The organism is Vibrio sp. PID17_43 (assembly GCF_002608565.1).
Classification (GTDB): domain Bacteria; phylum Pseudomonadota; class Gammaproteobacteria; order Enterobacterales; family Vibrionaceae; genus Vibrio.
Genome location: NZ_LIXM01000024.1, coordinates 1 through 57,671, shown reverse-complemented (window position 1 = coordinate 57,671; position 57,671 = coordinate 1). Strand labels below are relative to the sequence as shown.

At 45.8% G+C, this 57,671-nt stretch carries 52 protein-coding genes and 2 pseudogenes (1 of these 54 running past the window's edge); 39 read left to right on the top strand and 15 right to left on the bottom strand.

The features are described from left to right. The 4 genes in view from AK965_RS16500 to phoU are tightly spaced (at most 31 nt apart) and all read left to right on the top strand, a layout consistent with a single transcriptional unit that may run on beyond the window. Positions 1-349: the 3' portion of an ABC transporter permease subunit gene (locus AK965_RS16500; protein WP_099080641.1), read on the top strand. 1,856 nt of this gene lie to the left of the window's left edge; 349 of the gene's 2,205 nt are visible here — the last part of the coding sequence; its start codon lies off the left edge, out of view; its stop codon occupies positions 347-349. 27 nt (positions 350-376) lie between these two features. Then, positions 377-2,050 (top strand): phosphate ABC transporter permease PstA, encoded by a 1,674-nt coding sequence (gene pstA, locus AK965_RS16495; RefSeq protein ID WP_099080640.1) that lies wholly within the window; start codon positions 377-379, stop codon positions 2,048-2,050. 2 nt (positions 2,051-2,052) lie between these two features. Next, complete coding sequence (gene pstB, locus AK965_RS16490; protein ID WP_099080639.1) at positions 2,053-2,871, top strand: phosphate ABC transporter ATP-binding protein PstB; 819 nt, start codon at positions 2,053-2,055, stop codon at positions 2,869-2,871. 31 nt (positions 2,872-2,902) lie between these two features. Then, positions 2,903-3,601, top strand: a complete 699-nt coding sequence (gene phoU, locus AK965_RS16485; RefSeq protein ID WP_099080638.1) for a phosphate signaling complex protein PhoU — start codon at positions 2,903-2,905, stop codon at positions 3,599-3,601. A 29-nt stretch (positions 3,602-3,630) separates the two neighbouring features. Here the strand turns inward: phoU and AK965_RS16480 are convergent, their stop codons facing one another. The 6 genes from AK965_RS16480 to AK965_RS16455 all read right to left on the bottom strand — a co-directional run bounded on the left by AK965_RS16480 (position 3,631) and on the right by AK965_RS16455 (position 8,346). Next, positions 3,631-4,110 carry a hypothetical protein gene (locus AK965_RS16480; RefSeq protein ID WP_099080637.1) on the bottom strand — a complete coding sequence of 160 codons (480 nt, stop codon included), beginning with the start codon at positions 4,108-4,110 and terminating at the stop codon, positions 3,631-3,633. A gap of 51 nt (positions 4,111-4,161) precedes the next feature. Beyond that, positions 4,162-4,800: a YadA C-terminal domain-containing protein gene (locus AK965_RS16475; RefSeq protein ID WP_099080653.1), complete on the bottom strand. Its 639-nt coding sequence runs from the start codon at positions 4,798-4,800 to the stop codon at positions 4,162-4,164. 137 nt (positions 4,801-4,937) lie between these two features. Further along, a complete protein-coding gene (locus AK965_RS16470; protein ID WP_099080636.1) occupies positions 4,938-5,870 on the bottom strand; it encodes a LysR family transcriptional regulator in 933 nt (310 codons plus the stop codon). Between the two features lie 9 nt (positions 5,871-5,879). Continuing rightward, complete coding sequence (gene ppk2 / locus AK965_RS16465) at positions 5,880-6,656, bottom strand: polyphosphate kinase 2 (RefSeq protein ID WP_099080635.1); 777 nt, start codon at positions 6,654-6,656, stop codon at positions 5,880-5,882. Between the two features lie 66 nt (positions 6,657-6,722). After that, the gene (locus AK965_RS16460) at positions 6,723-7,466 is read right to left on the bottom strand and encodes a copper homeostasis protein CutC (protein WP_099080634.1); all 744 of its coding nucleotides are present in this window, start codon (positions 7,464-7,466) and stop codon (positions 6,723-6,725) included. Positions 7,467-7,737: 271 nt separating this feature from the next. Continuing rightward, a complete protein-coding gene (locus AK965_RS16455; protein WP_099080633.1) occupies positions 7,738-8,346 on the bottom strand; it encodes a peroxiredoxin C in 609 nt (202 codons plus the stop codon). Positions 8,347-8,545: 199 nt separating this feature from the next. Between AK965_RS16455 and AK965_RS16450 the strand changes: the two genes are divergently transcribed. From AK965_RS16450 to aceA, 3 genes are all read left to right on the top strand, one after another. Continuing rightward, positions 8,546-9,451 (top strand): hydrogen peroxide-inducible genes activator, encoded by a 906-nt coding sequence (locus tag AK965_RS16450; RefSeq protein WP_099080632.1) that lies wholly within the window; start codon positions 8,546-8,548, stop codon positions 9,449-9,451. A 606-nt stretch (positions 9,452-10,057) separates the two neighbouring features. Continuing rightward, positions 10,058-11,686, top strand: coding sequence for a malate synthase A (gene aceB, locus AK965_RS16445; RefSeq protein ID WP_172438176.1), 1,629 nt, complete (start codon positions 10,058-10,060; stop codon positions 11,684-11,686). Positions 11,687-11,815: 129 nt separating this feature from the next. After that, a complete protein-coding gene (aceA, locus tag AK965_RS16440; protein ID WP_099080630.1) occupies positions 11,816-13,129 on the top strand; it encodes an isocitrate lyase in 1,314 nt (437 codons plus the stop codon). Between the two features lie 114 nt (positions 13,130-13,243). On the opposite strand, the gene AK965_RS16435 is transcribed toward aceA, so the two are convergent. Beyond that, positions 13,244-13,693: a CBS domain-containing protein gene (locus tag AK965_RS16435; protein ID WP_099080629.1), complete on the bottom strand. Its 450-nt coding sequence runs from the start codon at positions 13,691-13,693 to the stop codon at positions 13,244-13,246. Between the two features lie 256 nt (positions 13,694-13,949). Beyond that, positions 13,950-14,171 (bottom strand): hypothetical protein, encoded by a 222-nt coding sequence (locus tag AK965_RS16430; protein ID WP_099080628.1) that lies wholly within the window; start codon positions 14,169-14,171, stop codon positions 13,950-13,952. 290 nt (positions 14,172-14,461) lie between these two features. On the opposite strand from AK965_RS16430, the gene queA reads away from it, so the two are divergent. From queA to secF, 5 genes are all read left to right on the top strand, one after another. Next, positions 14,462-15,514, top strand: a complete 1,053-nt coding sequence (queA, locus tag AK965_RS16425) for a tRNA preQ1(34) S-adenosylmethionine ribosyltransferase-isomerase QueA (RefSeq protein WP_099080627.1) — start codon at positions 14,462-14,464, stop codon at positions 15,512-15,514. A gap of 238 nt (positions 15,515-15,752) precedes the next feature. Then, positions 15,753-16,886, top strand: a complete 1,134-nt coding sequence (gene tgt / locus AK965_RS16420) for a tRNA guanosine(34) transglycosylase Tgt (protein ID WP_099080626.1) — start codon at positions 15,753-15,755, stop codon at positions 16,884-16,886. A gap of 164 nt (positions 16,887-17,050) precedes the next feature. Beyond that, positions 17,051-17,380 carry a preprotein translocase subunit YajC gene (gene yajC, locus AK965_RS16415; protein WP_099080625.1) on the top strand — a complete coding sequence of 110 codons (330 nt, stop codon included), beginning with the start codon at positions 17,051-17,053 and terminating at the stop codon, positions 17,378-17,380. Between the two features lie 21 nt (positions 17,381-17,401). Continuing rightward, positions 17,402-19,258, top strand: a complete 1,857-nt coding sequence (gene secD / locus AK965_RS16410; RefSeq protein WP_099080624.1) for a protein translocase subunit SecD — start codon at positions 17,402-17,404, stop codon at positions 19,256-19,258. 14 nt (positions 19,259-19,272) lie between these two features. Continuing rightward, entirely contained in the window at positions 19,273-20,220 is a 948-nt protein-coding gene (gene secF, locus AK965_RS16405; protein WP_099080623.1) for a protein translocase subunit SecF, read from the top strand. 214 nt (positions 20,221-20,434) lie between these two features. On the opposite strand, the gene suhB is transcribed toward secF, so the two are convergent. Beyond that, positions 20,435-21,238: an inositol-1-monophosphatase gene (gene suhB, locus AK965_RS16400; RefSeq protein ID WP_099080622.1), complete on the bottom strand. Its 804-nt coding sequence runs from the start codon at positions 21,236-21,238 to the stop codon at positions 20,435-20,437. A gap of 231 nt (positions 21,239-21,469) precedes the next feature. Between suhB and trmJ the strand changes: the two genes are divergently transcribed. The 20 genes from trmJ to AK965_RS16300 all read left to right on the top strand — a co-directional run bounded on the left by trmJ (position 21,470) and on the right by AK965_RS16300 (position 40,174). Next, the gene (trmJ, locus tag AK965_RS16395; RefSeq protein ID WP_099080621.1) at positions 21,470-22,189 is read left to right on the top strand and encodes a tRNA (cytosine(32)/uridine(32)-2'-O)-methyltransferase TrmJ; all 720 of its coding nucleotides are present in this window, start codon (positions 21,470-21,472) and stop codon (positions 22,187-22,189) included. A gap of 125 nt (positions 22,190-22,314) precedes the next feature. Continuing rightward, positions 22,315-22,821, top strand: coding sequence for a Fe-S cluster assembly transcriptional regulator IscR (gene iscR, locus AK965_RS16390; protein ID WP_099080620.1), 507 nt, complete (start codon positions 22,315-22,317; stop codon positions 22,819-22,821). Between the two features lie 28 nt (positions 22,822-22,849). Next, positions 22,850-24,064, top strand: coding sequence for an IscS subfamily cysteine desulfurase (locus AK965_RS16385; protein WP_099080619.1), 1,215 nt, complete (start codon positions 22,850-22,852; stop codon positions 24,062-24,064). A 37-nt stretch (positions 24,065-24,101) separates the two neighbouring features. Then, positions 24,102-24,485, top strand: coding sequence for a Fe-S cluster assembly scaffold IscU (iscU, locus tag AK965_RS16380; RefSeq protein ID WP_005483070.1), 384 nt, complete (start codon positions 24,102-24,104; stop codon positions 24,483-24,485). A gap of 71 nt (positions 24,486-24,556) precedes the next feature. After that, positions 24,557-24,883 (top strand): iron-sulfur cluster assembly protein IscA, encoded by a 327-nt coding sequence (iscA, locus tag AK965_RS16375; protein ID WP_099080618.1) that lies wholly within the window; start codon positions 24,557-24,559, stop codon positions 24,881-24,883. A gap of 55 nt (positions 24,884-24,938) precedes the next feature. After that, positions 24,939-25,454, top strand: a complete 516-nt coding sequence (gene hscB / locus AK965_RS16370; protein WP_099080617.1) for a co-chaperone HscB — start codon at positions 24,939-24,941, stop codon at positions 25,452-25,454. Positions 25,455-25,475: 21 nt separating this feature from the next. Beyond that, positions 25,476-27,329 carry a Fe-S protein assembly chaperone HscA gene (gene hscA / locus AK965_RS16365; protein ID WP_099080616.1) on the top strand — a complete coding sequence of 618 codons (1,854 nt, stop codon included), beginning with the start codon at positions 25,476-25,478 and terminating at the stop codon, positions 27,327-27,329. Positions 27,330-27,342: 13 nt separating this feature from the next. Next, positions 27,343-27,681 carry an ISC system 2Fe-2S type ferredoxin gene (fdx, locus tag AK965_RS16360; RefSeq protein ID WP_005460237.1) on the top strand — a complete coding sequence of 113 codons (339 nt, stop codon included), beginning with the start codon at positions 27,343-27,345 and terminating at the stop codon, positions 27,679-27,681. A gap of 43 nt (positions 27,682-27,724) precedes the next feature. Beyond that, positions 27,725-27,919: a Fe-S cluster assembly protein IscX gene (iscX, locus tag AK965_RS16355; RefSeq protein WP_099080615.1), complete on the top strand. Its 195-nt coding sequence runs from the start codon at positions 27,725-27,727 to the stop codon at positions 27,917-27,919. A gap of 172 nt (positions 27,920-28,091) precedes the next feature. Continuing rightward, positions 28,092-29,390, top strand: a complete 1,299-nt coding sequence (gene pepB, locus AK965_RS16350; protein WP_099080614.1) for an aminopeptidase PepB — start codon at positions 28,092-28,094, stop codon at positions 29,388-29,390. Positions 29,391-29,490: 100 nt separating this feature from the next. Continuing rightward, positions 29,491-29,916: a nucleoside-diphosphate kinase gene (ndk, locus tag AK965_RS16345; RefSeq protein ID WP_099080613.1), complete on the top strand. Its 426-nt coding sequence runs from the start codon at positions 29,491-29,493 to the stop codon at positions 29,914-29,916. 210 nt (positions 29,917-30,126) lie between these two features. Beyond that, the gene (locus AK965_RS16340) at positions 30,127-31,254 is read left to right on the top strand and encodes a bifunctional tRNA (adenosine(37)-C2)-methyltransferase TrmG/ribosomal RNA large subunit methyltransferase RlmN (protein ID WP_099080612.1); all 1,128 of its coding nucleotides are present in this window, start codon (positions 30,127-30,129) and stop codon (positions 31,252-31,254) included. Positions 31,255-31,664: 410 nt separating this feature from the next. Further along, the gene (rodZ, locus tag AK965_RS16335) at positions 31,665-32,693 is read left to right on the top strand and encodes a cytoskeleton protein RodZ (RefSeq protein WP_099080611.1); all 1,029 of its coding nucleotides are present in this window, start codon (positions 31,665-31,667) and stop codon (positions 32,691-32,693) included. Between the two features lie 6 nt (positions 32,694-32,699). Then, complete coding sequence (gene ispG, locus AK965_RS16330; RefSeq protein ID WP_099080610.1) at positions 32,700-33,818, top strand: flavodoxin-dependent (E)-4-hydroxy-3-methylbut-2-enyl-diphosphate synthase; 1,119 nt, start codon at positions 32,700-32,702, stop codon at positions 33,816-33,818. 26 nt (positions 33,819-33,844) lie between these two features. After that, positions 33,845-35,113, top strand: coding sequence for a histidine--tRNA ligase (gene hisS / locus AK965_RS16325; protein ID WP_099080609.1), 1,269 nt, complete (start codon positions 33,845-33,847; stop codon positions 35,111-35,113). 126 nt (positions 35,114-35,239) lie between these two features. After that, on the top strand, positions 35,240-35,854 hold the full coding sequence (locus AK965_RS16320; RefSeq protein ID WP_099080608.1) for a YfgM family protein: 615 nt from the start codon (positions 35,240-35,242) through the stop codon (positions 35,852-35,854). Positions 35,855-35,866: 12 nt separating this feature from the next. Then, positions 35,867-37,027, top strand: a complete 1,161-nt coding sequence (gene bamB, locus AK965_RS16315; protein WP_099080607.1) for an outer membrane protein assembly factor BamB — start codon at positions 35,867-35,869, stop codon at positions 37,025-37,027. Positions 37,028-37,208: 181 nt separating this feature from the next. After that, positions 37,209-38,705 (top strand): ribosome biogenesis GTPase Der, encoded by a 1,497-nt coding sequence (gene der, locus AK965_RS16310; protein ID WP_099080606.1) that lies wholly within the window; start codon positions 37,209-37,211, stop codon positions 38,703-38,705. Between the two features lie 81 nt (positions 38,706-38,786). After that, positions 38,787-39,656: a metal-dependent hydrolase gene (locus AK965_RS16305; RefSeq protein WP_099080652.1), complete on the top strand. Its 870-nt coding sequence runs from the start codon at positions 38,787-38,789 to the stop codon at positions 39,654-39,656. Positions 39,657-39,952: 296 nt separating this feature from the next. Continuing rightward, entirely contained in the window at positions 39,953-40,174 is a 222-nt protein-coding gene (locus AK965_RS16300) for a zinc ribbon domain-containing protein (RefSeq protein ID WP_099080605.1), read from the top strand. 9 nt (positions 40,175-40,183) lie between these two features. On the opposite strand, the gene xseA is transcribed toward AK965_RS16300, so the two are convergent. Further along, positions 40,184-41,515, bottom strand: a complete 1,332-nt coding sequence (gene xseA, locus AK965_RS16295; RefSeq protein ID WP_099080604.1) for an exodeoxyribonuclease VII large subunit — start codon at positions 41,513-41,515, stop codon at positions 40,184-40,186. 232 nt (positions 41,516-41,747) lie between these two features. Between xseA and guaB the strand changes: the two genes are divergently transcribed. Both guaB and guaA read left to right on the top strand, forming a co-directional pair. Further along, complete coding sequence (gene guaB, locus AK965_RS16290; RefSeq protein ID WP_099080603.1) at positions 41,748-43,211, top strand: IMP dehydrogenase; 1,464 nt, start codon at positions 41,748-41,750, stop codon at positions 43,209-43,211. Positions 43,212-43,435: 224 nt separating this feature from the next. Further along, the gene (guaA, locus tag AK965_RS16285) at positions 43,436-44,989 is read left to right on the top strand and encodes a glutamine-hydrolyzing GMP synthase (RefSeq protein WP_099080602.1); all 1,554 of its coding nucleotides are present in this window, start codon (positions 43,436-43,438) and stop codon (positions 44,987-44,989) included. A gap of 519 nt (positions 44,990-45,508) precedes the next feature. On the opposite strand, the gene AK965_RS16275 is transcribed toward guaA, so the two are convergent. Together AK965_RS16275 and AK965_RS16270 are read right to left on the bottom strand one after the other, a co-directional pair. After that, a complete protein-coding gene (locus AK965_RS16275; RefSeq protein ID WP_099080601.1) occupies positions 45,509-47,056 on the bottom strand; it encodes a sodium:alanine symporter family protein in 1,548 nt (515 codons plus the stop codon). Between the two features lie 304 nt (positions 47,057-47,360). Continuing rightward, on the bottom strand, positions 47,361-48,617 hold the full coding sequence (locus AK965_RS16270; protein ID WP_099080600.1) for a D-amino acid dehydrogenase: 1,257 nt from the start codon (positions 48,615-48,617) through the stop codon (positions 47,361-47,363). A 106-nt stretch (positions 48,618-48,723) separates the two neighbouring features. On the opposite strand from AK965_RS16270, the gene AK965_RS16265 reads away from it, so the two are divergent. Continuing rightward, positions 48,724-49,623 carry a LysR substrate-binding domain-containing protein gene (locus AK965_RS16265; RefSeq protein WP_099080599.1) on the top strand — a complete coding sequence of 300 codons (900 nt, stop codon included), beginning with the start codon at positions 48,724-48,726 and terminating at the stop codon, positions 49,621-49,623. Positions 49,624-49,680: 57 nt separating this feature from the next. Here AK965_RS16265 and AK965_RS16260 read toward each other — a convergent pair. Then, positions 49,681-49,994 (bottom strand): annotated as a pseudogene (locus tag AK965_RS16260) (amidohydrolase family protein); the annotation flags it as partial. Between the two features lie 234 nt (positions 49,995-50,228). Between AK965_RS16260 and AK965_RS16255 the strand changes: the two are divergent. The 3 genes from AK965_RS16255 (at position 50,229) to AK965_RS16245 (ending at position 53,858) form a co-directional block, all read left to right on the top strand. Continuing rightward, the gene (locus tag AK965_RS16255) at positions 50,229-51,497 is read left to right on the top strand and encodes an O-acetylhomoserine aminocarboxypropyltransferase/cysteine synthase family protein (protein WP_099080598.1); all 1,269 of its coding nucleotides are present in this window, start codon (positions 50,229-50,231) and stop codon (positions 51,495-51,497) included. A 193-nt stretch (positions 51,498-51,690) separates the two neighbouring features. Then, positions 51,691-53,019: an aspartate aminotransferase family protein gene (locus AK965_RS16250; RefSeq protein ID WP_099080597.1), complete on the top strand. Its 1,329-nt coding sequence runs from the start codon at positions 51,691-51,693 to the stop codon at positions 53,017-53,019. Beyond that, positions 53,013-53,858 (top strand): 3-keto-5-aminohexanoate cleavage protein, encoded by an 846-nt coding sequence (locus tag AK965_RS16245; RefSeq protein ID WP_099080596.1) that lies wholly within the window; start codon positions 53,013-53,015, stop codon positions 53,856-53,858. Before AK965_RS16250 ends, AK965_RS16245 begins: the two co-directional genes overlap by 7 nt. A 41-nt stretch (positions 53,859-53,899) precedes the next feature. Here AK965_RS16245 and AK965_RS16240 read toward each other — a convergent pair whose 3' ends face one another. Continuing rightward, positions 53,900-55,267: a Na+/H+ antiporter NhaC family protein gene (locus AK965_RS16240; RefSeq protein WP_099080595.1), complete on the bottom strand. Its 1,368-nt coding sequence runs from the start codon at positions 55,265-55,267 to the stop codon at positions 53,900-53,902. Between the two features lie 176 nt (positions 55,268-55,443). Further along, positions 55,444-56,043: a DedA family protein gene (locus AK965_RS16235; protein ID WP_099080594.1), complete on the bottom strand. Its 600-nt coding sequence runs from the start codon at positions 56,041-56,043 to the stop codon at positions 55,444-55,446. A gap of 345 nt (positions 56,044-56,388) precedes the next feature. Between AK965_RS16235 and AK965_RS16230 the strand changes: the two are divergent. Beyond that, a pseudogene (locus AK965_RS16230) lies at positions 56,389-57,473 on the top strand (IS3 family transposase). Positions 57,474-57,671 lie beyond the last annotated feature (198 nt).

The following is a 57,671-nucleotide window of genomic DNA, read 5'->3' as shown; positions in this document are numbered from 1 at the left end:
GTTAGCGCTTGGTGCGACCCCATGGCAAACGTTGATTTATGTGGTTCTTCTAACGGCCAGCCCAGGTATATTTTCTGCGGTCATGATGGGGTTAGGCAGAGCGGTTGGAGAAACGATGATCGTTCTTATGGCGACGGGGAATACGCCATTAATGGATTGGAATGTTTTGGAAGGGTTACGTAGCTTGTCGGCAACGATTGCTGTGGAGCTCCCAGAGTCAGAAGTGGGCAGTTCGCACTATCGCTTGCTGTTTCTTTCTGCATTAATTTTGTTCGTCTTTACCTTTGCCGTGAACGCGCTAGCTGAGTTGGTCCGTCAGAGATTGAGAGACAAATATCGTGCGTTGTAGTGGACTAAAAAAAGAGCGAGTAGTCGTGTGTTAAATTGGATTCGTTCTGGCGCACCTTGGATATGGTTAACGGGAGGGGCGGTGAGTATCAGCTTACTCTCCGTTTTAGGCTTGTTGCTATTGATTGGTTGGAAGGGGTTGACCTACTTCTGGCCAGCGCCTCTTTATCAATGGAATGTTGCTGCACTGACACCGGTGCAGGACGAAGTGCTGCAGGAAAACTCGATTCTGGTTGGTCAGGTTTACGAGCACAACTTCGTACCAAGGAGTTACCTACCAGAAGATGCTGCGAAAAAACTGGCTCATGATGAAGAGTTTGCCACTCGCCTTAACATCAAAATTGCTAACCGTGAGCTTTATCCCGCGGATTTTATCTCGGTATTGAAGATGCAGCTTGATGAGCCAACCACGCCGGATGAGTGGGCGGTGATTGAGCGCAGCAGTGGTGGATACTTTTTCGGGAAGTTCATTGCGTTTAAAGATGGCGACATCCGTTACGAGAATGACATTCGGGCACGGCTCAATAAAAAGCTGGAAGATGCAGAGACCCTACGTCATGAAATCGATATGCTGGTGGATGACCAAGTGAAAGGGTTAGGTTGGCAGTTAGAGCAATTGCGTTTAGATAAACGCAAACATGAGCTCAATGACACCATTACCAACGAATTCCTTGTGAAGAACAGTATCCAAAAAGCCAATATTGAAAAAGAGTTGACTCAGCTTGACGCTCAGATTGATGGCTTACGCCTCGGGTTTTCTGACTATGCATTGATCGTTGAGGACATGACAGGCACACAAGTCGCCATTCCCCTAGAAGATATTTTGGATTACTGGTATCCAAACCAAATGTCGTTGCCGGAGAAGGTCGGACATTGGGGCAAACAAGTATGGAAGTTTTTGTCGCAAGACCCGCGTGAGTCTAACTCCGAAGGTGGGGTTTTCCCTGCGATATTTGGCACGGTATTCTTAGTCATTATCATGTCGATTATTGTGATGCCGTTGGGTGTGATTGCGGCCATTTATCTACACGAATACGCGAAAAATAACGCATTGACTCGAATCATCCGCATTGCAGTGATAAACCTTGCGGGGGTGCCGTCAATTGTTTATGGCGTATTTGGTTTGGGCTTTTTTGTTTACACGATCGGTGCGTCAATCGACAATGTTTTCTATGCGGAACGCTTACCTGCGCCGACATTTGGTACGCCAGGTTTATTGTGGTCAGCATTAACGCTTGCGGTATTAACATTACCTGTTGTGATTGTGACGACAGAGGAAGGCTTAACTCGTATTCCAAGCTCCGTGCGACATGGCTCTTTGGCGTTGGGAGCGACACAGTTTGAAACCCTCTGGCGGGTGATATTGCCGATGGCAACCCCAGCCATCATTACCGGTTTAATTTTGGCGATAGCGCGTGCTGCAGGAGAGGTTGCGCCATTGATGCTGGTAGGCGTGGTAAAATTGGCGTCAAGTTTGCCGGTTGACGGACAATTTCCTTACGTGCATTTAGACAGAAAGTTTATGCATTTAGGCTTTCATATTTATGATGTCGGCTTTCAGACATCGAATATCGAGGCCGCTAGACCCTTGGTTTACGCAACGTCTTTCTTACTCGTGACCGTCATTGTCGGACTAAACTTAACAGCAATCAGTATTCGAAATAATCTGCGCGAGAAATACAGAACATTAGGACAAGATTAAGCATGTTTAACTTTGATAATACATTGGGTTACGAGCCGCCATTAGATGTGCACAACCTAACGAATGAACAAACGGCGATCTCGATTGAGAATCTTAATCTTTTCTATGGTCAGACACAGGCATTGTTCGATATTTCCATGCGTATTCCTAAAGGCAGGGTGACTGCATTTATCGGTCCGTCGGGTTGTGGTAAATCGACATTGCTACGCTGCATAAATCGTATGAACGACTTAGTGGAGGGGTGTAAAGTTACGGGGAAGGTGCGTTTGCATGGCCAGAACGTTTACGATCCAAGTGTCGATGTGGCAACCCTAAGGCGCCGCGTTGGAATGGTATTCCAGAGACCCAATCCTTTTCCTAAGTCTATCTATGAAAATGTCGTGTATGGTTTACGCTTACAAGGCGTAAAAAATAGGCGAACCTTAGACGATGCAGTAGAACGTTCGTTACGCGCAGCGGCACTTTGGGATGAGGTAAAAGATCGTCTACATGAAAATGCCTTTGGCTTATCAGGGGGTCAACAGCAACGTTTGGTGATTGCACGAGCAATTGCGATCGAGCCAGAAGTGTTATTGTTAGATGAGCCGACATCGGCTTTGGATCCGATATCAACTTTGACCATTGAGGAGCTTATCAATGAGCTCAAGACCCAATATACTGTCGTGATCGTTACCCATAACATGCAACAGGCAGCAAGAGTTAGTGACCATACCGCTTTTATTCATATGGGAAAATTGATTGAATATTCCGATGCGGATTCGATCTTTACGTCACCAATGAAGAAACAAACCGAAGATTACATTACCGGTCGTTATGGTTAAGTCTCGACCTTGCGCAAAATAAAGGACAAACATGCATTTTGGACGCCATATTTCTGGGCAATTTAACGTAGAACTAGAGTCGATTCGTACCCATGTATTAACCATGGGGGGCTTGGTTGAGCAGCAACTATCGTATGCCATTCAAGCTTTGAATAGGGAAGATGTCGAACTGGCGCGTAAAGTGGTGCGTGATGATCACAAAGTGAATGCTATGGAAGTGTCCATTGATGATGCCTGCACGCGTATCATTGCTAAGCGACAACCGACGGCGAAAGATTTACGTTTGATTATGGCAATCATTAAGACCATTACTGACTTAGAACGCATTGGTGATGTGGCGACTCGTATTGCCAGAGTGGCGATTGAGAGCCCAGCCTCAAAAGAACGCCAATTTCAAGTATCACTAGAACCATTATGCCGTCAAGCGATTCAGATGCTACACCAAGTGCTCGATGCGTTTGCACGTATGGATGTGGAAGCGGCTGCGGAAGTGCATAAATTGGATGACAAGCTGGATGCCGAATATGAAGCGGTAGTTCGTCAATTGATGACTTATATGATGGAAGACCCGAAAAATATTCCACACATTCTGCAAGTTATGTGGTCTGCACGCGCTATCGAACGTGTTGGCGATCGATGCCAGAATATTTGTGAGTACATTATTTACTTTGTGAAAGGTAAAGATGTGCGCCATCTTGGCGATCAAAGCATTGATGATGCATTAAAATAGTATTAAACACAGCGTTTGACATTTTAGTATTACAGACGAAGACCAAAACCCACAGAGAACTGTACGGCAGTGTCGGTAAAGGTGTGGGTTTTATCGTCTTTAAAGATATCGAGATCTGCACCAGCTCTTACCGAGAGAATCGAATTGACTTGATACACATACGCGCCACCAATACTCAATCCTGTCGTATCTCTTTGTTCCTCCCTGTATTTTCCATCATAAACCGCAGTGCCTATACTGGCTTGAAACCCCATCAGAGGTCGATGATCAAACCAATGTTGAAAGCCGACGCGGTATGCATCAATGGTTTCATCAAAGTTACCGCTTTTATAAGTGACTTGTGAGTAGTCAAAGTACAAGGCATCAAAACCCGCGATATCATTGGTTCCGAGTTGGATACCTGCCCCACGAAATGAGCCAATTTTGACTTCTGGCGATATAAATAATCCAGCAGAGTGAGCGGAAATGGGCGCGAGAATAAGCGTGAGTAAAGAGAGAGTGTGTTTCATATATCTACCTAGATTACGCCATCCTTGGCAGTGGACTTCTTTATTAGACTCTTATTTGAATGTGAATTGTACACCGACACCGCCAGCCATTTCAGACGATGAATATTTACCAGAAGACTCGTAATGGAACGTGCCAGATAAGCTCACTTGATCGGTTAAGCCATACGCACCACCTAAAGCTACCGCTTCTTTACTGCCTGCGAAACCAATGCCAGCGCCAATAGCGAGTTCACCATTTGTCGCATACGGGCGAGCATTGGTAACCGCATGCAAACTTGCACGAATCCCATCCATTTGCTCGGCTTGTTGATTCAAACGGTAATCGTACTCCACTGCTAGATTTTCAAGATTGTGTAAGCGATCGTCCGTAGGATTGTTCTCAATTGGGTTTGATGGCAACTGAGGGGTTGGGCGATCCGGAATACTCGGAATACCGTTATCTTTTTCCGGCAGTGTTGGTTGCTCTGGGGCCGCTTCTACTGGTGGCGTTGGTGGCATGTCTGGACGTGGACGATCAGGAACCCCAGGAACACCGTTGTCTACCTCAGGAAGAACAGGTTGTTCAGGTACCCCTTGAATAGGATTTGTTGGGATACCTGGATTCGGGCGGTCAGGAATAACCGCAGAAAACGAACCAAATGAAGCAAGTAGGGTGCAAGCCGCGGTTAACTTAGCAATCTTGTTTGTCATGTCTGATCTCTCAATAAGTAAACGAGGAACAGCATCCATACTGTAAGCAATCGCTTTTCTATCTCCCTTTTGAAGTAGGGCTATCTTATTGAAAAGTTTGATTTATGGCTAAGTGGCTATTGTTATCTTGGTGATAATTAAATCTTATCAGTTTGTAGTTGTAGACCTTGCTGAATAAGCTCTGCTAACCACTTTACAAGAGGATTGTTGCGGTTTCGAACGTGCATGTGGCAATGCACAGACTTCGTTTGTAATTGATCATCGATAATTACGTCTAACGCTCTTAAACCAGGAAATTGATCGATTGGAAATAAGTTGGAGTGGGGCAAATACATGTCGGTATGTTTGATTACATCAATGATTGCCATAACGAACTCTGAGCGAAAACCAACCGTATGCTCTATATCCATTTGAGTGAGTAGGTGAGAAGCATAGCTGAACTTGTCGTTCCATCCTGGAGAAATTAACGACGCGATGGGATAGCCAGTTAAGTCTTTAGGTTCGACGTGTGACTTGGTGATTGGGTGACCTTCACGAACAAAAATTCGTCCTTTCAAATCGAGTATTTTAGGCGCATAAATTTCTTTGTTAGTAAGGAGTAACTCGTAGTTTACTCCCATGAGGGTTTCCCCCTTTAAGATTTCATCCACAGTGCTGTTTGACCAGCCGACCAGTTCAAGTTGGGCATTTGGGGCGAGGGTTCGCATCTGTTCGAAGAGAAAGCCGGGCAGGCAAGTCATCGTAATAGGGGCTAGTGCGATACGGATTTTATTATCGACTTCTGCTGGTTCAAACTGATGAGAACGGTTAACCGCCGCCGCTAAACCATCAATATGAGGGGTAATAGTATTCGCAAGAGATTCTGCAAAAGAGGTTGGCTCAAGACCTGTTTTTACTTTCACAAACAGCTCGTCATCGAAGTGATTACGCAGTTTTTGTAATGCTTGACTGATCGCGGGTTGAGAGACGAACAGACGCTGCGAAGCTTTACGCATATTTCGTTCTTGCATTAATACCAAAAAGGTTTTGAGTAGATTTAGGTCAAGGTTAATAAACAGGTCTTTTGCCATGGTTAATCTCTAATATTTATCCGGAACAAGCATCTGATCCCCGATAGGTGCTCTAATGTAACCTTCTTTATTTAATTCTGGTAACTCTATATGAGAGTATTTGATTTCTTGGTAATCAATTTGACTGAGTAAATGACTGATGCAGTTTAATCGAGCTTTCTTTTTATCGTCAGAGGGAACGACCCACCAAGGGCTGTTTTTGGTGTCTGTGTAAGCAAACATTCTGTCTTTGGCTTCGGAGTATTCCGCCCAGCGGTTACGAGATTCTAAGTCCATTGGGCTGAACTTCCAGCGCTTGATCGGGGTATGAATGCGTTCTAAGAAGCGTTTTTCCTGCTCTTCATCTGATACTGAGAACCAATATTTTATGAGGATGATGCCAGAGCGTAACAACATGCGCTCAAACTCAGGACAAGAGCGGAGAAATTCTTCGTATTGATCGTGAGTACAAAAACCCATGACTTTCTCTACTCCAGCACGGTTGTACCAACTGCGGTCAAATAGCACGATTTCACCTGCCGCAGGCAAATGGGCGACATAGCGCTGAAAGTACCACTGTGTTTTTTCTTTTTCTGTGGGGGCGGGCAGTGCAGCAATGCGGCAAACACGAGGGTTAAGTTTCTCAGTAATGCGTTTAATGACACCACCTTTGCCTGCAGCATCTCGCCCTTCGAATAGAACCACGACTTTGAGTCCTTTGTGTTTGACCCACTCTTGAAGTTTCACCAGTTCAATTTGCAGCGCTTCGAGTTCTTCTTCGTATTCCTTTTTCTTTAGCTTTGGCATAGTCCCTCCCGTCCTTAGTTATCAATATGTTAGCATTCGATAACTAAAAACGGGATTTGAACGCCTTTAATTGAGAGCGGTTACCGTTTTTGCGATAGCTTCAGTGCTGGTAATTGGAATCGTAAAGTCATCCATATCAGCAGCGCCCATCTTGCTTTGTTCGGCGATAAAGATCATGTGGCTTGGTCGTGTTGTTTTTCCGGAAAGATGGATTTCACCCACGCCAGTTTGCTTAATTAATGAAGTAACATTATTGGCATTGACACCCGCACCGGCCATGATCGCAATGCGCCCTTGTGCTTGTATAACCAGCGCTTTGATAATCTTAACACCCTGCGGCGCAGAAGGTGCTAAACCAGAAGTCAGAATGCGTTCACAGCCTAAGCTAATCACTTTTTCTAAAGCTTTTTCAGCGTCACGACACTGGTCAAAGGCACGATGGAAGGTCACGCCTAAACCAAGCGCTTGAGCAAATTCACACAGCGCTGTGGCATAAGGCATATGGATATCACCGTCTTGAGTCAACACACCGAGTACGACACCGTTCAAGCCTGCTTGTTTGACGGCTTCAATATCCCAACGCATCATTTCGACTTCTTCCTCACTGTAGAAAAAGTCGCCTTGGCGTGGGCGAATCATCGCGTAAACCGGAATGGTAGAGCGTCTAGCAGCTTGCTGCATAAAGCCGTAGCTTGGGGTTAAGCCACCTAAAGCGAGAGAAGAGCAGAGTTCGATGCGGGTTGCACCGCCAGTAATCGCATTGTGAAGAGATTCAATGTTATCAATACAGACTTCAAGTTGAGTGTTCACGAGGCTGTCCTGAATTGTTGTAATTACAGCAAATACTAGCAGGACGTAAAGGGGGAATCTGCACTGAGACAGAGGGAAATAGAGGTAAAATTTTTGCGTGAGGCTTGCCTCTTTTGCTGTTAAAAAACGCAGATAAAAAGAAAGCCCAGAGCGACTCTGGGCTTTTTTATGACTTTACTTAGACTGATTGGCGTTTGCGATTTTTCCGCGATAGCTTTTGCTTTATATACATCCAACCAACACGCCCGTTGAGCTTGGGCTGTGTAGTCTATTACTTACTTAGGTCGCTTGCGTACTCAGATAGGAACGCTGCAACACCTTCTGGAGATGCGTTCATACCAGCTTTACCTTCTTCCCATTGTGCTGGGCATACTTCGCCGTGCTTCTGGTGGAAGTTTAGTGCATCAACCATGCGTAGCATTTCATCGATGTTACGGCCTAGTGGTAGGTCGTTTACGACTTGATGACGCACAAGACCATCTTCGTCGATTAGGAAAGAACCACGGAAAGCAACGCCTGCTTCTGGGTGCTCAACATCGTATGCTTTACAGATTTCGTGCTTAACGTCAGCAACTAGAGGGTATTGAACTTGACCGATACCGCCATCTTCGATAGCAGTGTTACGCCATGCGTTGTGAGAGAACTGAGAATCGATAGAAATACCGATTACTTCAACACCTTTAGCTTGGAAATCAGCTAGACGGTTGTCGAATGCGATTAGCTCAGATGGGCAAACGAACGTGAAATCTAGTGGGTAGAAGAATACTACTGCTTTCTTACCTTTAGTGAATTCTGCAAAGTTGAAGTTATCAACGATTTCGCCGTTACCTAGAACAGCTGCAGCAGTAAAGTCAGGGGCTTGACGACCTACTAGTACCATTTTTTGCTCCTAAAAATTTTTGGTTAGCTTCAAACCTAATTCAGTTATTTAGGTTTAGTCCGTGTTTGTACGGGACAAACTATAGTACAGATTGTACTATTGAAAAAAGCGAAATAAATAGATTAAGTTAATCGAAAAAAGCGATAATAACAAAACTATTACCTCGATCACTGAAACAGCATTAGATACAAATAGAATTATGAATAAATGGCCTAGCTTGAAGCAGTTACACTACTTGGTCACTTTGCATGAAACACGTCATTTTAGCGATGCCGCTGAGCGTTGTTTTGTCAGTCAATCTACGTTGAGTAAAGGGATTCAAAACCTTGAAGAGTTGATTGGTTGCCCGCTATATGAAAAGAAAGACAAAAAAAGCCCACTGGTTTTTACGCAAGCTGGAGAGATGGTGGTTCAGCAAGGTCGAGAGTTATTGGCAAAAGGTCAAGACTTGGTTGAACTGGGGCTTTTATGTCAAGGTGGCGATATGGAGGGGCAACTTAAGGTGGGCTGTATTCCGACTATCGCACCTTTCTTATTGTGCGATCTCGTTCAAGAGGTGAACTACCGTTTCCCACAACTGAACCTTCTATTAAGAGAAGATACGACGACAAACTTATTAAAAGCTCTACGTCATGGTGAATTGGATGTGTTGATTCTTGCGCTTCCTGTCGAAATTGAGGGCATGGAAAGTCGAGTGGTAGGTCAAGACCCATTTCGTATGGTGATCAGTGCGAATCATGTGGATTCGGTTCCTGTGCCGATTAGCTATGCGGACTTGCCCAATGAATCGGTGTTTCTTTTAGAGAAAGAGCACTGCTTAACGGAACACGCGGTTTCTGCGTGTAAGTTGACTGAAAAAGACAAAATTAATCCGTTTACGGCAACCAGCCTTCATACTTTGGTACAAATGGTGGCAAATGGTCTGGGTACAACGTTTATCCCGCAAATGGCCATCGATCACGGTTTGCTTCATAACCAAAATTTGGTGGTGATTGATCCCCCAGGTCAGCAAGCGTATCGCGATATTGGTTTGGTGTGGCGTCCAAGCTCGTCACGAACAAATACTTTCAAGCAATTGGCAGAAGTCGTCTCTGAACTGCTTTAGCTATTAGTATTAGCCTACAATATCCGATTCAATATCTAAAAGCGCACTATAAATAGTGCGTTTTTTAGCATTTTATTCTGCATGCAAACTTTGACTTGTAAAATTTCACAGACGAACTTTCATGAAGCTTTCATAAAATAGTGAAATTTTACAATGTTCATTTTACACAACTGCTTGTATAGCGCGTTTAAGTTGCGTTTCACTTCCTCCTTCTAGCCCTTGTGAATACAAGGATTTTTCTCTCACCTTACTATTCATACGCTTGTTTGAATTCAAAAATAACCTGTAAAATTAATGTAATTAAATTACGTAATAACTTACAAATTAAGTTGAAAAATCAAACGCTTGTTTGATACCGGATAAAACTTTGAATTTAATGTTTTGTTTACTTAAGGGGTTTCGCTTAACCCTTTGTTGAGTTAGCTTAATTAAAGGCTTGTAAGACTTATGTCTAGATTGAAAAAGCAATTCAGGTTGCGCAAGATATAGACACAATGAAGCGAAGTGAACACCAAATCAATGGCTGTAATTTGTTGTTCATAACTTACAAATGTAGCTTTAGGCTTGACTGCCAAGATGGATAAAGCACGTTAAGGATGAATGATTATGCTTGCTCAGACAGAACAAAAAACACAACAACTAATGCAAACCCAAGGCATGCTTGAGGTGATTGGAATCGTTGCTCCTGAACATCAAGCAATTTTCCCTGTTGAAGCCCAAACCTTTTTATCTCTACTGTGTGAAAAATTTGCCGGACGTGTTGAACAGTTGCTAGAAGCGCGAGAAGAGAAGCAAGCACGCATCGATGCTGGTGAGCTGCCAGATTTTCTACCGGAGACACAAGACATTCGCGAGGGAAGTTGGAAGATCCTTGGAATCCCGCAAGATCTGCAAGATCGCCGAGTGGAGATTACTGGACCAACCGATCGCAAGATGGTGATTAACGCACTGAATGCGAATGTTAAAGTGTTCATGGCAGACTTCGAAGACTCAATGTCTCCGGCGTGGAGTAAAGTTCTGGATGGACAAATTAACCTGCGTGATGCCGTCAATGGCACCATCAGTTACACCCATCCTAGCAATGGCAAACACTATCAGCTGACAGAAGACCCAGCGGTGTTGATCTGCCGCGTTCGCGGGCTGCATCTAAAGGAAAAACACGTCACGTGGCACGGTCAGATCATTCCAGGTGCGCTATTCGACTTTGCTCTGTACTTCTACAATAACTACAAAGCGCTATTGAAAAAGGGAAGCGGTCCTTACTTCTACATTCCAAAGCTGCAATCGCATCATGAAGCGAAGTGGTGGAGTGAAGTGTTCCATTTCACTGAAGAGTATTTCGGTTTGGATACCGGAACCATTAAAGCTACCGTACTGATTGAAACGTTGCCTGCGGTATTTGAAATGGACGAGATTCTGTTCTCACTCAAAGAGCACATTGTCGGTCTCAACTGCGGTCGTTGGGATTACATCTTTAGCTACATCAAAACACTGAAAAATCATCCAGATCGCGTTCTACCTGATCGCCAAGTGGTGACTATGGATAAGCCATTCCTCAACGCTTACTCAAGATTGTTGGTGCGTACTTGTCATAAGCGCGGTGCATTTGCGATGGGCGGCATGGCAGCCTTTATTCCAGCCAAAGACCCACAAGAAAACCAAAAAGTGCTGGATAAGATTCACAAGGATAAATCACTGGAAGCGAACAACGGACACGACGGCACTTGGGTTGCACACCCTGGTCTGGCGGACACTGCAATGGAAGTGTTTAGCGCAACACTCGGTCAGCGCACCAACCAACTGGATGTGAGCCGCTCGGAAGATGCGCTAATCACCGCCGAAGAGTTGCTTGAACCATGCGAAGGTGAACGCTCAGAAGAAGGCATGCGCCACAACATCCGCGTCGCGTTGCAATACATTGAAGCTTGGATCTCTGGCAATGGATGTGTGCCGATTTACGGACTGATGGAAGACGCAGCAACCGCAGAAATTTCCCGTGCTTCTATTTGGCAGTGGATTCAACACGGTAAGTCGCTCGATAACGGTTTGATAGTCACTAAGGAGCTGCTCGAGTTGTATCTGAAAGAAGAGATTGAAGTCGTGAAGCAAGAAATTGGTGAACAGCGCTACCAAGCAGGTCGATTTGAGGAAGCGGCTGACTTGATGGCAAGGCTCACTACGAGCGATGAACTGACCAACTTTTTAACCATTCCAGGTTACGACTACTTGGATTAACCCAATAATTTCAATAACCAACTTTATTTAACCAATACGTGAAGGATTCGAGGCAGATAAGGATGTACTGCCTGAGAACGGAAAACTCAACGCACATGCACAAGTGCACATTATTAGAGGGATAGATCAATGACTAACTTAACTCGCCGCCAACAAATTGATGCACTGGAAAAAGATTGGGCAACCAACCCACGCTGGAAAAACGTAAAGCGTACTTACACAGCGGAAGAAGTGGTAGAACTACGCGGTTCTATGGTGCCTGCGAACACAATCGCACAACGTGGTGCTGACAAACTTTGGTCACTGGTTAACGGTAGCTCAAAGAAAGGCTACGTAAACTGTCTTGGTGCACTGACGGGAGGTCAAGCCGTACAGCAAGCAAAAGCGGGTATTGAAGCTATTTACCTCTCGGGCTGGCAGGTAGCGGCGGACAACAACACCGCTTCGACTATGTACCCAGACCAATCCCTTTACCCAGTAGACTCTGTACCGTCAGTAGTAAAACGTATCAATAACTCATTCCGTCGCGCAGACCAAATCCAGTGGTCAGCAGGTAAGTCGCCAGAAGACGAAGGTGGTATTGATTACTTCCTACCAATCGTAGCGGATGCAGAAGCAGGTTTTGGTGGCGTTCTTAATGCGTACGAGCTAATGAAATCAATGATCGACGCAGGTGCGGCGGGTGTTCACTTTGAAGACCAGCTGGCATCAGTGAAGAAGTGTGGTCACATGGGCGGTAAAGTATTGGTTCCAACTCAAGAAGCAGTACAGAAACTGGTCGCAGCTCGTCTAGCAGCAGACGTTGCTGGCACTACAACACTCGTAATCGCACGTACCGATGCAAACGCAGCAGACCTGCTAACGTCTGATTGCGACCCATATGACAAGGACTTTATTCAAGGAGAGCGCACACCAGAAGGTTTCTACCGTGTTCGTGCAGGTATCGACCAAGCAATCTCTCGTGGTCTAGCTTACGCACCATACGCGGATTTGATCTGGTGTGAGACGGCAACGCCATGTCTAGAAGAAGCGCGTAAGTTTGCAGAAGCGATTCACGCAGAGTACCCAGACCAACTGTTGGCATATAACTGTTCGCCTTCATTCAACTGGGAGAAGAACCTAGACGCTGAAACCATTGCTAAGTTTCAACAAGAGCTGGCTGATATGGGCTACAAATATCAGTTCATCACGCTAGCGGGTATCCACAACATGTGGTTCAATATGTTCGAACTGGCACATGCTTACGCACAAGGCGAAGGTATGCGCCATTACGTTGAGAAAGTACAGCGTCCTGAGTTTGAAGCGGCAGAAAAAGGTTACACTTTTGTGGCGCATCAACAAGAAGTTGGTACGGGCTACTTTGATAGAATGACCAATACCATTCAAGGTGGTAACTCATCAGTGACAGCACTGACTGGTTCTACCGAAGAAGATCAATTCTAACAAACGTAGAGTCCACAATTACGACGAGAGTCATGATATCTTTGAGCGGCGATTGAGCCGCTCTTTTTTGTTTGTGCCATTGGTTGAGCAAAATGACCACATATCCAGAAAGGTTTAGTCTTCTGACTCTATTTCCTCGGGCTCAACCTCTTCTTGCAGTTCCAGTAAGTTAATTGCGATCGTGACAAAATCTGAATCAGTGATAATGCCGACTAAATGACCGTGGTTCACCACTGGCAAGCAACCTACTTTATGCTTCTGCATATAGATAGCACTTTCTTTTAATCCAGCCCTTGGTTCCGCCGTCATGATGTTAGTGTGCATCATTTTATGAAGTGGCGTATCGAAAGTGAAAGATTGTTCAGTCTCATCAGGGTGCAAACTGGATTCTTGAGCAGCAAGAATATCTCGATGTGTCACTAAACCTTGTAGATGGTCATTGGCATCTACAACCGGAATATGTCTAATATCGAGCGCTTCCATCATGTCTCGAGCCTCACGCAATGTGTTGCTACTAAAAAGGGTATGAGGATTGCGAGTCATCATGTCTTCAACTTTGATCATAGAGACCTCCAAAGGCGTTGTCCTTTTCCTAAATATAGAGAATATTTTGCCCTTTATCTGGGAGCTAACTCGTTTTTCACTAATAAATTAATGCAATTAGATGAAGATCAATCAGAGGAGGGAATAGGTTGGTCATTTACATAAAGCCGTCTACTAAAAGAGAAGGTGATCCTGCATTGTAAGATGGGAGTGAAACATGTAAGCGCTATCATGAATGACCAAAGCTAAGGCAGTATAGCCTTAGCTTTGGTTACTCTTAACTTTGTCTATAATGGACACAGATCAGACCATATGCTTTGGCATCAACACAGCTACCAATGTAACTTTTATTAGGCAGATTAACTGCGCACAAGTGCGGTACTTGCTTCAGCTTACATGCATCTTGTAACGTTTTTAACGTCTCTTGTTCAGAGCTTGCTAACGTATTAGCAGAAAAAGAAATAATGGCGGCGCTGAATAGCGTAATTAACATCTTCATACTTACCTCAAAAGTTCGAACATAGAGCAAGTTGCTCATTGTCAATATAGTCTAAAAGTGAACTTATTGAGTGATTTGATAATAACGAAGCGTGCCGATGTATATCTATACGTCGTGGAACAATACGCTCTTCATGTCTTATTACATTCTTAGTGGACGCTTTTGCCATCAATCGAAAGGGATTTGCTTGCTATTGCAGCATGTAAACATATACTAGTCTGCTGCGAAAAACTCGTCGCAATTTTATCGTCGTCTTTGACGTGATTTGACCAATATATAAGACAAGTAACATGCAAGTATCAGATTTCCATTTCGACCTTCCAGATGAACTCATCGCTCGTTACCCTCAGCCAGAGCGTACCGCTAGCCGACTACTGCAAATGGACGGTAATACTGGCGAGCTAGTGGATGGCACATTTACCGATGTGTTGGACCATGTTCAAGCCGGTGACCTCGTGGTTTTCAATAATACCCGCGTTATCCCTGCCCGTATGTTTGGTCGTAAAGAATCAGGCGGTAAGTTAGAAGTACTAGTGGAGCGCATGCTCGACGACAAGAGCATTTTGGCTCACGTACGCTGCTCAAAATCGCCAAAACCAGGCTCCACCGTTATTGTTGGCGAAAATGATGAATACTCAGCAGAGATGGTGGCTCGTCATGATGCATTGTTTGAGCTGAAATTTAATTCTGATAAGACGGTGTTAGAAATTCTGGAACAGATCGGTCATATGCCACTTCCACCCTATATTGACCGCCCAGATGAAGACGCAGATAAAGAGCGTTACCAAACGGTTTACAGCCAAAAACCGGGTGCGGTAGCCGCGCCAACCGCAGGCTTACATTTTGATGATGTTCTGCTAGAGAAAATCAAAGCGAAAGGCGCCGAATTTGCTTATGTGACGCTGCACGTCGGTGCGGGTACATTTCAACCGGTAAAAGTGGATGATATTAACGATCACCACATGCACGCGGAATACGTTGAAGTGCCACAAGACGTGGTTGACGCTATTCATGCCACCAAGGCCCGTGGCGGTAGAATCATTGCCGTTGGTACAACATCGGTTCGTTCACTGGAAAGTGCAGCGCAAGACGCGTTGAAGAAAGGCACAGAATTGGTTCCATTCTTTGGCGATACCGAAATCTTTATCTACCCTGGTTACGAGTACCAGTTGGTGGACTGCTTGATCACCAACTTCCACTTGCCAGAATCAACACTGATTATGTTGGTGAGTGCGTTTGCAGGTTATGAGAACACCATGAATGCATACCAGCATGCGGTTGAGAACAACTACCGTTTTTTCTCTTATGGTGATTCAATGTTCATCAAGAAGAAAACGGCATAAACCCCTCCCTAACCCTCCTCTTAAAAAGGTGAGGGAATAAAAGCGCTGAGGCGTGGGTTTCTCCCCCCTTTCTAAGGGAGAGGCTAGGAGGGGGCAACGATTTACGAGTGCTAGCAGTAAGCTAGGAAACAGAGCAGAACCACTGCTTTGTCTCTCGCACGGAAAGCGACCACTCCTTAAAGTGGGGGTTACCCCTAAAAAACATTGTCAGACTGTTTCTCTGACACTCGGAGGCATCGTGAAATTATCATTCGATCTTAAGAAGAAAAACGGCAATGCGCGTCGTGGTCAATTGACCTTCGAACGTGGCACTGTTCAAACGCCAGCGTTCATGCCGGTAGGTACTTACGGTACCGTTAAAGGCATGACACCAGAAGAAGTAAAAGGCACGGGCGCAGAAATCCTGCTCGGTAACACTTTCCACCTATGGCTGCGTCCAGGCCAAGAAGTGATGAAAATGCACGGTGACCTGCACGACTTCATGAACTGGCATGGTCCGATCCTTACCGATTCAGGCGGTTTCCAAGTATTCAGCCTGGGTAAAATGCGTACTATTACAGAGCAAGGTGTACATTTCCGCAACCCAGTAAACGGTGACAAAATTTTCATGGACGCAGAGAAGTCGATGGAAATCCAAAAAGATTTAGGCTCTGACATCGTTATGATTTTCGACGAGTGTACGCCATACCCAGCGACACACGATGAAGCGAAAAAATCGATGGAAATGTCACTACGTTGGGCGCAGCGCTCGCGTGATCACTTCGATAAACTAGAAAACCCGAACAACCTATTTGGTATCGTTCAAGGTGGTGTATACGAAGACCTACGAGATGTATCGGTAAAAGGTCTAACTGACATTGGCTTTGACGGTTATGCGGTGGGTGGTCTTGCCGTCGGTGAACCGAAAGAAGACATGCATCGCATTCTTGAGCACACGTGCCCACAACTTCCAGAAGATAAACCACGTTACTTGATGGGTGTTGGCAAGCCAGAAGACTTGGTCGAAGGTGTTCGCCGTGGTATCGACATGTTTGACTGTGTAATGCCAACCCGTAACGCGCGTAACGGCCACCTATTTGTGACTGGTGGTGTGATCAAGATCCGTAATGCGAAACACAAAACGGATACAACACCGTTAGATCCGCACTGTGACTGTTACACTTGTCAGAACTACAGCAAGTCGTACCTTCACCACCTAGAGCGTTGTAACGAAATCCTAGGTGCGCGCCTGAATACTATCCATAACCTACGTTACTACCAACGTTTGATGGAAAGCATTCGTAAGGCGATTGATGAAGATCGTTTCGATGAGTTTGTTCAAGAGTTTTACGCTCGTCGTGACCGCGAAGTGCCACCACTAGGTAAAGCATAAAAAATTAAAGCCTTTGGCATGTCGCCAGAGGCTTTTGCTAATAAAGTAGGCAAAAGCATATTATTTTTGAGAGAGTGATCTCTATTAGTCACATTCAGACTTGAATCTAAATTGCGAAAGCCCAACTTTTTGGATTATTAATAAAATATAATGAGGATGTTTTAATGTTTATTTCTCAAGCTCACGCAGCAGCAGAAGGCGCACCAGCAGGTGGCGGTTTTGAAATGCTAATCATGCTAGGCATGTTCGCAGTGATCTTCTACTTCATGATCTATCGCCCACAAGCAAAGCGTGTAAAAGAACACAAGAGCCTGATGTCTTCGATGGGCAAAGGTGACGAAGTACTAACAAGCGGTGGTCTAGTAGGTAAAATCACTAAGATCAGTGAAGAGAACGACTACATTTCAATTGAGCTAAATGCAAACAATGAAGTTGTGATCAAGAAAGACTTCGTAACGGCAGTGCTACCAAAAGGTACGCTTAAGTCTCTATAAAACAGCTAAAGGATCCTCGCTGTGCTAAACCGTTATCCGTTATGGAAGTATTTGATGGTATTCTTCGCCATCATCACCGCTGCGTTGTACGCACTTCCAAATATCTACGGTGAAGATCCGGCTGTTCAAATTACAGGGGCGCGTGGCGCCTCTGTTGATATGTCAACGCTGGATGCTGTCACTAACGCTCTTGATAAAGAGCACCTTTCTTATAAAACCATTGCTCTCGAAAATGGTTCAATCCTTGTTCGTTTCAATGACACTGATACTCAGATCAGTGCGCGCGATATTATCAGCGAAGCGCTTGGCAAAGATAAAATTGTCGCTCTCAACCTAGCGCCATCTACGCCAGACTGGCTAGAAGCCATTGGTGCGTCACCACTTAAACTGGGTCTTGACCTGCGTGGTGGTGTTCACTTCTTGATGGAAGTGGATATGGACGCGGCAATGGAAAAGCTAGTTGGTCAACAAGAAGAAGCGTTCCGTAGTGAGCTTCGTGAAGCCAAAGTTCGCTACCGTGCAATTCGTCCTTCTGGTAAAGAGGGAGTCGAAGTATTGCTACGTAATGAAGAACAACTGGCGGAAGCGAAGGCGACGCTAGAGAAGAATCACCCTGACATGAACTTTGTCGACTCTGATTCGAATGGCCGTTACGCTTTGATTGCCACCTTTACTGAGCAACGTTTACAAGAGATCCGTAACTACGCTGTAGAACAAAACATCACGATTCTACGTAACCGTGTAAACGAGCTGGGTGTTGCTGAACCATTGGTGCAACGTCAAGGTGCTAGTCGCATCGTCGTTGAGCTTCCCGGTGTTCAAGATACCGCTCGTGCGAAGGAAATCCTAGGTGCAACGGCAACGCTAGAGTTCCGCGAAGTCGATGATAAAGCTGACCTATCAGCCGCGGCAAGTGGTCGTGCGCCAGCAGGTAGCGAAATCAAGATGGATCGTGATGGTCGCCCTGTTGTATTGAAGAAGCGCGTTATTCTTGGTGGTCAAAGTATCACGGATGCAAGCTCAAGTGTTGATGAATACGGTCGTCCGCAAGTGAACATCTCGCTAGACAGCGAGGGTGGTAACAAGATGTCAGCGTTCTCTAAAAAGAACATCGGCAAGCTAATGGCAACCGTGTTTGCAGAATACAAAGACAGTGGTCGTCGTACGCCAGAAGGCAAAGTGATCCTTGATAAACACGAAGAAGTCATTAACCAAGCAACGATTCAATCGGCTCTTGGCCGTAACTTCCGTATCACAGGTATCGACTCTGCGGCAGAAGCGCACAACCTAGCACTTCTACTACGTGCTGGTGCACTTATCGCCCCTATCTCTATCGTTGAAGAGCGTACCATTGGTCCATCAATGGGTCAGCAAAACATCGATATGGGTATTCAAGCATGTATCTGGGGTATGGTAGCAGTAATGATCTTTACTCTGCTTTACTACCGTGGTTTTGGTCTGATCGCGAACGTTGCACTGATGGCAAACTTAGTGCTTATCATCGGTATTATGTCGATGATTCCAGGTGCAACCATGACGCTTCCGGGTATCGCTGGTATCGTTTTGACAGTGGGTATGGCAGTCGATGCGAACGTACTGATATTCGAACGTATCCGTGAAGAGCTTCGCGATGGCCGCAGTCCACAACAAGCGATTCACCAAGGTTACGCTAATGCATTTAGCACCATTGCCGATGCGAACATCACCACCCTTATCACAGCAATCATTCTGTTTGCTGTTGGTACAGGTGCAGTGAAAGGCTTCGCGGTAACGCTATCTATCGGTATCTTGACCTCTATGTTCACCGCAATCATAGGTACACGTTGTATCGTGAACTTGGTGTACGGTGGCAAGCGCGTTAAGAAATTGTCGATCTAAGGCTGGGAATTATTATGTTTCAAATTCTAAAAGCAGAAAACACGATCGGCTTTATGCGTTGGTCGAAAGTCGCGTTCGTATTCTCTATCTTTATGATCGCTGCTTCTATCTTCACGCTATCAACCAAGTGGTTGAACTGGGGTCTAGACTTTACTGGTGGTACGCTCATCGAGGTAGGTTTTGAACAACCAGCAAACCTTGAAGAAATTCGTGCAGCTCTAGATTCACAAGGCTTCGGCGATGCGACGGTACAAAACTTCGGTAGCGCTCGTGATGTAATGGTTCGTCTTCGTCCACGTGACGATATGTCTGGTGAAACGCTAGGTAACCAAATCATTGGTGCTATTAAAGAAGGCACGGGTGAAAGCGTAGAAATGCGGCGTATCGAATTCGTAGGTCCAAACGTTGGTGATGAACTAACGGAAGCAGGCGGCCTAGCGATTCTTGTGTCGCTAATCTGTATCCTGATCTACGTATCGATCCGATTCGAATGGCGTCTAGCAGCAGGTGCGGTAATGGCACTGGCACACGATATCATCATCACGCTGGGTGTCTTCTCGTTCCTACAAATCGAAGTTGATCTAACCATCGTAGCGGCACTACTAACGGTAGTTGGTTACTCGCTCAACGATACCATTGTTGTATTCGACCGGATTCGTGAAAACTTCCGTAAGATGCGTAAGGGTGAGCCTTCAGACATCATGGACGCTTCAATTACTCAAACATTGAGCCGTACTTTGATTACGTCTGGTACGACGTTGTTCGTAGTAATTGCACTGTTCACTCAAGGTGGTGCGATGATTCACGGTTTCGCGACCGCACTTCTATTAGGTATCACAGTAGGTACGTACTCTTCTATCTACGTAGCATCAGCACTAGCGCTAAAACTGGGTATCCAGAAGGAGCACTTGATGCCACCTCAAGTAGAAAAAGAAGGTGCAGAGTTCGACGAGATGCCATAAGGCAGATTGAGAACCGAAACCGAAAGCAAAAACCGCTGAGTAATCGGCGGTTTTTTTGTATCTGAGTTGTGTCGCTGAAGAGCCTCGCACATCATTCGTCCTCAATGTGTAGACACATTTTAGAACGAGACTGACAGATGTAAAAAAGCCCCGCTCAGAGAGCGAGGCTTTTTGAAAGTCATCAGCGTGGCGGGCTTAGTATGCCGCCATCATCTTACTTAAGGATCGCGCTGTTACCGTTTTCACGAATGTGCTTAAGGATAGATTTTACGCCACGAGCACTTGAAGCAACGATGTTGCCAGACTTCATGTAATCAGTTCCGCCAGCAAAGTCAGTTAGGATAGCACCAGCTTCACGAGCAATCAGCTCACCAGCCGCCATATCCCATGGCTTCAGACCTAGCTCGAAGTAACCATCTACGCGACCAGCAGCGACATAACATAGATCAAGAGCTGAAGAGCCAGAACGACGGAAATCGGCACATTCAGTAAATAGAGAGCCAATGATCTTGATGTAAGATTCAGAGTGTTGCTTCTGTTTGAATGGGAAACCAGTCGCAAGAACAGTACCGTGTAGGTCTTTAAGCGGAGTAACACGGATACGAGCGTTGTTTAGTTGAGCGCCAGCACCGCGTTGTGCAGTGAATAGCTCGTTTTGCATTGGATCGTATACACAAGCCACTTCAGTTTTACCTTTGAAGCGAACTGCGATAGATACTGCGAAAGTTGGGTAACCTTTTACAAAGTTATTAGTGCCATCCAGTGGGTCGATGATCCATTGTACGTCTTTATCTTTACCTTCGATAAGACCAGCTTCTTCAGCAACGATACAGTGCTCTGGGTAAGAGTGCTTGATAGTATCGATGATGATAGCTTCTGCTTCTTTGTCTACATTAGTAACAAAGTCATTAGTGCCTTTTAGCGTAGATTCAATTTTATCTGTGTTTTCTAATGATTTAGCAATGTGATTGCCTGCCTTTCGCGCAGCGCGAATAGCAATGTTTAGCATTGGATGCATACGAATTTCCCAACGGATGTTAAAGAACAAATGAAAGCGGCCGCGAGTATACCAGAGTTAAAACAAAAAGGAAGTGGTTATTTTTTGTCCTCCGTTCTAGTGCGTAGTGGTCCATGTATCGTGATGAAGTGCACCAATTGATGAGAATGCCAGTAGAAAGCGGCTTCTCTATAGGGCGTGTTAAAAAAATATGGTAACATTCTGCGGTTTTAAACTAGGTAGCAAACACAGATGTTGGATCAAGTAAAAATCGTACTCGTCGGAACTTCTCATTCAGGCAACATTGGCTCGGCTGCACGCGCAATGAAAGTCATGGGTTTAAGCCAACTTGTATTGGTTGATCCGCAATGTGAAGTGGATGACCAAACTCTTGCTCTTGCCGCTGGTGCTGGTGATATTGCTCAAAACGCAACAGTCGTAAGTACGCTAGAGGAAGCCATTGAAGATTGTGGTCTTGTCGTCGGCTCTAGTGCTCGTTCACGCACACTTGAATGGCCAATGCTTGAGCCACGCGAATGTGGTGAGAAATTTGCCGTTGAAGGCCAAAAGCACCCTGTTGCATTGGTCTTTGGCCGTGAGAGAACTGGCCTAACTAATGACGAATTGCAGAAGTGTCATTACCACGTTTGCATTCCAGCTAATCCTGAATACAGTTCACTTAACTTAGCGATGGCGGTACAAACGCTGAGCTATGAAGTTCGCGTTGCACACCTCAACCTAGAGCAAAGCCAATACGTGCCAAGTGAGCCTGAAGAGTACCCACGCCATAAAGAGCTAGAAATGTTCTTTGAGCACCTTGAAAAGGTGATGGTTGATACCCAATTTATCAACAAAGAACAGCCAGGTCAGGTGATGAACAAACTTCGTCGCTTGTACTCACGTGCACGACCAGAGGCTCAAGAATTGAATATTCTGCGTGGTGTTTTGACAGCGATCGAAAAGAAACTCTGAATAAACAATAACCACTTTAGATGTAAGGGTGAATACCTGACTAAAATAGTCAAATAAATACTTGACCATTTTAGTCGGGTATGGAAGAATCATAATCATTACAAACCATGTGGATACGGTGTGGTATGAAACTTACATCTAAAGGAAGATATGCGGTGACAGCCATGCTGGATGTGGCACTGCACTCGCAACAAACCCCGGTACCTCTTGCAGACATCTCCGAGCGCCAGGGGATCTCGCTCTCTTATTTAGAGCAGCTGTTTTCGAAATTGCGTAAAGCAGGCTTAGTCACTAGCGTTCGTGGTCCTGGTGGTGGTTACCGACTGGGTGCCGATGCACACAGTATCGCTATCGGTACCGTAATTGCTGCTGTTGATGAGTCAGTCGATGCAACCAAATGCCAAGGCAAGGGAGGTTGTCAAGGTGGGACTCGTTGCCTAACTCACACACTATGGCGTGACTTAAGCTCTCGTATCAGCGACTTCCTGAATAACATCACGCTCGGTGAGCTGATGACAGACAACGAAGTAATAGAAATTTCTGATCGTCAGGACATTGATCTGGCGGTGACTCATGGGCTATCAAACAAAAATACAACCGCCGCGCCCATCGGTGTAAACGTCCGCTCTTAGCGGTCAGCTTTTTACATTGGAGTAGAGAATGAAACTGCCGATTTATCTAGATTATTCCGCTACGTGTCCAGTTGATCCACGTGTTGCTGAAAAAATGGTTCAGTACATGACAATGGATGGGACATTTGGCAACCCAGCTTCACGTTCGCACCGTTATGGCTGGCAGGCAGAAGAAGCTGTAGATACTGCTCGTGAGCAAATTGCTGACCTTCTAAATGCAGATCCACGCGAAATTGTCTTCACCTCTGGTGCGACTGAATCTGACAACCTTGCAATCAAAGGTGCCGCTCATTTTTACTCTAAAAAGGGTAAACATATCATCACTTGTAAAACAGAGCATAAAGCGGTTCTTGACCCATGTCGTCAACTAGAGCGCGAAGGCTTTGAAGTGACTTACTTAGAGCCAGAATCAAACGGCCTGATTGACCTAAACAAACTTCAAGCAGCAATGCGTGAAGATACTGTTCTCGTATCAATCATGCACGTAAACAATGAGATTGGTGTTATTCAAGACATCGCAGCAATCGGCGAGTTATGTCGTGAACGTAAGATAGTGTTCCACGTAGATGCTGCACAATCTGCGGGCAAACTGCCAATCGATGTTCAAGAGTTGAAAGTAGACCTAATTTCACTGTCAGCACACAAAATCTATGGCCCTAAAGGTATTGGCGCACTTTACGTACGTCGTAAACCTCGTATTCGCCTAGAAGCGCAAATGCATGGTGGTGGTCACGAACGTGGTTTCCGCTCTGGTACGCTACCGACTCACCAGATCGTAGGTATGGGTGAAGCGTTCCGCATCGCCAAAGAAGACATGCAGAAAGATTACGATCACGCATTAGCACTTCGTAACCGTCTTCTAGATGGTGTGAAAGATCTTGAAGCGGTAACGGTGAATGGTGATTTAGAACAGCGTGTACCACACAACTTAAACGTGAGCTTTGCATTTGTTGAAGGCGAATCACTCCTGATGTCACTGAAAGATCTCGCAGTATCATCAGGTAGTGCATGTACTTCAGCGAGTCTAGAGCCATCTTATGTGCTTCGTGCGCTAGGTCTTGACGACGAACTGGCTCACAGCTCTGTACGTTTCTCATTTGGCCGTTTCACGACTGAAGAAGAAATTGATTACGCAATTGAACAAATCCGCGTTGCAGTGACTAAGCTACGCGACATGTCTCCTCTATGGGATATGTACAAGGAAGGGGTTGATCTGAGCACGGTTGAATGGGCTCATCATTAATCTCACGGACTGAATAGAGGATTCGAGGTAATTTATCATGGCATACAGCGAAAAAGTAATTGATCACTATGAGAACCCACGTAACGTAGGTTCATTCGATAAAGAAGATCCATCAGTAGGTAGCGGCATGGTTGGCGCACCAGCTTGTGGTGACGTAATGAAGCTTCAAATTAAAGTGACACCAGAAGGCATCATTGAAGACGCGAAATTTAAAACTTACGGTTGTGGTAGCGCAATCGCATCAAGTTCACTAGTGACAGAGTGGGTGAAAGGTAAGTCGATCGATGAAGCGGCTGCTATCAAAAACTCTGAGATTGCAGAAGAGTTGGAGCTTCCTCCCGTGAAAGTGCACTGCTCAATCCTAGCGGAAGATGCAATTAAAGCAGCGGTTGCTGACTACAAGAAAAAACACCAAGAATAAGTATTCCGTATATAATGGGAGCCTGTAACGCTCCCATTTCAATCGTAATTTAGACAGACGTAAGGTGCAGTATGGCCATCACAATGACAGAAACAGCGGCGAGCCGCGTAAAAGCATTCCTAGATAACCGAGGCAAAGGTATCGGTTTGCGTCTTGGAGTGAAGACGACAGGCTGTTCCGGTATGGCTTATGTGCTTGAGTTTGTTGATGAGCTTAATGAAGACGAAGATGAAGTATTCGACCACTCGGGTGTCAAGATCATCATCGACAAAAAAAGCTTGGTGTACTTAGACGGCACTGAACTGGATTACGTGAAGGAAGGCTTGAACGAAGGCTTTGAATTCAACAACCCGAATGCGAAAAGTGAATGTGGTTGTGGTGAAAGCTTCAACGTCTAATTGATTGGCCTTTTGGGCAACCGAGTCCAGAGGGCTTTACTAGGACCCGAACTTAATGAATCACTTTGAATTATTTGGGCTACCAAGTCAGTTTACGCTGGATGGTAGCCTTCTTTCTTCTCAGTTCTTAGAACTGCAAAAACGCTTTCATCCAGATAATTTTGCCACAGCGTCTGAGCGCGACCGTTTAATGGCTGTTCAAAAAGCAGCGCAAATTAATGATGCTTACCAAGTTTTGAAACAGCCAATCTCACGTGCAGAATACATCTTGGCAGAAAATGGCATTGAAATCCACGGTGAACAGCAAACCATGCAAGACCCAATGTTCCTAATGGAACAGATGGAGCTGCGTGAAGAATTAGAAGAAATTGCTGACAGCTCTGATCCTGAATCAGCGCTTTTTGACTTTGATGCTAAGGTCAGCAAAATGTACAAACAGCATTTGGCGAATGTAGAACAAGAACTTGATAATGGTCTTTGGGCAGAAGCTGCAGACCGCGTTCGTAAACTTAAATTCATAGCCAAACTAAAGAACGAAATTGAACTGGTCGAAGACAAGCTCCTCGGCTAGTTAGCGTGACAAGGACTCATCATGGCACTACTTCAAATCGCAGAACCGGGCCAAAGCTCGGCACCTCATCAGCATAAGTTAGCAGCGGGTATCGACTTAGGTACCACGAACTCTTTGGTTGCTTCTGTACGCAGTGGCAATGCCACGACTTTAACGGATGAGCAGGGACGTAGTATTCTGCCGTCGGTTGTAAACTATGCGCAAGAATCGGCGATGGTTGGTTATGACGCGAAAGCAAAAGCAGAGCTAGAGCCTGAAAATACCATTATTTCGGTAAAGCGTTTGATTGGCCGCTCATTGAAAGACATTCAATCTCGTTACCCATCTTTGCCTTACCAGTTTAAAGAGAGCGATAATGGTCTTCCTATTCTGAAAACGGCTCAAGGTGATAAGAACCCGATTGAAGTTTCTGCAGACATTCTAAAAGCACTCGGAAAACGTGCAGAAGAGACGCTTGGCGGGGAACTTGCTGGTGTCGTGATTACCGTTCCAGCTTACTTCGATGACGCTCAACGTGCCGGTACTAAAGATGCGGCAAAATTGGCAGGTCTTCATGTACTACGTCTGCTTAACGAGCCAACTGCAGCAGCTATCGCTTACGGTTTGGATTCTGGTCAAGAAGGTGTGATTGCGGTTTACGATTTAGGTGGCGGTACTTTTGATATCTCTATCTTACGTCTGTCAAAAGGCGTATTTGAAGTCTTGGCGACGGGTGGTGATTCAGCGTTAGGTGGCGATGACTTTGACCATCTTCTTGCTGACTATCTGATGGAGCAAGCGGGGCTAGAAGCGCCACTTTCTGCAGAGAAAAACCGTGTACTGTTAAACATTGCCACTGCAACTAAGATTGCTTTCTCTGAGCATGACAGTGTGGATGTTGATGTTTTTGGCTGGAAAGGCTCAGTCACTCGCGAACAGTTCGAAGAGTTGATTCGCCCATTGGTGAAGAAAACCTTGATGTCTTGCCGTCGCGCGCTTAAAGATGCTGACGTTGATACCGAAGACGTGCTTGAAGCCGTGATGGTTGGTGGCTCTACTCGTACTCTACTGGTACGTGAAATGGTGGGTGAGTTCTTTGGTCGCACACCACTAACAAGCATTAACCCAGATGAAGTGGTTGCGATTGGTGCTGGCATCCAAGCGGACATTCTAGCGGGTAACAAACCTGATTCAGAAATGCTGCTGCTTGATGTTATCCCATTATCACTTGGCATTGAAACCATGGGCGGCTTGGTAGAGAAGATCATTCCTCGTAACACCACCATTCCTGTTGCTCGTGCGCAAGAATTTACCACGTTCAAAGATGGTCAAACGGCGATGAGCGTACACGTGGTACAAGGTGAGCGTGAGATGGTCGATGACTGTCGTTCACTGGCACGTTTCTCGCTGAAAGGTATTCCGCCAATGGCGGCAGGTGCAGCGCACATTCGTGTGACTTACCAAGTGGATGCCGATGGCCTACTGTCTGTGACGGCAATGGAGAAGAGTACTGGCATTCAGTCAGAGATCCAAGTGAAGCCGTCTTACGGTCTGAGTGATAATGAAGTTACGAATATGCTCCGTGACTCAATGACTTATGCGAAAGAAGACATGCAAGCTCGCGCACTTGCGGAACAACGTGTTGAAGCAGACCGTGTGATTGAAGGTTTGATTGCAGCGATGCAAGCGGATGGTGATGAGCTACTATCAGAGCAAGAGAAACAAGCGTTGTTAAATGTGATTGAAGCACTGATTGAGCTTCGCAATGGTGAAGATGCGGATGCGATTGAGCAAGGCATTAAAGACACCGACAAAGCAAGCCAAGATTTTGCATCGCGCCGTATGGATAAATCGATTCGAGCTGCACTGTCAGGTCAATCAGTAGATGATATATAAGAGATAAGTAGTTATGCCTAAGATTATTGTATTACCGCACGAAGATTTATGCCCAGAAGGTGCAGTGTTGGAAGCAAAAACTGGTGAAACCGTTCTGGACGTGGCACTGAAAAACGGTATCGGTATTGAGCATGCCTGTGAAAAATCATGTGCATGCACCACATGTCACGTGATCATTCGTGAAGGTTTTGATTCACTAGAAGAAAGTGAAGAGCTTGAAGACGACATGCTAGATAAAGCGTGGGGGCTAGAGCCTGAATCTCGTCTTGGTTGCCAAGCAAAAGTGGCAGATGAAGACTTGGTTGTTGAGATCCCAAAATACACGTTGAATCACGCGTCAGAAGATCACTAATACGATCTCCCTGTGATAGGGAAAACGAAAAGGAAGATGAGCAATGAAATGGACAGATTCTCGCGACATCGCGATAGAGCTTTGTGACAAGTTTCCGGGTGTGGATCCTAAGACGGTACGTTTTACCGATCTCCATCAATGGATCATGGAGTTAGATGAGTTCGATGATGAACCAAACCATTGTAACGAAAAGATCCTCGAAGCGGTGATCTTATGCTGGATGGATGAAGCAGACTAACGCTCAAATCGGCGGCAAAACGCAGCCGAGTTAACAATTCTTACTAAAAAAAGCGGACCTCTCGGTCCGTTTTTTTATCCAATTGACATTTTTTCCCTACATAGTGCTAACATCCGTTAGTTATTAAAAAAGAAGAGGCGTAGGTAACGCCGTTATAAGACAAGGAGAAACCATGTCTACACAGATGTCTGTATTTCTAAGCCAAGAACCAGCGGCACCACATTGGGGCGACAAAGCACAGCTTTCTTTCGCTGAGAATAGCGCAACCATTCACCTAGATGAAGGTCACGATCTTGGTGCGATTCAACGTGCAGCGCGTCAACTCGATGGCCAAGGAATTCGTTTTGTTCTACTTGCGGGTGACAACTGGGACTTAGAGAGCATTTGGGCTTTCCACCAAGGATACCGTAACCCTAAGAAACACGGCGCACTAGAGTGGGTTGCACTGCCAGAAGCGGATCAAGCAGAGCTTCATGCTCGTATTACCGCGACTGACTTTACCCGCGATATCATCAATAAAACCGCAGAAGAAGTCGCACCGCGTCAATTGGCGACGATGGCGGCAGAATTTATCAAGTCAGTTGCGCCTCAAGGTACCGTGACGACTCGCATCGTAAAAGACAAAGACCTGCTTTCAGAAGGCTGGGAAGGTATCTACGCTGTAGGCCGGGGATCAGAGCGCACATCTGCAATGTTACAGCTAGATTACAACCCAACCGGTGATGAAAACGCACCAGTATTTGCGTGCCTAGTGGGTAAAGGTATTACCTTTGACTCTGGCGGTTACAGCTTGAAGCCATCAAACTTTATGACAGCAATGAAAGCGGACATGGGCGGTTCTGGCACCATCACCGGTGGCCTTGGTTTAGCGATTCAGCGTGGTTTGAACAAGCGCGTGAAGCTGATACTTTGCTGTGCTGAGAATATGGTGTCAGGTCGTGCACTTAAGCTTGGCGACATCATCACCTACAAAAATGGCAAAACCGTTGAGATCATGAATACCGATGCTGAAGGGCGCTTGGTGCTTGCTGATGGTCTTATCTACGCAAGTGAGCAAAACCCAGAGCTAATTATTGATTGTGCAACACTCACAGGCGCGGCGAAGAATGCGCTCGGTAATGATTACCATGCACTGATGAGTTTTGATGATGAGCTTTCTCACCACGCTCTAACGGCGGCGAACCAAGAGAAAGAAGGTTTATGGCCACTCCCTCTTGCTGATTTCCACCGTGAGATGTTGCCTTCAAACTTTGCGGATCTGTCTAATATCAGCTCTGGTGATTACTCTCCAGGTGCGAGCACTGCAGCGGCTTTCTTGTCCTACTTTGTAGAAGATTACAAGAAAGGTTGGTTGCATTTTGACTGTGCGGGCACATATCGCAAGTCGGCATCGGATAAGTGGTCTGCAGGGGCAACAGGTATGGGCGTTCGTACACTTGCTCGTTTCCTGAACGAACAAGCCGCAAAATAAGACTTTTACCAGTGCAGACATCACGTCTGTGCTGGTATAACTAAGAGAGACGCAAGTCACTTATATAAAACTATTATTACAAGTACAAAAAGGAAACTTTATGGCTCTAGAAAGAACGTTTTCAATTGTTAAGCCCGACGCTGTAGAACGCAATTTGATTGGTGAAATTTACCACCGTATCGAAAACGCAGGACTACGTATCGTTGCTGCGAAAATGGTTCACCTGACAGAAGAGCAGGCGAGCGGTTTTTACGCAGAACATGAAGGCAAACCTTTTTTCCCTGCACTGAAAGAGTTCATGACATCTGGCCCTATCATGGTTCAGGTACTTGAAGGCGAAGGCGCTATCGCGCGTTACCGTGAACTGATGGGTAAAACCAACCCAGAAGAAGCGGCATGCGGTACGATCCGTGCGGATTACGCACTGAGCATGCGCCATAACTCCGTTCACGGTTCAGACAGCCCAGAGTCGGCGGCGCGTGAAATCGAGTTCTTCTTCCCAGAATCAGAGATTTGTCCTCGCTAATCTTGTCCTCGTTTGAATTTTAGGCCTCGGATTTTTCTGGGGCTTTTTATTATCTGTAGATGAGGAAGAATGGGTGAGTAGTGCTGTTTAAAATTTAATCACTATGATTTTAATGCCTTAACAAACACAAGGTCTTACAGCCCTTGTTGTAGCTGCATAAAGGCTGTACAATTCGCGCCCTTATTCTTGTTTCAGTCATTGAGAGGCAACATGACCACTGAAAAAATCAATCTACTCGACTTTGATCGCAAAGGCATGCGTCAATTTTTCGCGGAAGAACTAGGCGAAAAAGCGTTCCGCGCCGATCAGGTTATGAAGTGGATCTACCATTTCGGTGTTGATGACTTCGACAATATGACGAACATCAACAAGAAACTGCGTGAAAAGCTTCAGCACAAGTGTGAGATTAAAGCTCCTGTCGTTTCTGAAGCGCAGCACTCATCGGATGGTACGATCAAGTGGGCAATGCGTGTTGGCGATCAAGATGTCGAAACGGTGTACATCCCAGAGGATGATCGTGCGACTTTGTGTGTTTCTTCTCAAGTTGGCTGCGCACTGGAATGTAAGTTCTGCTCAACCGCTCAGCAAGGCTTTAACCGTAACTTGAAAGTTTCTGAAATCATCGGTCAAGTATGGCGTGCTGCTCGTGAAGTGGGCCTACAGAAAGAAACTGGTCGTCGCCCAATTACCAACGTGGTAATGATGGGAATGGGTGAGCCGCTGCTTAACATGAAGAATTTGATCCCAGCACTAGAAATCATGCTGGATGATCTTGGTTTTGGCTTGTCTAAGCGTCGCGTAACTGTATCAACATCGGGTGTTGTATCTGGTCTTGATCAGATGACAGGTAAAATCGACGTGGCACTGGCGATCTCACTGCACGCACCAAACGATAAGTTGCGCAGCGAAATCATGCCAATCAACGACCGTTGGGATATCCAAGAATTCTTGGCATCGGTTCGTCGTTACCTAGCATCTTCAAACGCGAACCGCGGTAAAGTAACCGTTGAGTACGTACTGCTAGACCATGTGAACGATGACATGGATCACGCTCGTGAGCTGGCTGAGCTGATGAAAGGTACGCCATGTAAGATTAACCTGATCCCATTTAACCCGTACCCAGGTTCACCATACAAGAAACCAAGTAATTCACGTATCGATCGCTTCCAGAAAACGTTGATGCAGTATGAGCACACGGTGACGATCCGTAAGACCCGTGGTGATGACATCGATGCGGCCTGTGGCCAACTTGTTGGTGATGTTATCGACCGCACGAAGCGTACCGCAATGCTCAAAGCAACCCGTGGTGCAGATACCATCGAAGTGAAAGCGGTATAAATTGCCAGAATAAAGAAATAGCCAGAGCTTATGCTCTGGCTATTTTGTTTGGCATCTCGAAACGGCAACCGGAGTAATGGCTTGTTATTGCGATCAATTGAGGGTAGCCATGTCAATTTTTGGACAAAAACTTGAGCTATCTGTTAATTTGAGAGTAAAGAGTTTTTGTCTTTGTTATACATTCGCTTATCATGGTGAGTAAAATATAACTATGACACTGACAATTTGCAGTATTTTCTTAAAACGCTTTGCAGCTTCTTGCAACGCGAGCATTCAAACAACAAGTGCTGTAAGTTTCTAAAAGATTATTTTGGTTAACGCGTTTAGGCTAGCTATCTTTAAGTGAGTCTGAAGAACAAAAACGAAAATAGATAATGTGTTAGCCACCCAACAGATTAAATACCATAATTATGACAGAACACGAAAACACCACTGAAGTGCCACTTTCTCTAGAAGCAGGCACACTACTAAAAAATAAACGCGAATCATTGGGGATGACGCAAAAGCATGTTGCTAATCGCCTGAGGCTTCGCGTTTCTGTTATTCAAAATATTGAAAACAATCGATTTGAACCGCAGCAGGTTGCGACCTTTACACGTGGCTATCTTCGTTCGTATGCGAAACTCGTTGGCCTTGATGAAAAGACCGTTTTGGCAGCTTTAGAGCAAACATCTGAGGCCCATGTTCAGCCACAAGAAACCGAGATGCAGAGCTTTTCGCGTAAAACGAAACACGAAAAACACAATAGCCGTATCATGCTGCTTACTTGGGTGATTGCTATTGTTATTATCGGCATTTCGGGTGCTTGGTGGTGGCAAAACCAACAAGAGGATAGCTTGGCTCAAGTCGTTACAGAGGCCAATTTAGATGTAGAACCGAGTGCTGCTGAGATTGCCGATATAGACCAACTTAGCGCTGATGAGTTAATTGCTAGCACTCCTGCTGAGATTGCCGAGATAGACCAACTTAGCGCTGATAAGTTAATGGCTAGCTCTCGTGATGAGATAGCGTCAACAGACATTAAGCCAGCGATTGAAGGCGTAACGCTAGCGGCTTCTGATGGCGATGCACTAGAGACAACGACCCCCGAACTTGCAGTGAATGAAGACGAGGTTTCTGAAATTATACCTGATGCTCCAGTGGCGATTATTGAAGCGGCAGATGAAGAGCAAGAGCCTAAGCTCGTTGTGCCAGAAGGAATGACGCGACTGACGATGAAATTTAAAGCGGATTGCTGGATTCAAGTAAAAGACGTGAATGGCAAAACGCTCGTCAGTGGTACTCGTAAGCCTGGTCAAGATGTAGAACTTGCCGGAAAAGCGCCTTTTAAAGTGATATTAGGCGCACCTGAAGGCGTAACCATGACATTTGCAAGTGAACCTGTCGACCTTTCTGGGTATACTTCAGGCAAAGTAGCTCGATTCACTCTACCGTTATAAAGAATTATGCAATACGAATCTCCAATTGTTCGTCGTAAATCGACGCGTATTTATGTGGGTGATGTGCCAATTGGTGATGGTGCACCGATTGCCGTACAGTCAATGACCAACACTCGCACGACTGATGTACAAGCCACAGTCGCTCAAATCCGAGCATTAGAAAAAGTGGGCGCAGACATTGTCCGTGTTTCTGTCCCTACCATGGATGCCGCGGAAGCCTTTAAATTAATAAAGCAGCAAGTCTCTGTTCCATTGGTTGCCGACATTCACTTTGACTACCGTATCGCACTAAAAGTGGCGGAATACGGTGTTGACTGTTTGCGTATCAACCCTGGCAACATCGGCAGCGAAGAGCGTATTCGCTCCGTTGTGGATTGTGCCCGTGACAAAAATATCCCAATCCGTATTGGTGTTAACGGTGGTTCTTTAGAAAAAGACCTGCAACTTAAGTACGGTGAGCCAACGCCTGAAGCCTTGGTAGAATCAGCGATGCGTCATGTCGATCATCTCGATCGCCTTAACTTTGATCAATTCAAAGTGAGTGTGAAGGCGTCTGATGTTTTCCTTGCCGTAGACTCATACCGTTTATTGGCGAAGAAAATTGATCAACCGCTTCATCTCGGCATTACTGAAGCTGGTGGTGCGCGAGCAGGGGCGGTCAAATCTTCAGTTGGTCTTGGCATGCTGTTGGCAGAGGGCATTGGTGATACTCTGCGCATCTCTTTGGCTGCAGACCCTGTAGAAGAGATCAAAGTTGGTTTTGATATCCTTAAATCATTGCGTATACGCTCTCGTGGCATTAACTTTATTGCTTGTCCGAGCTGTTCACGTCAGGAGTTCGACGTTATTGGAACGGTGAACGCACTAGAAGAGCGTTTAGAAGATATCATCACACCAATGGATGTATCGATTATCGGCTGTGTGGTAAATGGCCCTGGTGAAGCTGAGGTTTCACATTTAGGTCTAGCAGGAAGTAACAAGAAGAGTGCGTTCTATGAAGATGGCAAGCGCCAGAAAGAACGCTTCGACAATGATGACCTTGTTAATCAGCTGGAAGCTAAAATCCGTGCGAAAGCGTCTGTAATGGACGAAGAAAATCGCATCGAAGTTAAAGTTCAAGATTAATCTCAACGAGTATTACGGTAAGTATTGTGGCAAAACCAATCCAAGCAATCCGAGGCATGAACGACTGCCTCCCAACTCAATCTCCGCTGTGGCAGAAACTTGAAAACACAGTGAAAAATGTAGTTAGCGCATACGGTTACAACGAAGTGCGCATGCCAATCGTTGAGATGACGCATCTATTCAGCCGCGCAATCGGTGAGGTCACCGACGTGGTTGAGAAAGAAATGTACACGTTCGAAGATCGTAACGGCGATAGCCTAACACTTCGTCCTGAAGGTACCGCCGGCTGTGTTCGTGCTGGTATCGAAAACGGTCTGCTGTACAACCAAGAACAGCGTCTATGGTACATGGGTCCTATGTTCCGTCACGAGCGCCCACAAAAAGGTCGCTACCGTCAGTTCCACCAGTGTGGTGTGGAAGTATTTGGCCTAAATGGTCCCGATGTTGACGCAGAACTGATTATGATGACGGCGCGTCTATGGCGTGAGCTAGGCATCGACAAACACGTGCGTTTAGAGTTGAACTCAATCGGCTCTCTTGAAGCGCGTGCTAATTACCGCACGGCACTGATCGCATTCCTAGAGCAGCATATGGATGTTCTAGATGAAGATTGTAAGCGTCGTTTGCATACCAACCCGCTACGTGTTCTAGATACTAAGAATCCTGACGTTCAAGCGATTTTAGGTGATGCACCTCGTCTTTCTGGCTACTTAGATGATGAATCTAAACAACATTTTGCAGGTCTGTGTGAACTTCTTGATGCTGCTGGTATCGAATACTCAGTAAACGAGCGTCTGGTTCGCGGTCTGGATTACTACAACCGTACCGTATTTGAGTGGATTACTGAAAGCCTAGGTTCCCAGGGCACAGTATGTGGCGGCGGTCGTTATGACGGTCTTGTTGAACAACTTGGCGGCAAACCGACACCATCAGTTGGTTTTGCTATGGGTCTAGAGCGTCTAGTACTCATGTTAGAAACCCTAGAATTGACAGATGTACGTCGCAGCGTTGATGTTTACGTCGTTACCGCGGGTGAAGGCACGATGATGGCGGGTATGAAGCTAGCAGAGCAGCTTCGTGAAGCTATCCCAGGTGTTCGCGTGATGAATCATTTCGGTGGTGGTAACTTCAAGAAACAGTTTAAACGTGCAGATAAAGTTGGTGCTGTTGTAGCATTGGTACTGGGCGAAAACGAAGTGGCGGATAATACCGTTGTACTTAAAGACTTAGCGGGCGGTGAGCAAGAAACTTACAACCAAGCAGAAGTTGCTGAGAAGATCGCAGCACTGATTTAAGTCTTTTAATAAGCTAAAGATTAAAATCTAATTCGCAATGATAAGGCTCCCAAGATAGGAGCCTTTCGACGAAATAGAAACAATGGCAGCCCTTGCTGCCATTTACATGTTTTAAGAGGACAGGAAGTGGAACTTTACGATACTGAAGAGCAACAAGTTGAAGCCATTAAAGACTGGTGGAAGGAAAACGGCAAAGCCGTCATCATCGGTGCAGTTGTTGGTTTAGGTGGTCTATTTGGTTGGCGTTACTACCAAGATTCTGTAGTTCAGGCGAGTGAAGCCGCTTCTCAAAGCTACACGACAGCGATGAATGCGCTACAAGCAAAGGGCACTGATGCTCAAACTGACATTCAAGCTTTCATCGACTCAAATAAAGTGAAAGAGTACTCAGTGCTGGCAGCCCTTCAATTGGCTAAAGTGCAAGTGGATGCAAACGAACTTTCTGCAGCACTAGAGCAATTGAAGTGGGCACAAAGCAATACTAAAGATGCAGCGCTATCCCCACTTATCAGCTACCGTATCGCGCGCATTGAAGCTGAGATGGGTAACTTTGACGCCGCAAACGCTGAATTGGGCAAAGTGACTGACGCAGCATGGACGGGTCGTATTGCAGAGCTTCGTGGTGACATCGTGCTTCGTCAAGGTGACAAAGAGGCGGCTTACACCGCGTACACAGAAGCTCAACAAGCCGCTGATGCAAGCCCAACGCTACAAATGAAATTGGATGACTTGGCCAAATAAGGACCGTATTGGATGAAGAGAGTCTTTAAGAAAGCCTTGTTAGGGGCGTTAACAGTGGGAATCCTAGCTGGTTGTGCTAGTGAAGAAGATACCATTGTTATGGCTCCATTACCTCAGGTTGACAGCCAGTTCACGCCAAACAGTGAATGGAGCACTTCGATTGGTGATGGCGTTGGTCATTACTTTTCAAAGCTGTCACCTGTGTTCGATAATGGCACTCTGTTTGTTGCCAGCCGTGATGGTCTAGTGAAAGCTCTGGATCCAAAAAATGGTAAACAGAAGTGGCAAATCGACTTAGAAGAAGATGTGATGGCCCGTCTTTCTGGTGGGATCACTGCGGCTTACGAACACCTGTACATCGGCTCTGAAAATGGTGAAGTGATTGCACTTGACCAAGAAACCGGAGAGGTGATTTGGCGTATTGAAGTTGGTGGTGAGGTACTAGCGAAGCCTGTAGCAGACTCAGGCTTGATCATCGTAAATACGAGTCGAGGCACATTGGTTGCTTTGGATGAGAGTACGGGTGAACAGCGCTGGGCTCTAAGTACAGAGGTACCAAACCTAACTTTGCGTGGTGATAGTACACCAACGGCGATTGGTGGTGGGGTATTCTGGGGAACGGCAAACGGTCGATTAGCGGCAGCAATCGTTGAGCGCGGTCAATTAATTTGGCAACAACCCGTTGGCACACCAAAAGGTGCAACCGAGATTGATCGTCTAGTTGACGTAGACGCTTCACCTATCGTACTTGGTGGCACTCTTTTCACTATAGGCTACAACGGTCAGCTCATCGCGATTGATTTGCGTTCGGCGAATCCAATTTGGAAGCGCAACTACTCATCAGCAAATGATATGGCGACGGATGGCAGTCGTGTGTTCGTGATCACTGAAAAAGATCATGTGGTGGCGGTAGACGCACGTAGTGGTACTGAGCTATGGGAAAACAGCAAGTTGGAACATCGCCAATTGACTGCGCCGGTACTCGTAGATAACTATCTGGTTGTTGGTGACACATTAGGTTACTTACACTGGATGGATCGTTCAACGGGCGAGTTCGTTGCTCAACAGTATGTGGATGACAGTGGTTTTGCTGTTGGTCCAACCTTGTTGTCCGATGGTTATGTGATTACAACTCGCAACGGCGATGTAAAGAAACTGACCATTAACGAATAATATCGTGATATAATTCACATTCGGCTCCTGGCTGGTAACAGTTAGGAGCCGTTTTGTTGTTTGGAATTTTTATTTATTAACAGTTAACCCTGACGTGGTTATAGGTAAAAAGCTGGTTTGATTTGGCATTAGACTAGTCGTTACCTATAACTACAGAAGAAAGATTATTGTAGAGGTTATTATGGTACCTGTTGTTGCTCTTGTAGGGCGTCCTAACGTAGGTAAGTCTACGCTATTTAACCGACTGACTCGTACTCGTGACGCGTTGGTTGCGGACTTCCCAGGCCTAACGCGAGACCGTAAGTATGGCCAAGCGCGCCTTGACGAAGAACATGAGTTCATCGTGATTGATACCGGTGGTATTGATGGCACGGAAGAAGGTGTAGAGACCAAAATGGCACAGCAGTCATTGGCTGCAATTGATGAAGCTGACGTTGTGCTATTCCTTGTTGATGGCCGTGCAGGTCTAACACCAGCAGATGAGGCTATCGCTTCGCACCTGCGTAAAATTGAAAAACCAGCCATGCTGGTTGTTAACAAAATTGACGGTATCGATGCAGATGCTGCATGCGCTGATTTCTGGCAACTTGGTGTGGATGACATGTACCAAATCGCCGCAGCACACGGTCGTGGTGTTACCGCACTTCTAGAACGTGCGCTTGCGCCATTCTTTGATGATCTGCTAGCAAGTGAAGCGCAAGATGGTGAGATTGAAGATCTGACCGAGTTTGAAGACGCTGACTTTGAACCTGAAGAGATCACCGAAGAAGAAGCGGAAGCGGAACTACAACGTCTGCAAGATCAGCCGATTAAGTTGGCGATCATTGGTCGTCCGAACGTTGGTAAATCAACGCTGACTAACCGTATTCTGGGTGAAGAGCGTGTTGTGGTATACGACATGCCTGGAACGACTCGTGACTCGATCTACATTCCTATGGAACGTGATGGTCGTGAATACGTTCTCATTGATACGGCTGGTGTACGCCGTCGTGGTCGTATCAATGAAACGGTTGAGAAGTTCTCTGTGGTGAAAACATTGAAAGCAGTAGAAGACGCTAACGTGGTTCTGCTGGTGATTGATGCACGAGAAAATATCTCAGATCAAGACTTGAGCTTACTGGGCTTTGCACTTAATGCCGGTCGCTCGATCGTCTTAGCAGTCAATAAATGGGATGGTCTGGATAACGATGTTAAAGAGAGAGTGAAAAAAGAACTCGATCGTCGTTTAGGTTTTGTCGACTTCGCTCGTATTCACTTTATCTCAGCGCTACACGGTACTGGCGTTGGCCACTTGTTTGAATCTATCCAAGAAGCATACAAGTCAGCAACGACGCGTGTCGGTACTTCTGTGTTGACCCGTATTATGAAGATGGCGACAGATGATCACCAACCACCAATGGTTCGTGGCCGCCGCATCAAGCTGAAATACGCGCACGCGGGTGGTTACAACCCACCTATCGTGGTGATTCACGGTAACATGGTTCGTGAGTTGCCAGATTCGTACAAACGTTACTTGATGAACTACTTCCGCAAGTCTCTGGAGATTATGGGTACGCCAATTCGCATTAATTTCCAGAACAGTGAGAACCCATTCGAGAACCAGGGAAATAAGCTGACCTTGTCTCAAGAGCGTAAGCGCAAACGTATGATGTCTATGGTTAAAAACCGTAATAAATAATCGACATGATCTTTTTGAATACCCAAGTTTCGGCTTGGGTATTTTTTTATATGAAGCTTTTTATTAGAAGTAATGGCAAACATGAGAATCACAGCAACGAAAACACGTTTCTGTCATCAAACATGGCAGTTGGAAGCACAAATACAGCTCGTTCAACATAACACTGAAGCCACGTATCTGGTAACAGATATGACACCGTTTCACCCTGTCAGTCACATTTGGCCTGATCATCCAGCCGATAAAGGGCGTTTGAAAGCCAGTGGAGCAACGTTTGAAGTTATCGACTGCCAAGTGGGTGCGATAGAACTTTCGACTGGAGAACTATATGTTGGAACGGCAATCCCTGTAAAACGCGATGCAGAGGGTTGGGTATTTGTTGTTGTGCATGTATTGTCACCCACCGAAGCTATTAAGGTTGGAGAGTCAATCTTATTAGAAGTAGACAAAGAATATCAGCTGTCACTTAGCCGCGGTCATAGTGCTGGTCACCTTGCATTCCTTGCGCTCAACAAAGTGCTTTCAGAAGGGTATTGGCGTAAAGATGCCGATCGCAAAGACGCACATGGGAACTACGATTTTAACAGCTATGCTCAAGAAACCAGTTTTGTCACACCGGATAAGTGCCTGGATACCTATCGTTTAGGTAAAACACTCCGTAAAAGAGGCTTAAATAGCGCAGATATGCTGTCAGATCTCAAAAGCATCGAGCAACAGGTGAATGTTCTGCTAGGTGATTGGCTGAAACGAGACGTTGTGATCACCATGGACTGCCATGGAGAACACCTAACTGATTCACGTTACTGGATGTGTGATTTAGGGGAAGGGAAAATAGCCGTGATCCCTTGTGGTGGCACGCATGCCAGCCATTTGAGTGAGTTTGGATCTATCCAGGTACAGCTACTGGAAATCGATGCTCAAATAGTTGAAATGCACACCAATGTTACTCGTTAGCGTTATTAATCGATCCTTTTATTAAATTCCAAATTATTGTTGTTATCATGCATTTCTTGGTGTTTATGTCTACTTAAAATTGAAATGCAGAATATGTAACTTATGCTTTCGGTGTGTGCTCATATAAATATTCTTTTTAGGGGTGATCGCTGATCAAAAGGTTAATATCAGAAGATCAGAGTATGATCTTTAGGTTTGTTGATGATTTACTGAGTATTGAGTGTGATCGGGATCAAGGCCATTGAAGCTAAAGTCATCAATACTAAAAGTCGTTGAATAGAAGGACGGAGAAAAGCATGCAGGCAAATATCTGCCCAAATTGTGACGTAGAATTGGAATGGATAGGACAATACCACTGCAACAAGTGTGAGTCAGATTATAAGAAGGTTGGGTTTTGCCCAGATTGCGATGCTGAGTTAGAGAAACTGCAGGCTTGCGGTGCGGCGAACTACTTCTGCAATAGTTGTAATGAACTCAAATCGAAATCTCGTGTTCGATTTGAGTTTCAGAAAATTTAGGGCAAAGCGCTAGTTTACGGTGGAGCGAAGTTCACCATTAGCCAAACGGGTGACCAGTATGTCGCCCGTTTTTGCATCTGAGGCTTGAGTAATCACCTGACCTTGTTCGGTTTGAGTGATCGAATAACCACGTTTTAGTGTTGCTAGTGGGCTGACGGTATCAAGTTTTTCCGCCGCAATAGCCAGTTTATGGCGCATGGTCAGCAGTTTACGATCCATCGCGTCCATGAGCTTTTGCTCCACTCGGTCAAGTTTGGATTTTTGCTCAGCAAGGCGCTTAATAGGAGAGTTCAGTTGTAGGCGATACTGTTTACGTTCTACCGCTTGCTGATGAGAAGCAATAAATCGCTGCATTGCACGCTGCAATCGCATATCCAACTCATCAAGTTGTTGCGTCTGACGCTGCAATTGGTAGCTTGGATGCTGGCGCTCTAAACGATGCATTAATTGCGTTGATTGCTGTTTTTGCTGAGCTAAGTAATAACGTATCGCACTCGTGAGCTTATGCTGGCGAGTCACCAAAGCTTGATCTTTGTGGCTGTTGTCGCGGCTTACCAACTCCGCAGCAGCTGATGGGGTTGGCGCGCGCATATCAGCAACAAAATCTGCGATCGTCACATCCACTTCGTGTCCCACCGCACTGATGATCGGGATCTGGCTTGCAGCAATGGTTCGAGCAAGGATCTCGTTGTTAAAACACCATAGATCTTCTAACGAACCGCCACCACGACCAACAATCAGCACATCACATTCTTCACGGCTATTGGCACGACCAATTGCTTGAGCAATTTGAATTGCGGCTTCTTCACCTTGAACCATGGTTGGGTAAATGACAACAGGTAGGGAAGGGTCACGGCGTTTCAACACGTCCAAGATATCATATAGTGCGGCACCTGTTTTCGAGGTGATCACACCGACACGTTTTGGGTGCTCTGGTAATGGTTGTTTATTGGTTTGCGCAAACAAACCTTCCGCCGCCAATTTCATCTTAAGCGCTTCGAACTCTTGTTGCAGGCGACCATCACCTTCTGGCTGCATGCTTTCGATGATCAATTGATAGTCACCCCGCGGCTCATACAGAGACAGGCGCGCTTTGACTAGAACTTGATTGCCATTGGCAGGTTTGAAAGTGACGCGACGATTGTTACCACGGAACATGGCACATTTAACTTGAGCGCGAGAATCTTTAAGAGTGAGGTACCAGTGACCAGAGACGGGAGCTGAGAAGTTAGATATCTCTCCGACAAGCCAGACGATCCCCATTTCGTTTTCGAGCAGCAGACGCACTTCGGCATTGAGACGAGAAACCGTGAAGATGTTTTGATTGGTCTGGGAGTGCACAGCTAATTCCGTAGACGTGAATATGGAAATTAGCGGCAATATAATACATAGCAAGGGGGTAAATGCAAGAAAAAAATTAAAAAATTTGTGGCCAAGCGATTGCGTTGGACGTATAATCCCTTCGCAATATCTAATCCAAATGTAGCCAACTACCTAAAATGGGTTACCCTCATTATGCGAAACGATGAGATTGGATTGTTCTTTTTACTCCTCTACTTGTGAGATATTGCAAATGCTAAGAATTGCCAAAGAAGCGCTGACATTCGATGACGTACTACTCGTGCCAGCTCACTCCACCGTTCTCCCAAACACAGCTGATCTTCGCACTCAGTTGACTAAGAACATCACCCTAAACATCCCAATGATTTCAGCGTCTATGGACACTGTTACTGAAGCTCGTCTAGCTATTGCGCTAGCGCAAGAGGGTGGCATTGGCTTTATCCACAAAAACATGTCTATTGAGCATCAAGCTGCTGAAGTTCGTAAAGTTAAGAAGTTTGAAGCTGGTGTGGTTACTGATCCAGTAACGGTTAATCCAGATGCAACGATTGCAGATGTGGTTGCACTGACTGACAAGCATGGCTTTGCTGGCTTCCCTGTTGTTACAGAGAGCAACGAGCTTGTAGGGATTATCACGGGTCGTGATGTTCGCTTTGTTACTGACCTTTCAAAGAAAGTTTCTTCAGTAATGACGCCAAAAGAAAGCCTAGCAGCAGTTAAAGAAGGGGCAACTCGTGAAGAAGTGCAAGAGAAAATGCATGAAGCACGTGTTGAGAAAGTACTGGTAGTGAACGATGAGTTCCAACTAACCGGTATGATCACTGCAAAAGATTTCCACAAAGCTGAGCGTAAACCAAACGCTTGTAAAGATGGTCGTGGCCGCCTACGTGTTGGCGCAGCTGTTGGTGCAGGCGCTGGTAACGAAGAGCGTGTTGCTGCATTGGTTGAAGCGGGCGTTGATGTTCTGCTTATTGATTCTTCACACGGTCACTCGGAAGGCGTGCTAAATCGTATTCGCGAAACGCGCACTGCATACCCAGAACTCGATATCATCGGCGGCAACGTAGCAACAGGTGCAGGTGCTCTAGCACTGATTGAAGCTGGTGTAAGCGCAGTAAAAGTGGGTATCGGCCCTGGTTCTATCTGTACAACTCGTATCGTTACGGGTGTTGGTGTTCCTCAAGTAACGGCAATCGCAGACGCTGCTGAAGTGGCAAATCAATATGGTATTCCCGTTATTGCTGACGGTGGTATCCGTTTCTCTGGTGACATCTGTAAAGCTATCGTTGCTGGCGCATCTTGTGTGATGGTTGGTTCAATGTTCGCGGGTACAGAAGAAGCTCCGGGTGAAGTGATTCTTTACAACGGTCGTTCTTACAAGTCTTACCGTGGTATGGGTTCTCTTGGCGCGATGTCTCAAGGTTCATCTGACCGCTACTTCCAGTCTGACAATGCAGCAGACAAGCTAGTACCTGAAGGTATTGAAGGTCGTATCGCATACAAAGGTCGCCTAAAAGAAATTGTACATCAGCAGATGGGGGGGCTACGTTCAAGCATGGGTCTGACTGGCTCAGCAACGATTGAAGACATGCGTACTAAAGCCGAATTCGTTCGTATCTCTGGAGCGGGCATGGCGGAGTCGCACGTACATGACGTTCAAATCACTAAGGAAGCGCCAAACTACCGTCGAGGTTAATCTTTTACTGGGTATTTCGCTTAACAGCAGCATCGAAAGTGCTTATTAACGGTGATAAACCTCGCGCTTTATCCGTTCATTTGGCAATGGCCCCTAAGCGAAATACTGTCGTAAAAATAAAACTTATACATTTGACGTAAACGTTTGCTTTTTCCTTGAAGCATTAATAAGAGGCGAGTAAACTCGCCTCCGTTTTAATAACCTAGCTTATAAGACTGCCCAAAATGACTAAAAATATTCATGACCAACGTATTCTGATCTTAGACTTCGGTTCTCAGTACACTCAGCTAGTAGCGCGCCGTGTACGTGAAATCGGTGTTTACTGTGAACTGTGGAGTTGGGATGTTGAAGAAGCGGATATTCGTGAATTCAATCCAGACGGTATCATCCTATCTGGTGGCCCAGAAAGCGTAACGGAAGAGAACTCTCCACGCGCTCCTCAATACGTATTTGACTCTGGTGTGCCAGTTCTAGGTGTATGTTACGGCATGCAAACTATGGCTGAACAGCTAGGTGGTCGAGTAGCGGGTTCTACCGAGCGTGAATTCGGCTACGCACAAGTTAAAGTTTCTGGTGAATCTGCAATCTTCAAAGATCTTGAAGCAACGCAAGATGTATGGATGAGCCACGGCGACAAAGTGGTAGAAATTCCCGCTGACTTCATCAAAGTGGGTGAAACAGACACTTGTCCTTACGCAGCAATGGCCAACGAAGAGAAGAAATACTACGGCGTTCAGTTCCACCCAGAAGTAACGCACACCAAAGGCGGTCTACAAATGCTAGAGAACTTTGTTCTTGGCGTGTGTGGCTGTGAGCGTCTTTGGACGTCGGAATCTATCATCGAAGATGCAGTCGCTCGCATTAAAGAGCAAGTAGGTGACGACGAAGTTATCCTAGGCTTGTCTGGTGGTGTTGATTCATCGGTAGTAGCAATGTTGGTTCACCGTGCAATCGGCGACAAACTGACGTGTGTATTCGTAGATAACGGCCTGCTTCGTCTAAACGAAGGCAAGCAAGTAATGGACATGTTTGGCGATAAATTCGGCCTAAACATCATCAAAGTTGACGCGGAAGAGCGTTTCCTAAACGCACTGGAAGGCAAGTCTGATCCAGAAGAGAAGCGTAAGACAATCGGTCACGTATTCGTAGACGTATTCGATGAAGAGTCTAAGAAACTGAAAAACGCGAAATGGCTAGCTCAAGGTACGATTTACCCAGACGTAATCGAATCGGCGGCTTCTAAGACTGGTAAAGCGCACGTGATTAAATCTCACCATAACGTTGGCGGTTTGCCAGATGATATGGAAATGGGGCTAGTTGAGCCACTACGTGAGTTGTTTAAAGACGAAGTTCGTAAGATCGGCCTAGAACTAGGTTTACCTTACAACATGCTTTACCGCCACCCATTCCCAGGTCCAGGCCTTGGTGTTCGCGTTCTTGGTGAAGTGAAGAAAGAGTACTGTGATTTGCTACGTCGCGCAGACGCTATCTTTATTGAAGAGCTTCACGCTGCGGATCTTTACAACAAAGTATCACAAGCATTTACCGTGTTCTTACCAGTACGCTCAGTAGGTGTTATGGGTGATGGTCGTAAATATGATTGGGTTGTATCACTGCGTGCGGTAGAAACGATCGACTTTATGACGGCGCATTGGGCACACCTGCCATACGACTTCCTAGGTAAGGTTTCTAACCGTATCATCAACGAAGTAGACGGTATTTCTCGTGTGGTTTACGACATTTCAGGTAAGCCGCCAGCGACGATCGAGTGGGAATAATTTCCTGATAGATCAACCAATTCGAAACCAGCCTTCGGGCTGGTTTTTTTTTGTGCTCTGTGATAGGGGATTAAGTGTACATATCATGCAAGCAAGTTTTGAGTCGACATAACATATTTGATGTGAATGGATGTGTAATAGTATTTATTTATAAAATTTGCGTCGCAGAATGAATGTACTTCACTCGGTGTTTTTCTTCATGATCCGCTATGTGTCTAGTTATTCCTTGTGGATTGTATTGTTAAATACGGAGAGAAGGTATCTTCTGTGGCGTAAGTGCAATCTACTTTGCAATGGCGCAAGTTTTAAATAACGAATTTGGTCGCGTGGTTCTACCCGTTGGTGAAAAACGCATTAAGCCAATCGTTGCTGCTGAGCAAGCCGCCGCGTCATTAATCTAGCATTCAATACAAAAGAAAAGGGTTAGCGATTTGCTAACCCTTTTAAACTCCGCTTTCCGGACCACTGTTTTTTCTTATTTACCCGCCCACTCATTGGGGGAGGATGTAAGCTGAAGCATTAGGTAGATGGTTGTTCTACCGTTTCTGTTATATCGCTCGTTGCGGTTGGCGCTTTGCCTGTCCTACGTTTGTACTTCTCTTCCCAGTAATCGGCACCCTTAATGCCGAGTGCGACAGGGTTGAAAGTGTACTCTGTCACACCGCGTTTTTGTTGCTCTTCGTAATCTGCCAATGCTTTTAGCGCAGGCTTCGACATAAAGAAGATGATCAAGATGCCGATGATGTTCAACCATGCCATTAAGCCTACACCTACATCACCCATTGCCCAAGCAAGGTTTGCCGTCTTAACGGTACCGTAGAATACGGCCGTGATAAGAGTGATCTTCAGGAAGAACATCAGACCGTTCACTTTGAACGTACGACGGATGTACGCAATGTTCGTTTCTGCAATGTAGTAGTACGCCAGAATCGTAGTGAAAGCGAAGAAGAATAGGGCAATCGCGATGAATGGCTTACCAACGCCTGGTAGGGCGCTTTCAATCGCCATCTGCGTAAATACAGGACCATTCGCACCGATATCCGCTGGAAGGTTTTGTACCAGAAACGCACCTTCTACCGCGCCCTGTACGTTGTATGCGCCAGTGATAAGAATCATGAATGCCGTCGCTGAACATACTAGCAGTGTATCAATGTAGATAGAGAATGACTGCACGAGACCTTGTTGAGCGGGGTGATCAACATTTGCAGCCGCTGCTGCATGAGGGCCAGTACCTTGGCCTGCTTCGTTTGAGTAAACTCCTCGTTTCACACCCCAACCGATAGCAGCACCAATACCCGCCATTGGAGTAAACGCATCACCCAGAATCATAGCGAAGATTCGTGGCACCTCACTGATGTTGAGAAGAATGATAATAAACGCTGTGATGATGTAAGCCAGCGCCATGAAAGGAACGACAACTTGTGTAAAGTTTGCAATTCGTTTTACGCCACCAAAGATGATGAAGGCAAGAATGACACAAACAAACGTACCAGTGAAAATTTTAGCGAAACTGAAGGTACCAATAGCGGTTTCAATCATGTCACCTGAGCCGAAAGCGGCTTCTACTGCATTACCAATACTGTTCGACTGAACACCTGGAAGTAGAACACCACATGCAAAGATGGTTGCGATCGCGAAGATCCACGCGTACCACTTCTGACCCATCGCTTTCTCGATGTAGTAAGCCGGGCCGCCACGGAACTCGCCTTCATCTTCTTCTTTATAGATTTGTGCCAGTGTCGATTCAGCGTATGCGGTTGCAGCGCCAAAGAAGGCAACGACCCACATCCAGAATACTGCACCTGGACCACCAAAACCGATAGCCGCAGCAACACCAGCGATATTACCTGTACCTACACGGCCAGATAGTGAGACAGCAAGTGCCTGAAATGATGAAATCCCTTTTTCTGAGCTTTTGCCTGAAAGCAGTAAGCGCCACATTTCGAAGAAGTGACGAATTTGCACAAAACGTGTCATGATCGAGTAGAACAAACCAGCGCCAAGACACAGATAGATCAGTACCGGGCTCCAGATAATTCCATTCAGAAAATCAACTAATGACTGCATGAGTATTTTCCCTGTTTGTTGTGTTTGTGGTTGTTTTGCGCACGCAACAATACCCTTTCTGTAAATCAAATGTTAATTTTTTTGACTGGGGATTCTTGGTAGCGTGATGGTGGACACAGAATGGAAAAGTATCATTAAAATCGGGTTATTGGTACGTATTTGAGAGTTTTCTAATTGATATGGCCGACTGTTGACTGAATATTCAGAGCTTCATGATGAAGGAGTATAGTGGCAATTGAAAGTTGTATGTTTGGCTTACAATGAAACTGATGGAGTAATAAACTTTATTCTAAGCATTGAGCGTTTAGGCATAGCGGCTCAAATTCAATTCTGCATGATTCGCTATCTTGGCTTTCGACCCAATCATGATGTCGGCAAGTATCTGGCCCGAACCACAAGCCATGGTCCATCCTAAGGTGCCATGCCCAGTGTTAGTGAATAAATTGCAGTATGGCGTTGAGCCAATGATAGGTGTCCCATCTGGCGTCATTGGACGAAAACCGGTCCAAAACTCTGCTTGGGTGAAATCACCACTTTGCGGGAATAGGTCTCGAATGACCATCTCAATGGTGTTCTTTCTCTTCTGTGGCAAGGATGGATCAAAGCCGGCAAGTTCGGCGGTTCCAGCGACGCGAATGCGATCATCAAAACGCGTCATCGCGACTTTGTAGGTTTCATCCATCACGGTAGAGCGAGGTGAAAATTGCGGGCTTTCAATCGGCACCGTTAAGGAATAGCCCTTTACTGGGTAGACAGGGATATGAATATCAAGCTGCTTGAGAAGAGCGGTTGAATAGCTACCTGAAGCGAGAACAAATTGGTCAGCTTTAAACAAACCACGGTTTGTTTGGACACCCATGATCTTTTTGCCTACAGTAACCCAATTACTTACTTCGGTATTGAACTCAAACCTTACCCCGTGAGCTTTTGCGAGCGCTGTCAGCTGCTGGCAGAACAGGAAGCAGTCACCCGTTTCGTCGTTTGGTAGAGACAATCCGCCAACCAGTTTTTCTTTCACCAACGCTAAGCCCGGCTCTTGTTGGATGCACTCTTCGACATTCATCAATTGAAAGTGAGTACCACTTTGTTCAAGTAATTTAAGGTCTTTGTCTATGCCGTCGAGTTGTTGCTGAGAGCGAAAAACTTGCAGAGTCCCGAGCTGACGACCTTGATATTCGATAGCGTGCTCGCGACGCAGTTGCTCCAAACAAACGCGGCTATGATTGGCGATCGATAACATACGCGCTTTGTTGGTTTGATAACGAGACAGGGTGCAGTTGGACACCATTTGAGTTGCCCAACGAATAAGCTCAGGACTTAGCGATGGCTTAATTTTTAGTGGCGCGTGCTCTTCCGTTAGCCACTTGATCGCTTTGAGTGGAATACCCGGCGCAGCCCAAGGCGAGGAGTAACCGTAAGATATTTGCCCGGCGTTGGCGAAACTGGTTTCCATCGCGCTATCAGGTTGGCGGTCGATCACGGTGACTTGATAGCCGACTTGAGTTAAATACCAAGCCGAAGTCAAACCGATAACACCACTACCCAATACGATGACTTCCATTGATATGCTCCACACATTTTCGATGTGGCGCAGTTTGTCTTCTTTACCTTTTATTAACAATCGATATAAATTACAGCCAGCGTTTAGAAAAACTATAGGCTAAAAGATGAAAAGCAGTGTTGTAAGCGGATTATGGCTGTTTAGCCAAGTGGCGGAACATAGCAGTTTTACCCGTGCAGCCAAGGCATTGCACTTAACCACTGGTGCGATAAGCCAACAAATCATTCAGTTAGAAGAGTTGCTTGGTTTTACTTTGTTTGAACGCCACTCACGTGGTATTACGCTAACAATAAAGGGAGGGCTGCTATTTCAAACGGCACAATTTCACTTTTCTGAACTGAAGAATACGTTGGAAGAGTTGCAAACTGAAACGCTCAACAACGAAATTCGTCTTAAGTTGACGCCATCCTTCGCCTTTAAATGGCTCGTGCCGAGGCTGGAAAGCTTCCACCTTGAAAACCCCGATTTGCAGATACAAATCTTTGCGGAAGGGGCGCTCGTGAACAGTGCTCAGAAAGACTACGATGTGGCGATAGATTACGGTCTTCATCCATACCGAGATAAGAGTGCGGAGTTGATCCTCGACGAACAGCTTCTGCCTGTTATGAGCCCCAAATACCTTGAAGATCATGGCTGGCTAAATGCGTCAAAAGTGAAGGTGGAACGGTGGCAGGAAATCACGCTCTTACATGATGCTATGCCGTGGGATAAAGCGGCGCGAGATTATGAATGGCTGTATTGGGCATCCGTGATGGGACTGGATATTAAAACCGACGTAGGGCACTTTTTTAATCGAACCGATATGGCGATGTCGGCGGCTGAGGCAGGGGTTGGGATCGCCATGGCACGAATGGCGCTGGTGGAAGATGAGCTAGAAACTGGCCGTTTAGTTTCGCCTTTTAAACCTATCGAAGCTAACGCTGGTTACTATCTGATCATCAACACAGAAAGTGAGTCTACGGAACGTTTTAGACGCTGGTTAGTGCAGCAAATCGTACCTAAATAAAAACCGCCTCAGCTGAGACGGTTTTGGGCAGAGATGAGTTTAGCGCTGATAAACGGTTTCACGCACCGCTTTGGTTAGTGAGATAAAGTCTGTGCGAGGGTGTCCAAGCACATAATCGGCGTGCCAATCTCCCCAATAGAATGTGTGTATTGGGAACAGTGAAGGAAAGATACCGAGTTCAGCGAAACGATCGATTTGATCTTGGCAAATAGTTTGGCCTGAATTAAGACAGGGCGCCGGTCTCTTTTACCGAGTCTCTCATTCGCTTTTTCTACGGCATCAATAAATTGTCCAATCGCAGCATCGCCATTTGAATGGGTGAGCACTTGCCAGTCATTTTTGAATGCGGCCTCTACGTATTGATATGCTCTATTAAGGGGTTGATAACTCTTAATTTAGCTCATATTGGCAAGTTATCATCTACATTGGTGAAAAGTTTCAGTTAACGCTGGGTGAAAATCTCGCTTTTAGTACTCAAAATCGGATTACCCCCCTATGTTCTCTTTTTGAACCCAAACGGACTGTGACCGGTAGCAATTTTCTTTGCTGAAAAAATCGGCAATATAAAGGATAACCATTCACTTAAGTTTGTTCAGGGAAGACACATGAAAGACGAAACACTCTCAATTCATTTTGGTTACGAAACGGATCCCACGACGAAATCTGTCGCCACCCCAATTTATCAGACGGTTGCTTATGAGTTTGATAATGCTCAGCATGGTGCTGATCTTTTTAACTTGGAAGTGCCAGGTAATATCTACACTCGTATCATGAACCCGACCAATGATGTATTGGAAAAGCGCATGGCAGCGTTAGAAGGCGGTATAGCGGGTTTGGTCGTGAGTGCGGGCAGTGCTGCGATTAACTATGCGATTTTAACGTTAGCTCAAGTAGGCGACAACATTGTGTCTACCCCTCAGTTGTACGGTGGTACCTACACTTTATTTGCTCATATGTTGCCAAACCAAGGCATTGAAGTGCGTTTCGCGAAGGACGATAAGCCGGAGAGCTTGGCTGAGCTTATCGATGAGAATACCAAAGCGGTATACTGCGAAAGTATCGGTAATCCAGCAGGAAATATTATCGATTTAGAGCGTGTAGCGGAACTTGCACATGCGCAAGGTGTCCCTGTGATAGTTGATAATACCGTGGCGACGCCAGTGTTGTGTAAACCGATCGAGTTTGGTGCAGATATCGTCGTTCATTCGCTGACTAAGTATGTCGGTGGTCATGGCACCACATTGGGGGGCATCATCATTGATTCGGGCAAGTTCCCATGGTCAGAGCATAAAACTCGCTTCCCGGTATTTAACCAACCTGAGCCTTCATACCACGGTGTGATCTATGCCGAAGCATTTGGTGACGCGGCGTTTATTGGTCGCGCGAGAACGGTACCACTACGCAATACTGGTTCAGCATTATCGCCAATGAATGCATTTATGTTGATGCAAGGGCTAGAAACCCTATCACTCCGTATGGAGCGTCACACAGAAAACGCACTAAAAGTTGCCCAGTATTTGAGCCAGCATGAAAAAGTAAGTTGGGTGAGCTATGCTGGTTTACCTACCTCTGAGCATTACCCTCTCGCAGAAAAATACATGCAAGGCAAACCCTCGGCGATTCTCTCGTTTGGCTTGAAAGATGGCTATGAAGCAGGCGTGCGTTTTTATGATGCACTGAAGATCTTTAAGCGCTTAGTCAATATTGGAGATGCGAAGTCGTTGGCTTGCCATCCTGCCTCCACGACTCATCGTCAGTTAAATGAAGCCGAACAGAAACAAGCAGGGGTCTCACCAGAGATGATTCGCTTGTCGGTAGGGATCGAGCATATCGACGATATTTTAGCCGACTTAGAACAGGCGCTGAGCGCTTAATATCAAAGACAAATTCGCTTTTGGTCACCCATAGGCTAATTGCAATTGCGTCTGTATGGTCTTGACTTACTTTGTTTATTGCTTTTTGGGTTGCCATGTTCCAAATGCGTTTGATGATTTGCTGATCATATCTTATGAAAAACTACCGTCTTCCTGACTATGCTTACAAAATAGTCAGGAGGGAGGAGTGCGCATGTCGTATGTGTTTCATCGTCATTGCCACGCACAGTTGCCAATCATCGATCGTGGGGAAGGCGTTTACCTGTTTGATAAGCAAGGAAGAGCCTATTTGGATGCTTGCGGTGGAGCCGCGGTATCAAACCTTGGTCACAGTCATCAGGCGGTTAAGCAAGCGATGTTGGCTCAAATTGAGCGTGTGCCTTTTGCTCATACGGGATTTTTTACCTGTGAGAATAGTGAGCGACTGGCCGAACTGATATGCAGGCGAATGTCAGACCAATTCAATCATGTTTATTTGGTCAGTGGGGGCTCAGAAGCGGTGGAATCCGCGTTGAAGATGGCACGTCAGTACTTTGTCGAGCGAGGTCTGTCAGAAAAAAGCCAGTTTATTGCACGCCAGCAAAGTTACCACGGCAATACCCTAGGTGCCTTGGCGGTGAGTGGCAATAAATGGCGGCGTGAACCATTCAAAAACATCTTACAACCGAGCCACCACATTGCACCTTGTTATGCTTATCGTCATCAACAAAGTAGTGAATCGGAATGGGAATATTCACTGCGCGCAGCCAATGAGTTAGAAGCGAAAATCTTAGAGCTAGGCGCTGAGAATGTAATGGCATTTGTTGTAGAGCCGATCGTAGGAGCGACAGCTGGGGCAGTGCCGGCTACTCAAGGCTATTTCCGACGTATTCGAGAAATTTGCGACAAATACGATGTGCTACTGATCATGGATGAAGTGATGTGCGGCGTCGGGCGAAGCGGGCATTTTTTTGCTTTTGAACAAGAGGAAGCGGAACCTGATTTAGTTTGCATGGCGAAAGGGTTGGGGGCGGGCTATCAACCGATAGGCGCAGTCGTTGCGAATGACAAGGTGTACCAAGCGATAGAATCGGGAAGTGGCTTCTTTCAACATGGTCACACATTTATGGCTCACCCGGTTGCTTGTGCCGCGGCCGTTGCGACCATCGAAACCATTGAGCAGCAAGCGTTGCTTCAGGCCGTGCGTCAACAAGGTGCGAGGTTACGTCAAGAGCTTGAATACGCATTAACGGGTTTGCCGTTCGTCGGTGACATTCGCGGTAAAGGATTATTTATTGGCATTGAGCTGGTGGCGGACAAAGAGAGCAAAGCACCGCTGAAGGTATCAACATTGGCAGACAAAAAACTGAAACAGCAGGCGATGGAAAACGGCTTAATGTGTTACCCCATGGCAGGCACGATTGATGGCGTGAACGGGCATCATGTTTTGCTTGCTCCTCCTTTTATCATCCAACCTAATCACATTGATGAGTTAGTCACAAAGCTTGCTCGCACCCTTAAGGAGGTTTCGAGAGAATGGTAATGGAGCGCAAATTCGATCGAGAGCGTATCGCGATAATTGTCGCCCCGAATGGCGCTAGGAAAACCAAGCAAGACCATCCCCACTTGCCAATGACCATTGAAGAAATGGTGACAGAGGCACTCGAATGCCTATCCGCAGGGGCTGCCATGATCCATTTGCATGCTAGGGATTCTAAGGGGAATCACACTCTTGAAATTGAAGATAACCTCAACATATATCACACAGTAAAAAAGTCGGTAGGAGATAAGATGCTGGTGCAACTTACTACTGAAGCGGTGGGGATGTATACGGCACAACAGCAAATGGCACTCATTAAGGTTGTAAAGCCAGAGGCGGCATCTTTTGCTTTGCGGGAGCTTATCCCCGAAACAGACAGCGAATCACAAGGCGCTGAGTTCTTTCATTGGGTGGCAGAGCAAGGAATATTGAGCCAAATCATTCTTTATGATCAGGCCGATATCGAGCGTTTCTTCCTACTGCGTGAAAAAGGTGTACTACCCAAATACCATCAACATGGACTCGTTGTATTGGGTCGATATCACAAAGCGCAGCAGTCCTCGCCTTGGGATTTACGATCGTTAAAGTTGGAACGCTTTGTTGAAGAGAAAATACGTTGCGCGGTGTGTGCGTTTGGCGCAAAAGAGCAGGATTGCTTAACCAGTGCGATGCTGCTTGGCTTGGATGTCAGAATTGGATTTGAGAACAATCATTTAAGTGCAAATGGTGAGGTAGCAAAGAACAATGCTGCTCAAGTGCAGAGACTGAGGACGATCAGTGAAATGCTCAATATTCCGTTGTGTGATGCGAGCGCGCTTTGGGAAGCGATTGAAGCGCCCTAAACGAAGAAAGGCTCCAATCGGAGCCTTTTAAATTTCAGCAATTAATTTTCTATTTGCGGTGCTGGTTGACGTGCTGGGTGCTTGATAAACACCGCCACAATCGCTGCAATCGCAAGCGCAAAACAGTAGTAAGAGTTTGCGACGACTTCAAGCGGAGATAGGTTAAATACTGAGCCTAGCAGTAGCACCTGTGCGCCGTAAGGCAAAACACCTTGAATGACACATGAGAAAATATCCAACAAGCTTGCAGAGCGACGTGGTGATACGTTGTTCTCTTCTGCCAGTTGGCGAGCCACACTGCCAGAAACAATGATGGCGACCGTGTTGTTTGCCGTACAGGTGTTTACCATCGACACGAGACCTGCAATGCCCAGTTCACTTGCGCGGCCGTTTGCTTCTTTAGAGTGACTTGAGCCAAATGAGCGGATAATGCTGCTTACCAAGTTCGTTAGGAAGGCGAGACCACCTTGACGACGCATTAGCTCACTCAAACCACCAATCAGCATTGATAGTAAAAAGATCTCCTGCATGCTACCAAAGCCTGAATAAATATCTTGAGCAAAGTTGGTTAGGCCATAGTTATCAATAGAAGACAAACTTACGCCGCCGGCAAGAACGATACCAATTGTCAGAACCACAAATACGTTCATCCCCGATACCGCTAGGATAAGAATCGTTATGTACGGCAGTACTTTTAGCCACTCAATAGGACCCGTTTCTGGTACTTGAGTTGCTGTACTGTTGAAAGCGAAGATCACTAGTGCACCTAATGCAGCAGGTAAAGCAATGCGGATGTTCTCTTTAAATTTATCCTTCATTTGACAGCCTTGTGAACGCGTAGCCGCGATCGTCGTATCAGAGATGATGGAGAGGTTATCACCAAACATCGCCCCACTCAGAACCACGCCTGCGGTTAAAGGAAGACTCATGCCTGCAGATTGTGCGATGCCTAGCGCAACAGGTGCTACCGCCGCAATTGTACCCATTGAAGTACCCATGGCCGTCGCAATGAATGCCGAAATCAGGAATATACCCGGCAAGATCATGCTGGTTGGTATTGCAGATAGGCCAAGGTTTACGGTTGCATCCACACCGCCAGAGGCTTTTGCCACTGCGGCAAAAGCGCCAGCAAGCAGGTAGATCATACACATGGCGATGATGTCTTGATTACCTACGCCACGCATAAAATGTTCGATTGAGCGATTGAGTTTGTCTTTGCTTAACAGGATGGCAAGGACGATAGCAGGTAAGGCTGCTATTGGGGCCGGTAACTGATAAAACGCGAAGTCAACCCCTTGCAAAGACAGGTAAGTGCCTACCCCGATAAATAGCGCGAGGAAGACGACTAAAGGTAGAAGTGCAACTGCCGATGGTGCAATTGCTTTATTCGTATTTTTGGAACCAGACATGGAACGACAACATAATCAATAATAAAGGCAAGCAGACTAATCGGACACTAGCTACTTGTCAATGTATAGACGTCTAAATGGCTAGGTGTTTTTGGTCGGCAAAATCAGTTCAACGGCCCACTAAAACATTTTATTTGAGTCAGGGGCTGTCATTATTGTTGTTATGTTAAAGCGGGTTAAGATTTTTTACGCTTTAATACAGCAATAAGCATCAGTAAGAACAGAAGTGCTGCAATTACCCAAACGACATATCGGTGCTCTGCATAAAAATGTGTGATCAGACCCAAGTGCTCAAATGCCACATTAATGAGTAAACTGAACGCGGCAACCCAAATGGTGCTAGCAAGCGCATTACCGAGTAAGAACTCTTTACGGGACATTTTGGCTATACCACAAGCGAGCGGCATAAACTGCTTCATCCCCTCGATAAATCGGCTCACCACCAAGCATATGGGACCGTAATGTATGATTGCGGATTGAAGCTTTTGCATTTTTGGCCCTGAGATATAGCCTTTTTTATCTAACCAACCTTCGAAATAATAACCGATCAGGTAACCACAGGTATTCCCCAAAAAGCAACTGAGCCAAGAGATTGTCATCACCAGACTTAGGTTCATGGCGTGCTCTGAAGAGAGAATAGAAGCCGCAATCATTAATGATTGACCAGGCATTGGAATGCCAATCCCCTCAAGAAAGATACTGACGATAAGTGCGAGGTAACCGTACTGCTCTAGCACCGGTTTCATCGAGAGAAGCAGGTCGTTAATATGTTCCAAAAGCTTTCCCCAGTTAAAGATGGAGCGAAATTGGAGTGATACTCCTGTTATTTTTGAGGGTCAATCCTTGCAGTTTAGCTAAGGAAAAACCTAGCACTACCTTGATAAATGTGGTGATAAAGTATTCAAAGGAAAGAATAGCTGTTGGTTTTGACTCAAGCCAGCGGCGTTCTTGTAATTCTTTCGACTACAGGTTAACAGAGCCGTCATTTGCAATTCCGGTAATGGTACGAGAACTAAACTTATGATGGTTATCGAGCGTTATGAAGCTGAGGAAAAGGGCTTGGACTGCCACCGATCTCCTAGACAAATTTCGCCTATTCTTTTTGCATAGGAGAATTACTTATGAGTGGACAAAGATATCCCCCAGAATTTAAAGATGGAGCAGTAAAATTGGTGTTAGAACGCGGCTATTCTGCTGCAGATGTATCTAATCGTTTAGGCGTATCGCAACACAGCATTTATAAATGGATCAAAGCAGCTCAACCACTATCTCGTCCTAAAGATGAAAATGAATTATTAGAAGCGAAGAAAGAAATACTCCGGCTTAAGGGGCTTTTAAAGCAGACAGAAGAAGAGCGAGATATTTTAAAAAAGGCCGCCAGATACTTTGCAAGCCTGCCAGAGTAAAGTATCAGTTTATTCTAGCGCACTCTGAGATGTTTAAAATCATGACGATGTGTCGTGTGTTGCGGCTAGCAAGAGCAGGCTATTATGCATGGCTACATGAGCCAGAATCACAAAGTGCTATTGAAGATCGGCGACTACTCGAGTTGATCCGTAGCTCTTACGATGCCAGTTACGGAATATACGGCTATCGGAGAATTACTCTAGACCTTAAATAACTCGGCGAATGTCGTGGGCCTAATCTGGTACTTAAGATTATGAAAAATAACGGTATAAAAGCGATGCATGGCTATAAGAAACACCGAAATTATGGTTATGGTCGTCCCTCAATCATTATGCCCAATCATTTAAACCGACAGTTTGAGGTCAGTGCTCCTGATAAATCATGGGTGACCTATATCACCTACATTCGCACTTGGCAAGGCTGGCTTTATCTAGCCGTCGTCATCGATCTCTACTCACGAAAAGTTATCGGTTGGTCGATGAAGTCAACATTAGCTAAAGACATCGTTCTTGATGCCCTTCTTATGGCGGTATGGCGACGTAGGCCCGAGGGAAACGTCATCATACATTCAGATCAAGGCTCACAATACAGCAGCGGATACTGGCAAAAATTTTGCCAGAAGCACCATTTAATTCCGAGTATGAGTCGCCGAGGAAATTGCTGGGATAATGCTGCTGCAGAATCGTTTTTTAGTAGCCTGAAGAAGGAAAAAATTAAGAAACGAATCTACAAAACACGAGAAATGGCCCGTGCTGATGTGTTTGACTACATCGAATTATTCTACAATCGAACTAGGTGACATACTCACCTCGGAGGAATCAGCCCAGAGGCGTTTGAATCAGCCTCAAAATGAGGCTGAAAACTGTCAAGGATATTGGGGGCAGTCCAGTTCTCTTTTCAACATCGTCGACAATTCTCGACCATGAAGACTCGCCTTGACTCCTTCCATCGATTTCCAACCTGAAGCTTGGCCTGTTTTTTAGTTCACCCAACGATG

Excerpts from the sequence above, each read along its gene's own strand:
- suhB (WP_099080622.1), bottom strand. The coding sequence starts at position 21,238 with ATGCATCCAATGCTAAACATTGCTATTCGCGCTGCGCGAAAGGCAGGC.
- aceB (WP_172438176.1), top strand. The coding sequence starts at position 10,058 with ATGCTTGCTCAGACAGAACAAAAAACACAACAACTAATGCAAACCCAA.
- rodZ (WP_099080611.1), top strand. The coding sequence starts at position 31,665 with ATGACAGAACACGAAAACACCACTGAAGTGCCACTTTCTCTAGAAGCA.
- queA (WP_099080627.1), top strand. The coding sequence starts at position 14,462 with ATGCAAGTATCAGATTTCCATTTCGACCTTCCAGATGAACTCATCGCT.
- AK965_RS16435 (WP_099080629.1), bottom strand. The coding sequence starts at position 13,693 with ATGATCAAAGTTGAAGACATGATGACTCGCAATCCTCATACCCTTTTT.
- pstB (WP_099080639.1), top strand. The coding sequence starts at position 2,053 with ATGTTTAACTTTGATAATACATTGGGTTACGAGCCGCCATTAGATGTG.
- secF (WP_099080623.1), top strand. The coding sequence starts at position 19,273 with ATGTTTCAAATTCTAAAAGCAGAAAACACGATCGGCTTTATGCGTTGG.
- fdx (WP_005460237.1), top strand. The coding sequence starts at position 27,343 with ATGCCTAAGATTATTGTATTACCGCACGAAGATTTATGCCCAGAAGGT.
- pepB (WP_099080614.1), top strand. The coding sequence starts at position 28,092 with ATGTCTACACAGATGTCTGTATTTCTAAGCCAAGAACCAGCGGCACCA.
- AK965_RS16275 (WP_099080601.1), bottom strand. The coding sequence starts at position 47,056 with ATGCAGTCATTAGTTGATTTTCTGAATGGAATTATCTGGAGCCCGGTA.
- hscA (WP_099080616.1), top strand. The coding sequence starts at position 25,476 with ATGGCACTACTTCAAATCGCAGAACCGGGCCAAAGCTCGGCACCTCAT.
- AK965_RS16470 (WP_099080636.1), bottom strand. The coding sequence starts at position 5,870 with ATGGCAAAAGACCTGTTTATTAACCTTGACCTAAATCTACTCAAAACC.
- AK965_RS16450 (WP_099080632.1), top strand. The coding sequence starts at position 8,546 with ATGAATAAATGGCCTAGCTTGAAGCAGTTACACTACTTGGTCACTTTG.
- yajC (WP_099080625.1), top strand. The coding sequence starts at position 17,051 with ATGTTTATTTCTCAAGCTCACGCAGCAGCAGAAGGCGCACCAGCAGGT.
- AK965_RS16255 (WP_099080598.1), top strand. The coding sequence starts at position 50,229 with ATGAAAGACGAAACACTCTCAATTCATTTTGGTTACGAAACGGATCCC.
- AK965_RS16265 (WP_099080599.1), top strand. The coding sequence starts at position 48,724 with ATGAAAAGCAGTGTTGTAAGCGGATTATGGCTGTTTAGCCAAGTGGCG.
- AK965_RS16270 (WP_099080600.1), bottom strand. The coding sequence starts at position 48,617 with ATGGAAGTCATCGTATTGGGTAGTGGTGTTATCGGTTTGACTTCGGCT.
- iscU (WP_005483070.1), top strand. The coding sequence starts at position 24,102 with ATGGCATACAGCGAAAAAGTAATTGATCACTATGAGAACCCACGTAAC.
- ndk (WP_099080613.1), top strand. The coding sequence starts at position 29,491 with ATGGCTCTAGAAAGAACGTTTTCAATTGTTAAGCCCGACGCTGTAGAA.
- AK965_RS16385 (WP_099080619.1), top strand. The coding sequence starts at position 22,850 with ATGAAACTGCCGATTTATCTAGATTATTCCGCTACGTGTCCAGTTGAT.
- bamB (WP_099080607.1), top strand. The coding sequence starts at position 35,867 with ATGAAGAGAGTCTTTAAGAAAGCCTTGTTAGGGGCGTTAACAGTGGGA.
- guaB (WP_099080603.1), top strand. The coding sequence starts at position 41,748 with ATGCTAAGAATTGCCAAAGAAGCGCTGACATTCGATGACGTACTACTC.
- iscR (WP_099080620.1), top strand. The coding sequence starts at position 22,315 with ATGAAACTTACATCTAAAGGAAGATATGCGGTGACAGCCATGCTGGAT.
- AK965_RS16455 (WP_099080633.1), bottom strand. The coding sequence starts at position 8,346 with ATGGTACTAGTAGGTCGTCAAGCCCCTGACTTTACTGCTGCAGCTGTT.
- AK965_RS16475 (WP_099080653.1), bottom strand. The coding sequence starts at position 4,800 with ATGACAAACAAGATTGCTAAGTTAACCGCGGCTTGCACCCTACTTGCT.
- AK965_RS16250 (WP_099080597.1), top strand. The coding sequence starts at position 51,691 with ATGTCGTATGTGTTTCATCGTCATTGCCACGCACAGTTGCCAATCATC.
- AK965_RS16480 (WP_099080637.1), bottom strand. The coding sequence starts at position 4,110 with ATGAAACACACTCTCTCTTTACTCACGCTTATTCTCGCGCCCATTTCC.
- hscB (WP_099080617.1), top strand. The coding sequence starts at position 24,939 with ATGAATCACTTTGAATTATTTGGGCTACCAAGTCAGTTTACGCTGGAT.
- aceA (WP_099080630.1), top strand. The coding sequence starts at position 11,816 with ATGACTAACTTAACTCGCCGCCAACAAATTGATGCACTGGAAAAAGAT.
- ispG (WP_099080610.1), top strand. The coding sequence starts at position 32,700 with ATGCAATACGAATCTCCAATTGTTCGTCGTAAATCGACGCGTATTTAT.
- phoU (WP_099080638.1), top strand. The coding sequence starts at position 2,903 with ATGCATTTTGGACGCCATATTTCTGGGCAATTTAACGTAGAACTAGAG.
- guaA (WP_099080602.1), top strand. The coding sequence starts at position 43,436 with ATGACTAAAAATATTCATGACCAACGTATTCTGATCTTAGACTTCGGT.
- AK965_RS16305 (WP_099080652.1), top strand. The coding sequence starts at position 38,787 with ATGAGAATCACAGCAACGAAAACACGTTTCTGTCATCAAACATGGCAG.
- AK965_RS16245 (WP_099080596.1), top strand. The coding sequence starts at position 53,013 with ATGGTAATGGAGCGCAAATTCGATCGAGAGCGTATCGCGATAATTGTC.
- AK965_RS16430 (WP_099080628.1), bottom strand. The coding sequence starts at position 14,171 with ATGAAGATGTTAATTACGCTATTCAGCGCCGCCATTATTTCTTTTTCT.
- iscX (WP_099080615.1), top strand. The coding sequence starts at position 27,725 with ATGAAATGGACAGATTCTCGCGACATCGCGATAGAGCTTTGTGACAAG.
- ppk2 (WP_099080635.1), bottom strand. The coding sequence starts at position 6,656 with ATGCCAAAGCTAAAGAAAAAGGAATACGAAGAAGAACTCGAAGCGCTG.
- AK965_RS16300 (WP_099080605.1), top strand. The coding sequence starts at position 39,953 with ATGCAGGCAAATATCTGCCCAAATTGTGACGTAGAATTGGAATGGATA.
- trmJ (WP_099080621.1), top strand. The coding sequence starts at position 21,470 with ATGTTGGATCAAGTAAAAATCGTACTCGTCGGAACTTCTCATTCAGGC.
- der (WP_099080606.1), top strand. The coding sequence starts at position 37,209 with ATGGTACCTGTTGTTGCTCTTGTAGGGCGTCCTAACGTAGGTAAGTCT.
- AK965_RS16240 (WP_099080595.1), bottom strand. The coding sequence starts at position 55,267 with ATGTCTGGTTCCAAAAATACGAATAAAGCAATTGCACCATCGGCAGTT.
- AK965_RS16340 (WP_099080612.1), top strand. The coding sequence starts at position 30,127 with ATGACCACTGAAAAAATCAATCTACTCGACTTTGATCGCAAAGGCATG.
- iscA (WP_099080618.1), top strand. The coding sequence starts at position 24,557 with ATGGCCATCACAATGACAGAAACAGCGGCGAGCCGCGTAAAAGCATTC.